The organism is Streptomyces sp. NPDC054866 (genome assembly GCF_053610745.1).
Map to the genome: position 1 here is coordinate 1765347 of NZ_JBSGZA010000001.1, position 56879 is coordinate 1822225.

The 56879-nt window shown below is 69.2% G+C and carries 52 protein-coding genes (1 of these 52 only partly in view); 24 read left to right on the forward strand and 28 right to left on the reverse strand.

Features of this window, described 5'->3' with window-relative positions:
* Window positions 1-171: 171 nt before the first annotated feature.
* Window positions 172-954 carry a thioesterase family protein gene (locus ACWGI2_RS07615; RefSeq protein ID WP_453694459.1) on the reverse strand — a complete coding sequence of 261 codons (783 nt, stop codon included), beginning with the start codon at window positions 952-954 and terminating at the stop codon, window positions 172-174.
* A gap of 71 nt (window positions 955-1025) precedes the next feature.
* Window positions 1026-2231 carry an acyl-CoA dehydrogenase gene (locus ACWGI2_RS07620; protein WP_453399153.1) on the reverse strand — a complete coding sequence of 402 codons (1206 nt, stop codon included), beginning with the start codon at window positions 2229-2231 and terminating at the stop codon, window positions 1026-1028.
* Between the two features lie 215 nt (window positions 2232-2446).
* Here ACWGI2_RS07620 and ACWGI2_RS07625 point away from each other — a divergent pair, with 215 nt between their 5' ends.
* A complete protein-coding gene (locus ACWGI2_RS07625) occupies window positions 2447-2668 on the forward strand; it encodes a hypothetical protein (protein WP_453399152.1) in 222 nt (73 codons plus the stop codon).
* A gap of 34 nt (window positions 2669-2702) precedes the next feature.
* On the opposite strand, the gene ACWGI2_RS07630 is transcribed toward ACWGI2_RS07625, so the two are convergent.
* Window positions 2703-3161 carry an RrF2 family transcriptional regulator gene (locus ACWGI2_RS07630; RefSeq protein WP_453399151.1) on the reverse strand — a complete coding sequence of 153 codons (459 nt, stop codon included), beginning with the start codon at window positions 3159-3161 and terminating at the stop codon, window positions 2703-2705.
* A gap of 440 nt (window positions 3162-3601) precedes the next feature.
* Here ACWGI2_RS07630 and ACWGI2_RS07635 point away from each other — a divergent pair, with 440 nt between their 5' ends.
* The 4 genes from ACWGI2_RS07635 (at window position 3602) to ACWGI2_RS07650 (ending at window position 9866) form a co-directional block, all read left to right on the forward strand.
* Entirely contained in the window at window positions 3602-3829 is a 228-nt protein-coding gene (locus ACWGI2_RS07635; protein WP_160509292.1) for a type A2 lantipeptide, read from the forward strand.
* Between the two features lie 94 nt (window positions 3830-3923).
* Window positions 3924-4730: an HlyD family efflux transporter periplasmic adaptor subunit gene (locus tag ACWGI2_RS07640; RefSeq protein ID WP_453399150.1), complete on the forward strand. Its 807-nt coding sequence runs from the start codon at window positions 3924-3926 to the stop codon at window positions 4728-4730.
* Window positions 4727-7012 carry an NHLP family bacteriocin export ABC transporter peptidase/permease/ATPase subunit gene (locus ACWGI2_RS07645; protein ID WP_453399149.1) on the forward strand — a complete coding sequence of 762 codons (2286 nt, stop codon included), beginning with the start codon at window positions 4727-4729 and terminating at the stop codon, window positions 7010-7012. The genes ACWGI2_RS07640 and ACWGI2_RS07645 overlap by 4 nt, the downstream gene beginning before the upstream one ends.
* A gap of 1 nt (window position 7013) precedes the next feature.
* The gene (locus ACWGI2_RS07650; protein ID WP_453694460.1) at window positions 7014-9866 is read left to right on the forward strand and encodes an NHLP bacteriocin export ABC transporter permease/ATPase subunit; all 2853 of its coding nucleotides are present in this window, start codon (window positions 7014-7016) and stop codon (window positions 9864-9866) included.
* A 70-nt stretch (window positions 9867-9936) separates the two neighbouring features.
* Here ACWGI2_RS07650 and ACWGI2_RS07655 read toward each other — a convergent pair whose 3' ends face one another.
* The 3 genes from ACWGI2_RS07655 to ACWGI2_RS07665 all read right to left on the reverse strand — a co-directional run bounded on the left by ACWGI2_RS07655 (window position 9937) and on the right by ACWGI2_RS07665 (window position 12337).
* Window positions 9937-11160, reverse strand: a complete 1224-nt coding sequence (locus ACWGI2_RS07655) for a serine hydrolase domain-containing protein (protein WP_453694461.1) — start codon at window positions 11158-11160, stop codon at window positions 9937-9939.
* A gap of 173 nt (window positions 11161-11333) precedes the next feature.
* Entirely contained in the window at window positions 11334-11849 is a 516-nt protein-coding gene (locus tag ACWGI2_RS07660; protein ID WP_453694462.1) for a lytic polysaccharide monooxygenase auxiliary activity family 9 protein, read from the reverse strand.
* 140 nt (window positions 11850-11989) lie between these two features.
* A complete protein-coding gene (locus tag ACWGI2_RS07665) occupies window positions 11990-12337 on the reverse strand; it encodes a DoxX family protein (protein ID WP_453399145.1) in 348 nt (115 codons plus the stop codon).
* A gap of 271 nt (window positions 12338-12608) precedes the next feature.
* On the opposite strand from ACWGI2_RS07665, the gene ACWGI2_RS07670 reads away from it, so the two are divergent.
* A complete protein-coding gene (locus ACWGI2_RS07670) occupies window positions 12609-13532 on the forward strand; it encodes an NADP-dependent oxidoreductase (protein ID WP_453694463.1) in 924 nt (307 codons plus the stop codon).
* A gap of 67 nt (window positions 13533-13599) precedes the next feature.
* Window positions 13600-14538 carry an AraC family transcriptional regulator gene (locus tag ACWGI2_RS07675; RefSeq protein ID WP_453399143.1) on the forward strand — a complete coding sequence of 313 codons (939 nt, stop codon included), beginning with the start codon at window positions 13600-13602 and terminating at the stop codon, window positions 14536-14538.
* A 90-nt stretch (window positions 14539-14628) separates the two neighbouring features.
* Here the strand turns inward: ACWGI2_RS07675 and ACWGI2_RS07680 are convergent, their stop codons facing one another.
* Window positions 14629-15381, reverse strand: coding sequence for a sulfite exporter TauE/SafE family protein (locus tag ACWGI2_RS07680; RefSeq protein ID WP_453399142.1), 753 nt, complete (start codon window positions 15379-15381; stop codon window positions 14629-14631).
* A 232-nt stretch (window positions 15382-15613) separates the two neighbouring features.
* On the opposite strand from ACWGI2_RS07680, the gene ACWGI2_RS07685 reads away from it, so the two are divergent.
* Together ACWGI2_RS07685 and ACWGI2_RS07690 are read left to right on the forward strand one after the other, a co-directional pair.
* Window positions 15614-16585, forward strand: coding sequence for a LysR family transcriptional regulator (locus tag ACWGI2_RS07685; RefSeq protein ID WP_453694464.1), 972 nt, complete (start codon window positions 15614-15616; stop codon window positions 16583-16585).
* A 77-nt stretch (window positions 16586-16662) separates the two neighbouring features.
* Window positions 16663-17625 (forward strand): ankyrin repeat domain-containing protein, encoded by a 963-nt coding sequence (locus ACWGI2_RS07690; RefSeq protein WP_453694465.1) that lies wholly within the window; start codon window positions 16663-16665, stop codon window positions 17623-17625.
* Between the two features lie 35 nt (window positions 17626-17660).
* Here ACWGI2_RS07690 and ACWGI2_RS07695 read toward each other — a convergent pair whose 3' ends face one another.
* Window positions 17661-18773: a sugar ABC transporter substrate-binding protein gene (locus ACWGI2_RS07695; protein WP_453399139.1), complete on the reverse strand. Its 1113-nt coding sequence runs from the start codon at window positions 18771-18773 to the stop codon at window positions 17661-17663.
* Window positions 18774-18894: 121 nt separating this feature from the next.
* On the opposite strand from ACWGI2_RS07695, the gene ACWGI2_RS07700 reads away from it, so the two are divergent.
* The 8 genes from ACWGI2_RS07700 to ACWGI2_RS07735 all read left to right on the forward strand — a co-directional run bounded on the left by ACWGI2_RS07700 (window position 18895) and on the right by ACWGI2_RS07735 (window position 26320).
* Window positions 18895-19263 (forward strand): helix-turn-helix domain-containing protein, encoded by a 369-nt coding sequence (locus tag ACWGI2_RS07700; protein ID WP_453694466.1) that lies wholly within the window; start codon window positions 18895-18897, stop codon window positions 19261-19263.
* Window positions 19260-20468 carry a carboxylesterase family protein gene (locus ACWGI2_RS07705; protein ID WP_453694467.1) on the forward strand — a complete coding sequence of 403 codons (1209 nt, stop codon included), beginning with the start codon at window positions 19260-19262 and terminating at the stop codon, window positions 20466-20468. Before ACWGI2_RS07700 ends, ACWGI2_RS07705 begins: the two co-directional genes overlap by 4 nt.
* Before the next feature lie 277 nt (window positions 20469-20745).
* Window positions 20746-20949, forward strand: a complete 204-nt coding sequence (locus ACWGI2_RS07710) for a cold-shock protein (RefSeq protein ID WP_100598391.1) — start codon at window positions 20746-20748, stop codon at window positions 20947-20949.
* 163 nt (window positions 20950-21112) lie between these two features.
* Entirely contained in the window at window positions 21113-22642 is a 1530-nt protein-coding gene (locus ACWGI2_RS07715; RefSeq protein WP_453694468.1) for a DEAD/DEAH box helicase, read from the forward strand.
* 129 nt (window positions 22643-22771) lie between these two features.
* Window positions 22772-23350, forward strand: coding sequence for a TetR/AcrR family transcriptional regulator (locus ACWGI2_RS07720; RefSeq protein WP_453694469.1), 579 nt, complete (start codon window positions 22772-22774; stop codon window positions 23348-23350).
* A gap of 131 nt (window positions 23351-23481) precedes the next feature.
* Window positions 23482-24264, forward strand: coding sequence for an oxidoreductase (locus tag ACWGI2_RS07725; protein ID WP_453694470.1), 783 nt, complete (start codon window positions 23482-23484; stop codon window positions 24262-24264).
* Window positions 24265-24371: 107 nt separating this feature from the next.
* Window positions 24372-24941 carry a TetR/AcrR family transcriptional regulator gene (locus ACWGI2_RS07730; RefSeq protein ID WP_453694471.1) on the forward strand — a complete coding sequence of 190 codons (570 nt, stop codon included), beginning with the start codon at window positions 24372-24374 and terminating at the stop codon, window positions 24939-24941.
* A gap of 95 nt (window positions 24942-25036) precedes the next feature.
* Window positions 25037-26320, forward strand: a complete 1284-nt coding sequence (locus tag ACWGI2_RS07735) for a GDSL-type esterase/lipase family protein (RefSeq protein ID WP_453694472.1) — start codon at window positions 25037-25039, stop codon at window positions 26318-26320.
* Window positions 26321-26327: 7 nt separating this feature from the next.
* On the opposite strand, the gene ACWGI2_RS07740 is transcribed toward ACWGI2_RS07735, so the two are convergent.
* The gene (locus ACWGI2_RS07740) at window positions 26328-27068 is read right to left on the reverse strand and encodes an ankyrin repeat domain-containing protein (RefSeq protein ID WP_453399131.1); all 741 of its coding nucleotides are present in this window, start codon (window positions 27066-27068) and stop codon (window positions 26328-26330) included.
* 202 nt (window positions 27069-27270) lie between these two features.
* On the opposite strand from ACWGI2_RS07740, the gene ACWGI2_RS07745 reads away from it, so the two are divergent.
* Window positions 27271-28377 (forward strand): chitinase, encoded by a 1107-nt coding sequence (locus ACWGI2_RS07745; protein ID WP_453694688.1) that lies wholly within the window; start codon window positions 27271-27273, stop codon window positions 28375-28377.
* 361 nt (window positions 28378-28738) lie between these two features.
* Window positions 28739-29398 (forward strand): hypothetical protein, encoded by a 660-nt coding sequence (locus tag ACWGI2_RS07750; protein WP_453694473.1) that lies wholly within the window; start codon window positions 28739-28741, stop codon window positions 29396-29398.
* A 130-nt stretch (window positions 29399-29528) separates the two neighbouring features.
* Here ACWGI2_RS07750 and ACWGI2_RS07755 read toward each other — a convergent pair whose 3' ends face one another.
* Window positions 29529-29804 (reverse strand): hypothetical protein, encoded by a 276-nt coding sequence (locus tag ACWGI2_RS07755; protein ID WP_453694474.1) that lies wholly within the window; start codon window positions 29802-29804, stop codon window positions 29529-29531.
* A 146-nt stretch (window positions 29805-29950) separates the two neighbouring features.
* Window positions 29951-30346: a hypothetical protein gene (locus ACWGI2_RS07760; RefSeq protein ID WP_453694475.1), complete on the reverse strand. Its 396-nt coding sequence runs from the start codon at window positions 30344-30346 to the stop codon at window positions 29951-29953.
* A 795-nt stretch (window positions 30347-31141) separates the two neighbouring features.
* Here ACWGI2_RS07760 and ACWGI2_RS07765 point away from each other — a divergent pair.
* Window positions 31142-32287 carry a hypothetical protein gene (locus ACWGI2_RS07765; RefSeq protein ID WP_453694476.1) on the forward strand — a complete coding sequence of 382 codons (1146 nt, stop codon included), beginning with the start codon at window positions 31142-31144 and terminating at the stop codon, window positions 32285-32287.
* Complete coding sequence (locus tag ACWGI2_RS07770) at window positions 32284-33468, forward strand: hypothetical protein (RefSeq protein WP_453694477.1); 1185 nt, start codon at window positions 32284-32286, stop codon at window positions 33466-33468. The genes ACWGI2_RS07765 and ACWGI2_RS07770 overlap by 4 nt, the downstream gene beginning before the upstream one ends.
* Window positions 33469-33590: 122 nt before the next feature.
* Here ACWGI2_RS07770 and ACWGI2_RS07775 read toward each other — a convergent pair whose 3' ends face one another.
* The 12 genes from ACWGI2_RS07775 to ACWGI2_RS07830 form a co-directional block, all read right to left on the reverse strand.
* Entirely contained in the window at window positions 33591-34196 is a 606-nt protein-coding gene (locus tag ACWGI2_RS07775) for a hypothetical protein (RefSeq protein ID WP_453694478.1), read from the reverse strand.
* 329 nt (window positions 34197-34525) lie between these two features.
* Window positions 34526-35959, reverse strand: coding sequence for a protein kinase domain-containing protein (locus tag ACWGI2_RS07780; protein ID WP_453694689.1), 1434 nt, complete (start codon window positions 35957-35959; stop codon window positions 34526-34528).
* 97 nt (window positions 35960-36056) lie between these two features.
* On the reverse strand, window positions 36057-37496 hold the full coding sequence (locus ACWGI2_RS07785; RefSeq protein ID WP_453694479.1) for a DUF6177 family protein: 1440 nt from the start codon (window positions 37494-37496) through the stop codon (window positions 36057-36059).
* Window positions 37493-41494, reverse strand: a complete 4002-nt coding sequence (eccCa, locus tag ACWGI2_RS07790) for a type VII secretion protein EccCa (RefSeq protein ID WP_453694480.1) — start codon at window positions 41492-41494, stop codon at window positions 37493-37495. Before eccCa ends, ACWGI2_RS07785 begins: the two co-directional genes overlap by 4 nt.
* A complete protein-coding gene (locus ACWGI2_RS07795; RefSeq protein WP_453694481.1) occupies window positions 41491-42414 on the reverse strand; it encodes a type VII secretion protein in 924 nt (307 codons plus the stop codon). The genes eccCa and ACWGI2_RS07795 overlap by 4 nt, the downstream gene beginning before the upstream one ends.
* 201 nt (window positions 42415-42615) lie before the next feature.
* Window positions 42616-43980, reverse strand: a complete 1365-nt coding sequence (eccD, locus tag ACWGI2_RS07800) for a type VII secretion integral membrane protein EccD (protein ID WP_453694482.1) — start codon at window positions 43978-43980, stop codon at window positions 42616-42618.
* 31 nt (window positions 43981-44011) lie between these two features.
* Complete coding sequence (locus tag ACWGI2_RS07805; RefSeq protein WP_453694483.1) at window positions 44012-44302, reverse strand: hypothetical protein; 291 nt, start codon at window positions 44300-44302, stop codon at window positions 44012-44014.
* A 148-nt stretch (window positions 44303-44450) separates the two neighbouring features.
* Window positions 44451-45311 (reverse strand): immunity 49 family protein, encoded by an 861-nt coding sequence (locus ACWGI2_RS07810; RefSeq protein ID WP_453694484.1) that lies wholly within the window; start codon window positions 45309-45311, stop codon window positions 44451-44453.
* A 10-nt stretch (window positions 45312-45321) separates the two neighbouring features.
* The gene (locus ACWGI2_RS07815; protein WP_453694485.1) at window positions 45322-47766 is read right to left on the reverse strand and encodes a hypothetical protein; all 2445 of its coding nucleotides are present in this window, start codon (window positions 47764-47766) and stop codon (window positions 45322-45324) included.
* A complete protein-coding gene (locus ACWGI2_RS07820; protein ID WP_397706763.1) occupies window positions 47763-48155 on the reverse strand; it encodes a DUF6507 family protein in 393 nt (130 codons plus the stop codon). The genes ACWGI2_RS07815 and ACWGI2_RS07820 overlap by 4 nt, the downstream gene beginning before the upstream one ends.
* A gap of 53 nt (window positions 48156-48208) precedes the next feature.
* Window positions 48209-48520: a pore-forming ESAT-6 family protein gene (locus tag ACWGI2_RS07825; RefSeq protein ID WP_190084597.1), complete on the reverse strand. Its 312-nt coding sequence runs from the start codon at window positions 48518-48520 to the stop codon at window positions 48209-48211.
* A gap of 56 nt (window positions 48521-48576) precedes the next feature.
* The gene (locus ACWGI2_RS07830) at window positions 48577-48906 is read right to left on the reverse strand and encodes a hypothetical protein (RefSeq protein WP_399983804.1); all 330 of its coding nucleotides are present in this window, start codon (window positions 48904-48906) and stop codon (window positions 48577-48579) included.
* Between the two features lie 730 nt (window positions 48907-49636).
* On the opposite strand from ACWGI2_RS07830, the gene ACWGI2_RS07835 reads away from it, so the two are divergent.
* On the forward strand, window positions 49637-50008 hold the full coding sequence (locus ACWGI2_RS07835) for a tyrosine-type recombinase/integrase (protein WP_453694486.1): 372 nt from the start codon (window positions 49637-49639) through the stop codon (window positions 50006-50008).
* A gap of 116 nt (window positions 50009-50124) precedes the next feature.
* Here ACWGI2_RS07835 and ACWGI2_RS07840 read toward each other — a convergent pair whose 3' ends face one another.
* From ACWGI2_RS07840 to ACWGI2_RS07860, 5 genes are all read right to left on the reverse strand, one after another.
* Window positions 50125-51042 (reverse strand): hypothetical protein, encoded by a 918-nt coding sequence (locus ACWGI2_RS07840; RefSeq protein ID WP_453694487.1) that lies wholly within the window; start codon window positions 51040-51042, stop codon window positions 50125-50127.
* Window positions 51043-51228: 186 nt separating this feature from the next.
* Window positions 51229-52164, reverse strand: a complete 936-nt coding sequence (locus ACWGI2_RS07845) for a sigma-70 family RNA polymerase sigma factor (protein WP_453694488.1) — start codon at window positions 52162-52164, stop codon at window positions 51229-51231.
* A 9-nt stretch (window positions 52165-52173) separates the two neighbouring features.
* On the reverse strand, window positions 52174-53415 hold the full coding sequence (locus ACWGI2_RS07850) for an NAD(P)/FAD-dependent oxidoreductase (protein WP_453694489.1): 1242 nt from the start codon (window positions 53413-53415) through the stop codon (window positions 52174-52176).
* Between the two features lie 107 nt (window positions 53416-53522).
* On the reverse strand, window positions 53523-54167 hold the full coding sequence (locus ACWGI2_RS07855) for a dihydrofolate reductase family protein (RefSeq protein WP_453694490.1): 645 nt from the start codon (window positions 54165-54167) through the stop codon (window positions 53523-53525).
* Between the two features lie 207 nt (window positions 54168-54374).
* The gene (locus ACWGI2_RS07860) at window positions 54375-55538 is read right to left on the reverse strand and encodes an FAD-dependent monooxygenase (RefSeq protein WP_453694491.1); all 1164 of its coding nucleotides are present in this window, start codon (window positions 55536-55538) and stop codon (window positions 54375-54377) included.
* A 165-nt stretch (window positions 55539-55703) separates the two neighbouring features.
* On the opposite strand from ACWGI2_RS07860, the gene ACWGI2_RS07865 reads away from it, so the two are divergent.
* Window positions 55704-56198, forward strand: a complete 495-nt coding sequence (locus tag ACWGI2_RS07865; protein ID WP_453694690.1) for a TetR/AcrR family transcriptional regulator — start codon at window positions 55704-55706, stop codon at window positions 56196-56198.
* Window positions 56199-56368: 170 nt separating this feature from the next.
* Window positions 56369-56879, forward strand: the 5' portion of a protein-coding gene (locus ACWGI2_RS07870) for an endonuclease/exonuclease/phosphatase family protein (protein WP_453398971.1). The gene runs 314 nt beyond the window's last position; 511 of the gene's 825 nt are visible here — the first part of the coding sequence; its start codon is at window positions 56369-56371; the stop codon falls past the right edge of the window.

Sequence of the window (56879 nt, forward strand, 5' to 3'; positions counted from 1 at the left end):
TCCTCTCCCGGAGGCTCGCGCACCGCGGACCCTTCAACTGGGCCTGCGGTCTACGCGAGTTGACAAGTGGGCCAACGGGAGAGTGGCACGGGTGGGCGCATCACTGTATGAACGTTGTGGGTCGAATCTGTGACGATGTCATGGACGCGACATGCGGGGTGACCCGGCGCCCTACAGGGGGCGGACGGTGAGAATCTGCTGCGCGTGCCCGACGGGGCCGGAGACGTCGTGCAGGACGGTGCTTGTGATGCCCTGGCCGGTCGGCCCGAAGGCCACCGTGGTGTCGAGCCCGGTCCAGTCGCCTTCGGGCTGGCGGTGGAGGTGGACGGTGAGGTCGACGTTGGGGAACATCCAGGCCGTGGGCGGCTGGCGTACGGCGATGCCGTTGGCGGTGTCCACGAGCGCGATGTACGACGCGAGCGGGCTCGCGCTCTGCCCGGCGACGAGTTCGAGCGGGGTGGAGATCCACGCTGTCGTACGGCCGGGCTGCGGGGGTCCGAGGGGGCGGACTTCCAGGGAGGCGATGTATCCGCCCGGCCACACGGAAGCCATGGGCCAGGGCGTGAGCGCCTCGGGTGGGGTGAGCTTCTCGGCGCCGCCGCCCGCGACGGCGCTGGTGTCACCGGAGGCGAGGAGCCAGGCGCGGGCCCGCACCACCTGACGGCCGGCCATGAGCACGACGGCTTCGACCAGTTCGATGGTGCGGCCGGGCCGGAGGGTCTCCACCCGGATCTCGCACTCGTCGAGAGCGAGTCGTCCGAGGATGTCGAAGCTGATCCGGGACAGGAGCAGGCCACTGTCAGGACGGGCGGCCACGTGCCGGTCGATGGCGTGCACGATGAGGCCGCCGAGCGGACTGAAGTGCTGCTCGTCGGTGGACCAGGCGCCGCCCGCGTGGGACGTGGGCTTGTAGCGGTGCTCGTCGATGGGCTCGTAATAGCTGCCGGTGTTCAACGCTGCTTCCCTCTCCGGCTCGCGGACACGGAAGAAGATCGTACTGGCCGCGAAAGGGGCAGGGAGGAGTGCTACTGAAGGCCGTTGAGGTAGTGCTCCCCTAGGTCGCGGAGGCGGTGCGCGGCGGAGCTGTGGGCCGTCAGGGCACGGGCGTTGCGCCAGAACCTGTCGAGGCCGGGGTCGGCCGATGGGGAGGGCGCGTCGGCGGTGAGTTCGAGGACGCGGGTGGTGATGTGCAGGGCGGACCGGGTGGTGACCGCTTCGGCCGCGCCCACGAGGAACGCGATGTCGGCACGCTCGTCGGCGCCGAGCGCGGGCCCTGTCTCCAGGCCCGAGGCCAGTGCCTCCGTCGCGCGTTCCACCACCGCGGCTGCGGTGTGCGCTGCCGTCGCCAACTCTCCGTAGGCGAGCAGGAGATAGGGGTCCGTGGGAGGCGGCCCGCAGTCCCCTCCGGTGTCGAGAGCCGCCGCAAGGGCGGGGCGCGGCAGGGCGCGGCTGATGTCCCGCGCCTCGGCGAGGGCGCCCTCCGCGTTGCCCAGGCCTACCTGGACGAGCAGGAGTCGGCGGGTCAGCGGCGCGAGCGCGGTGAACGGTGAGATCTCGTGCTCGTCCACGGGGACCGTGCCGAGCACCTGGTGCGCGGCCACCGGTATGTCGTCGTAGCTGACCGCGCCCGCACCGTTCAGGCGCTGCCCGAGCAGATCGTGCGCGGGTTCGGCACAGACGCCGGGGTGGGCCGGATCCACATGGACGACCACCCACTCGCCGCTGTCCGTGCGCCGCACGGTGTGGACGAGCCGGTCGGCGACGGCGACGCCCGCGGTCAGGGGCCGCCTGCCGTGCAGCACGTACCCGTCGGTGGCCGGGGTGAGGGCGAGGTCGGTACTTGTGTGCGCGTCCGGCAGTTCGATGTCACCGCCCCAGAGCCACTGCTCGTGTACGGCGTGCAGTTCGAGCGCGGCGGCGGCCTCGGGCGCGGCGAAGAGGCGAGGGCTCCACGACAGGGCGTGGTGGTGCGCGAGGAGTTCGGCGATGGAGCTGTCCGCTGCCGCGATGTCCCTGACCGCCGTACACGCCGTGCGCCAGTCGCTGCCCCGGCCGTCAGGGCCGTCAGGACCCGTCGGCGTCAGGAGCGCGGGCAGTCCCGCCTCGCGCAGTCGCGAGATCTCGTCGACCGGAGGCTTGCCCGCCCGGTCGCGCAGGTCCGCGTCGACGGCGAGGTCGTCGGCGAGTTCCCGGACGACGCGCGGCGAGGCGGAGGGGGTCAGCGTTGTCACGGGACGCCTCACAGATTCCTAGTTTCCCTACCTGATTGATAGGAATAGTGGAGGTGAACTCCCGCATCGACAAGGGGGTGTTCAAGGGGCGGACGTCCCCGTCTCGCAGGGTGGTACCGAGAAGGCCGTTCCAACGGCGGCCCTCGCCGCCGAACGCCCGAAGGCGCAGGGAAATCCGGTTACGGAACCACAGCCGTCATGCCTAGCATCCGACCATGCCAAGACCCTCCGGTTTCACCTACGAGCAGCGCCCCGACGCCAGCGTCGCGATCACCCACCACGGCCGCGCGGCCGGAACGCTGCGCGGTGCGCGCGCCGAGAAGTTCCTCGCCGAGGTCGAGTCGGGCGACGCCCAGTTGGTGATGGCGCGCTGGACAGGCGCGTACAAGCACGGCAACGAACGCGCGGCGCGCAACCATCCGCGCAACCGGCGCTAGGCGCCCCCGCGCACGACGGGCAGCCGTCCGCCGCCTAAGGGTTCGTCCACGCCGCGGGATCCGCGGCGAGCGCCGTGACCGGGGTGGGCAGTTCGGCGCCCGCGACGTCGGCCAGGGTCACGCCCTCCAGGATCTGGCGGACGTTCGCCCGCAGCGCGATCCACAGCGGCAGCAGCGATTCCGCGGGCCCGCTGTAGGCCAGCTCCGGAGGGCGCACTCCGCGTACCGACACCAAGGGGCCCTCCACGACACGGATGACGTCCGCGATGCTGATGTGGTCGGCGGGCCGGGCGAGGCGATAGCCGCCGTTGCCGCCGCGCTGGCTGAGGACGAGACCGCCGCGCCGCATGTCGTTGAGGATGCCCTCGAGGAACTTGTGCGGGATCTCCTGGGCGTCCGCGATGGCCTCGGCCTTCAGCGGCCCGTCGTCCTGGCACGCGGCGAGTTGCAGCGCGGCACGTACCGCGTAGTCCGCCCTGGCTGAGATCCGCATGGCCCGCATTATGCTGCACCGCCCTGAACGGCACGCCCCTGACCCCGGTGTCCCCTTCGGCCACGATTCGGCACGCCTTCAATAAACCTGCACATCGAATGCGCAGCCCAGTCACGCCATTCGGCGAACACTCCACGCGAAGCCCTTGTGTATTGACCACAGAACTTTCGCTTTGATGCGAGAGTGTCCGCTTTGGTGGAGGGAGTCCTTCCGCTCGCGGTATTCCCGTCTGTGAAGCTTGTGAAGGAGCTGCTCCCACGCGGTGAACATGCCTGCACGCAGCGGTGATTCGATGCCACAAGCGCCGCAGGACGTTGTCTCGTCGATTGGATGTACGACGTGCGAACGTGCTTTGATCCTGGCCACCGCGGAATTCGCACATCAGATTCCGCAGTGTTGGAAACACCTTTGCAACATTCATGAGAAGGGCAGCTCACACCATGAACTACACCCCCCAGGTCGAGACCCTCGAGATTTCCGACGCCGACCTCGACAACGTCTCGGGTGGCCTCTCCGCCAACGCCGTCGGCACCGTGACCGGCGTCGTCGACTCGATCGCCCCGGTCTCCTCGACCGTCGGCACCGCCGTGGGCGTCGTCGAGGGCACCACCGGCCTGAACACGGCCCCCATCGCCGGCCTGGCCACCAGCACGGTCGCCGGTCTCTGAGTCTCGAACTCACTGAGACACCATTGATCCGTGAGCCCCGGAACATCCAGTTCCGGGGCTCACGGACGCCGTAGGCAAGGTAAGGGAAGCCCCCGTGCAGTTCCGCCAACAGGCCCTGTCCAAGCTGCAGTCGCCCGAGGAACTCGACCTGCCGGTGCGCTACGCCCGACCCCAGGGCCTGCTCGTGCTCGCCGTCACCGTGATCGTCATGGCCGCCGCGAGCGTCTGGGCCGTGACCGGCTCGATCTCCTCCACACTCCGCGCACCCGGCATCCTCACCCACGGCCAGGGGAGTTACGTCCTGCAGAGCCCCGTCACCGGACAGGTGACGCGCGTCATCGCCGAAGAGGGAAAACGCGTCGACGCCGGGGCCCCCGTGCTCAAAGTCCGTACGGACCGAGGCGACAAGGTCGTACGCTCCATCGCCGCGGGCCGCGTGACCACACTGGTCGCCAGGATCGGCACCGTCGTCACCACCGGCGCCGACGTCGCGACCGTCGAGCGTGTCTCGGGCACCGACGACCCCCTCCTCGCCATGCTCTACGTCCCCGCCGACAGCGCGGCCACCGTCCCCGTCGGCGCCTCCGTGGACCTCACGGTCCAGTCCGTGCCCACGCAGGAGTACGGGACGCTGCGCGGCCGCGTGAAGGCGGTCGGGCGCACCGCCCAGAGCGACCAGAAGATCAGCGGGTTCCTCGGCGACAAGGAACTGGCCGGGCAGTTCACCAAGGACGGGCCGCCCGTGGCCGTCCTCGTGAGCCTGGAGAAGTCCTCCGGCACCAAGTCCGGCTACAAGTGGTCGTCCGCCGGAGGCCCGCCCTTCGCACTCGACTCCATGACCCTGGCCACCGGCGCCTTCCACCTCGCCGAGCAGCGCCCGATCGATTGGCTGCTTCCGTGACCGCACCGCACCCCTCCCCGGCACACCAGCAGCAACTGCCGCCCCCCGGCGGCCGTCGCAGGCACCGCCCCGAGCCCCCGCAGCGCGGCCGCCGCCGCGCCGCGCCCCGCCCCGCGTCCAAGGGCAAGCCGCAGAAGACCGTCCGTACCCCCACCGTCCTGCAGATGGAGGCCGTGGAGTGCGGCGCCGCCGCGCTCGCCATGGTCCTGGCGCACCACGGACGGCACGTCCCGCTGGAGGAGCTGCGCATCGCGTGTGGCGTCTCCCGCGACGGCTCGCGGGCCAGCAACCTTCTGAAGGCGGCGCGCAGTTACGGCCTCACGGCCAAGGGCATGCAGATGGAACCGGCCGCGCTCGCCGAGGTGAAGGCGCCCGCGATCCTCTTCTGGGAGTTCAACCACTACGTCGTCCACGACGGAATGGGCCGCCGCTTCGGACGCCGCGGCGCGTACATCAACGACCCGGACAAGGGCCGCCGCTTCGTCCCCTCCGAGGACTTCGACACCAGCTTCACCGGCGTCGTCCTGGTCCTCGAACCGGGCGAGAACTTCCGGCCCGGAGGCCGCAAGCCCGGCATCATGCGAGCGATGCCCGCTCGGCTGCGCGGCACCACGGGCACCATGCTCGCCGCGCTCTTCGCCAGCCTGCTGCTCGTCGCGGTCGGCGCGGCGCTGCCCGCGCTCAGCCGCACGTACATCGACCTGTTCCTGATCGGCCATCAGACGTCCCTGCTCGGCGCGCTGTTCGCGTCGATGGGGGCGATGGTGGCGCTCACCGTCGTCCTCACCTGGCTGCAACAGGCGAATCTGCTGCGCGGCCGCATCATCTCCTCGACGCTGAGCAGCGCCCGCTTCCTGCGCCATCTGCTGCGCCTGCCCGTCACGTTCTACGCCCAGCGCAGCCCCGCCGACCTCGTCCAGCGCCTCGCGTCCAACGACGCGGTCGCCGAGACACTGGCCCGCGACCTCACGGCAGCGGGCGTCGACGGCATCGTCGTACTCCTCTACGCGGCCCTGCTGTGGACCTACGACCCCCAGCTCACCCTCGTCGGCGTAGGCATTGCCCTCCTGAACATCGTCGCGATGCGCATCGTCATCCGGCTGCGGGCCACCGGCACCCAGAAGCTCCGTGCCGACAGCGCCAAGCTCACCAACACCTCGTACACCGGCCTGCAGTTGATCGAGACGATGAAGGCCACCGGAGGCGAGAACGGCTACTTCCGGCGGTGGGCTGGCCAGCACGCCACCACCCTGGAGGAGCAGCAGCGCCTCGGAGTGCCGAGCGCCTGGCTCGGCGTGGTCGCGCCGACCCTCGCGACGCTCAACAGCGCGCTGATCCTGTGGATCGGCGGCCTGCGCGCGGTGGAAGGGCATCTGTCGATCGGTCTGCTCGTCGCGTTCCAGGCGCTCGTCACCCGCTTCACCGCGCCGATCACCCGCCTCAACGGCGTCGCGGGCCGCATCCAGGACTTCGGCGCCGACGTCGCCCGCCTCAAGGACGTCGAGAACTTCCCCGTCGACACCCTCTACTCCCGCCCCGAACCGGCCGCGAGCACCCGCCGTCTCAAGGGCCACGTCACCCTCGACGACATCACCTTCGGCTACAGCCCCCTCGACAAGCCGCTCCTGACCGGCTTCTCGCTGTCCGTGGGCCCAGGCCAGCAGGTCGCGCTCGTCGGCGGCTCCGGCAGCGGCAAGTCGACCGTCTCGCGGCTGATCTCGGGGCTCTACACCCCCTGGGAGGGGACCATCCGCATCGACGGGCAGCGCCTGGAGGACATACCGCGCGGGGCGCTCGCCGCCTCCGTCTCCTTCGTCGACCAGGACGTCTTCCTCTTCGAGGGCACCATCCGCGACAACGTCGCGCTGTGGGACCCGTCCATCCCCGACGACGCCGTCGTCGCCGCCCTCAAGGACGCTTGCCTGTACGACATCGTGGCCCGCAGGCCCGGCGGTATCCACGGCCGCGTCGAGCAGGACGGCCGCAACTTCTCCGGCGGGCAGCGCCAGCGCCTGGAGATCGCCCGTGCCCTGGTCCGCCGCCCCAGCATCCTCGTACTCGACGAGGTGACCAGCGCCCTGGACGCGGAGACCGAGCAGGTCATCATCGACAACCTGCGCCGCCGCGGCTGCGCCTGCGTCGTCATCGCGCACCGCCTGAGCACCGTGCGCGACAGCGACGAGATCGTCGTCCTCGACCACGGCTCGGTCGTGGAACGCGGACGCCACGAACACCTCGTCGCCGCCGGCGGACCCTACGCCGACCTGGTCAAGGAGCACTGAGGTGACCCAGGCACCGGAACACGCGTACCCGGGCGACAGCGTCGCCGCCGCCTTCGGCGCGCTCGGTACCCCGGCCGACTGCACGGGCCTGCGCAGCGTGCACCTCGAAGGCCCGCAAGTCCTCTGGCTCGTCGTCGCAGGCGCGCTCGACCTGTTCGCGGTCGACGCCGTCCAGCAGGGCCACTGGCACTTCCTCGGCCGCCTCGAACCGGGCACCCTGCTCCTCGGCCCCGTCGAAGGCCCCCAGCACACCCTCGTCGGACGCCCCCTCCAGGGCTGCGAGCTGCGCCGCATCCCGCTGCGTGAGCTGTACCGCCCCGACTACGGCGACACCTGGGCCTACGAGCAGCAGTACCCCAGTCAGTACGACACCCAGGACCAGGCCCTGAGCCTCCTGGAGCACGCCTTCGCGCTCGGCATCGGACGCAGCCAGCGGGTCCTGTTCGAGGCCCCGCTCGACGGCCGCACCATGGGTGACGACATCGTGACCGACGACGAGATCCTCTGGATGCCGGTCGCGCCGGGCAGCGTGCAGTACGGCTCCGCCTACAGCGCGGAGGCCGCGGGCGATCTGCTCGTCGACGCCGCCATGTGGCAGCGCATGGTCAACCAGCAGTACCGGCTGCTCTCGACCCTCGACCGCTGGATCGAACGCCAGGAGCGGGCCCACGAGGACCGCACCGCGGCCGGCATCAAGGCGGGCGAGACGGTCCGCGAGCAGGCCGACCGCACGCTCATCGCCTCCATCGGCCGCTCCGGGAAGGGCGGTTCACGCCCCAGCGGATCCCGGGGCGGTGACGACGCGACGTACGCGGCCTGCCGCCTGGTCGCCGAGGCGGCGGGCATCACGCTGTCCGGCGCCGCGGAGGGCGGTGCGGTGAGCGACCGGATCGACCCGGTGGAGCAGGTCGCGGTCGCCTCGCGCATCCGCACCCGTGCCGTGCGGCTCGACGGGCGCTGGTGGCGCGAGAACACGGGCCCGCTGGTGGGGTACCGCGCGGCGAGCGGGGCGCCGGTCGCGCTGCTGTGGCGGCGCGGCGGCTACGAGTCCGTCCACCCCACGTCCGGTCGGCGCATGCGCGTCGACAAGACCAACGCGGAGGAGTTCGAACCGCAGGCGGTCATGTTCTACCGACCGCTGCCGGAGCGGTCGTTGACGCCGTGGCGCCTCTTCCGTTTCAGCCTGCGGGGCAACGGCGGCGACGTACGCAATCTGGCGATCGCAGGTCTGGTGACGGTGGCGATCGGGGCGCTCGTGCCGATCGCGACGGGCCAGGTGCTCGGCGTGTTCGTCCCGAACGGCGAGAAGAGCCTCATCGTCCAGGTGTCCCTGGCGGTGATGATCACGAGCATCGTCTCGGCGGCTTTCATGCTGCTCCAGAACCTCACCATCCTCAGGATGGAGGGACGCATGGAGAGCGCCCTTCAACCAGCGGTCTGGGACCGGCTGTTGCGCCTTCCCACGCGCTTCTTCGCCTCCCGCTCGACGGGTGAACTGGCGAGCGCGGCGATGGGCGTCAGCGCGATCCGCCGGGTCCTTTCGGGCATCGGTCCCGTCGCGTTGCAGGCGGGCACGATCGGCGCGATGAACCTGGTCCTGCTGCTGCTCTACAGCGTGCCGCTGGCCCTGGCCGCGCTGGGGATGCTGGTGGTGATCGCGGCGGTGTTCCTGACGCTGGGCCTGTGGGAACTGCGCTGGCAGCGCCGCTTGGTCGAGCTCTCCAACAAGCTCAACAACCAGGCGTTCCAGACACTGCGCGGCCTGCCCAAACTCCGCGTCGCCGGGGCGGAGAGCTTCGCGTACGCGGCGTGGGCGGGGGAGTTCGCGCGCAGCCGGGAGCTGCAACAGCGGGCGGGCCGCATCAAGAACGTCACCACGGTCCTCAACTCGGTCTACCTCCCGCTGTGCACGCTCATCATGTTCATCCTCCTCGCGGGCCCGGCCCGCGGGAGCCTCACGGCAGGGGAGTTCCTCACCTTCAGCACGGCGGTGACGATGCTCCTGACATCCGTCACCCAGCTGACCGGGGCGCTGCTCTCGGCGGCCGCGGTGCTTCCGATGTTCGAGCAGATCAAGCCGGTGCTCGACGAGGCGCCGGAGGTGCGGGGCGCGAGCACGCAGCCGGGCGAGCTGCAGGGCGAGATCGAGGCCCGCGGACTGTCCTTCCGCTACTCGGACGACGGCCCCCTGGTCCTGGACGACGTGTCCCTCTCCATCAGGCCGGGCGAGTTCGTCGCGGTCGTCGGCCCCAGCGGCTGCGGAAAGTCGACTCTCCTTCGCCTGCTGATCGGCTTCGACAAGCCGGCCTCGGGCAGCGTCCTCTACGACGGCCAGGACCTGTCGGCCCTGGACCAGGCGGCCGTACGCCGCCAGTGCGGAGTCGTCCTGCAGAACGCGCAGCCGCTCACGGGATCGATCCTGGACTGCATCTGCGGCGCCGAGACGTTCACGCAGGAGGAGGCGTGGGAGGCGGCGGCGATGGCGGGCCTCGCCGAGGACATCAAGCGCATGCCGATGGGCCTGCACACGATGATCTCCGGTGGCGGAGCGGTCTCCGGTGGCCAGCGCCAGCGCCTGATGATCGCCCAGGCCCTGATCCGGCGCCCCCGCGTCCTGTTCTTCGACGAGGCGACGAGCGCCCTGGACAACGAGACGCAACGCACGGTCATCGACAGCACCCGGGCCCTGAACGCCACCCGCATCGTCATCGCCCACCGCCTCTCCACGGTCATGGACGCTGACCGGGTCATCGTCATGTCGGAGGGCCGAGTGGTCCAACAGGGCCCGCCCGCGCAGCTGTTGGCGGATACTGGCGGGCGCCTGCATGAGCTGGTGCGGCGGCAGATGCAGTGACGGCCGCCGCGGCTGACTGGCGGCGCGGCGGCGCGGCATGGAGCCCGGCTCGGGGGGCCGGTGCCCCGGGCTACGTCATGCCCGCGGCGCTGGTCCCGGCCGCGTACCGCCAGAAGTCCCGCATCAGTTCGGGGAAGCTCGGCCCGCCCATCTGCAGCTGGCTGAACATGAGCGTGACCGTGCCGGTGGACGGTGTGATGTGTGCCGTCGTACCCGTGCCGCCGACCCAGCCGTAGCGTCCCGGCACGTTCCACGGTTCGACGGCCTCGACATCCACCGCGCCGCCGAAACCCCAGCCCATCCCTTCGAGGAACAGACCCGCGGACTCCCGCTCGGGCGTGGTGAGTTGGTTGGTGGTCATCCGCCGTACCGACTCGGGAGCGAGCAGTCGGCGCCCCATGGCCGTGCGTCCCTCAGCGAGCAGCATCCGCCCGAAGGCGAGCCAGTCGTCGACGGTCGACACGAGACCGCCGGCGCCGGACGGGAAGGCGGGCGGGCTGCTCCACTGCCCGTCGGGGGCATCGAGCAGTTCGAGTCCGCTCTCGGGGTCGCGTTCCGGCCCGGCCTCGGACCCGGCCGCGTAGTAGCTGGTGAACCGGTCTAGTTTGCCGGGCGGCACCGAGAACGCGGTGTCGCTCATCCCCAGCGGCTCGAACAGCCGCTCCGCAAGGAACTCGGGCAGCGGCGCCCCTGTGACCCGGGAGATCAGTACGCCCTGGAGGTCGGAGCTGAGGTTGTAGAGCCAGCCGTCGCCGGGCTGGTGCAGGAGCGGGATCCGGGACAGCGCGGCCATCCAGTCGTCCGGCGCCGGAACGGCCTGCGGCTGCGGAGGCCCCTGCTTCAGTTCGCTGAAGAGCGGCGCGAGCGCGGGCAGGGAGAAGTCGGACGGGAACCCGTATCCGGTACGGGATGCGAGCAGATGGAAGACGGTGATGGGCCGGACCGCCGGGACCACGTCGTCCACCGGTGAGGCCGGCGTGCGGACGACACTCGGCGACGCGAGCTCCGGGAGCCACTCCCGGACCGGGTCGTCCAGCCCGATCCGGCCCTCCTCGACCAGCATCATGACGGCCGCGGCGACGATGGGTTTGGTCAGCGACGCGATACGGAAGATCGAGTCCCTGGCCAGCGGGGCGGTGCCCTCGACGTCGACGTACCCGACGGCCGCGACCTCCTCGCCCCCGTCACCCCGGCTGCCCCGGCCGTCCTGGTCACCGCGGGCCACCAGGCCCACCGCTCCCGCCACGGAGCTGTTGCTGACGTGCGTCTCCAGAGTTTTGCGCAGATCGGCCATGAGTCCACCATCTCAGCCAGGACCCGATACGCAGCGTCGATTCATGCGGCAGGTGCGTACGCATCATGCGGCAGATGAGTACGCAAAAGCCCGGTCTGCCGGGCGGCGGCGTGATGGCGCCGCTGCCCGGCAGACCGGGTGGGGTGGTGTGGGGTTGCCACCCGCGCGGGGGCTCAGCCCCCGATGTTCACATCGATGCAGGCGTAGAAGGCGTTGGCGGTGTCGGCGATGTTCCACACCGCGAGCACCTTCTGCTTGCCGCTGAGTCCGCCGAAGTCGACCTTGTGCGTGACGGTCTCGCCCGGCTGGGCGCCCCCGTCGTCGACCTCAGCGATCTTGTTGCCGCCGACGAAGTACTGCCAGGTGCTTGTGCTGTGACGTGCCGTCAGCTTCCAGCTGAACTCCTGCGACGAGCCGACATCGGTGACCTTCCAGCCCTTGCTGTCGTCGTCCAGGTCGGCGAACCGCGCGTTGCCGCCGCTGCACGTCGTCTGCCCCTTGGGGCCTTCGACGCTCTGCGGTTCGTTGGTGATCTCGCCGCAGGACACGGTGCCTGCCGCGCACTGTGCCTGACGGCTCGGGGGCGAGGAGACATAGCCGTGGGCACTGGCCGGGGTGACGGAGGCCAGGACGAGCACGGGCGCGAATCCCGCGCCCAGAGCGGCTGCCAGCTTCTGTTTCTTGTTCATCTCTGTTCCCTCTGAGTGGGGGGATGAGGGGCGAGAGACAACCGGGCGCCTCGGTCGACTCATTGGCCTAGACCATACTGGTTGTCAGGGCTCAGTCAACCCTTCAAGTAATGCCAGTGGTACGGAAGTTGCGCCCGGGACTAGGCGGCGAAGCCCAGAGCCAGGGCGCCGACCACCGGCGCCGCGTACAGCAGGGGGAAGGGAATGTGTGCGTACCAACGGGCCCGGATCACGGTGACGACGGCGCCGGTGAAGTACAGCGCCAGGCCGACCCCTGCGGCGACGCCGATGACCGGCATGAACAGTCCGACCAGCAGACCCGCCGCCCCCGCGGCCTTGGCCGCGCCGAGCCAGGGCAGCCACGAGAAGGGGACGCCGTAGTCGGCCATGGGCTCCACGACCCACTTGGCGCGGAGGAAGACGGAGACGGCCGAGAAACCCACCATGACGGCGGCCAGGACGGTGACGACAACGTAGGCGGTGGACATCAGGAATGCTCCCATCGGGCGGGTGTCCGGCCGGACTTGCTCCGACCGGACGTCTTGAGTGCGTCACTGCTCTGACGGGTCGCGGCGAGGGAATGTGACCGGCGGGCGCCAGCTGATGTGTGACCTGGGACACGTATGGCCGAGGATGCCTGCTGGCGAGACGCAGGGACATGTGGGCGAGACAGAAGGCCATTCTGCGGCTCATTCGATCTCCCTAGGGTCGAGACATCAACCGGACGAACCCAGGCCGGACGAACCCAGGAGAGTTACCGTGCGCGCAGTGATCCAGAAGTCCTTCGGCGGGCCCGAGGTCCTCGAGGTCGTGGAGGCCGAACGGCCGAAGCCGTTGGTCGGCGAGGTCCTCGTCAAGGTCCACGCCAGCGCCGTCAACCCGGCGGACGTGGCCGTCAGGTCCGGTGCCTTCCCGCTGCTCGGCGAGCCGCCGTTCGGCGTGGGCTGGGACATCTCCGGAGTGGTCGAAGAGGCGGGCGCCGGGGCCGTCTTCGCGGTGGGCGACGAGGTGTACGGGATGCCGCTCTTCCCCCGCGCCGCCACCGCGTACGCCGACTACGTATCCGTGCCGTCCCGCCACCTGGCCCGCAAGCCCGCCTCACTCGACCACGTGCACGCCGCTGCCGTCCCCCTCGCGGCGCTGACCGCCTGGCAGGGCCTGGTGCGGGCGGCGGACATCAAGAAGGGCGACCGGGTACTGATCCAGCGGGCGGCCGGTGGTGTCGGCCACTTCGCGGTGCAGATCGCCAAGGCGCGGGGCGCCCATGTGATCGCGATCGCCAGCGCGGGCCGGCACGACTTCGTACGAGGCCTCGGCGCCGACGAGATCATCGACTACCGGACCACCGACTTCACCGAGGTCGTCAAGGACGTGGACGTGTTCCTCGACTCGACGGCCCAGGGCGACCGCTCGCTCGGCGTGGTGCGCCCCGGTGGCGTACTCATCAGCGTCCTGGAACACGGCGACCGGGAGCTCGCCACACGTGTCGAGGCCGCCGGGCGTCGCTTCGCCGGTGTCCTGGTCGAGCCGGACTCCGAGGGGCTCGAAGCGCTCGCCGAGCTGATCGACGCGGGGCGGATCCGTCCCTACGTAGAGGAGACGTTCCCGCTCGCGGAGGCAGGCAAGGCACACGAACTGGTCGCGGCGGGACACGTACAGGGCAAGATTGTCCTGACGGTCTGAAAACGCCGACCGCGACGGGCGGCAAGCGGCAAACGGTAAGCGGCATCAGGAAGGGCGGCGAGTCCGGATGGACATCCTCACCGAGGCGCTGGCCTCGATGCGTACCGGGCACCCTGCGTCCGTACGCACCAACGGCCGCGCCCCCTGGGGCCTGCGGCTGCCGTCCGTCGCGGGCGCCGGGTTCCATGTCGTGCTGTACGGGACCTGCTGGCTGGTCCCCCTGCCCGACGCGCCCCCGCACCTGGAGCCGATTCCGCTGAACCCCGGGGACGTGATCTTCCTGCGCGGCGGGCGGAGCCACATCCTCGCCGACCACCCCTCCACCCCGCCCGAGGACTGCAAGAGCGAGCAGTTCCAAGGGAGTTCACCGATCGGATCCATCACACTCGGCGGCGAGGGCGCCGAGACCAGGCTGCTGTGCGGCAGCTACCACCTGGACCAGGGGCGACAGCATCCTCTGATGCGCCAGCTGCCCGAGGTGATCCATCTGCCCACACGGCACGGCCGCCATCCGGAGCTGAGTGCCGCCGTCCAACTCCTCGGCTCCGAGCTGGAGAACCCGCGTATCGGCTCCGACGGCATCGTGCCCGGTTTGATCGACTCGCTGCTCCTCTACATCCTGCGGGCCTGGCTGGACGATCAGCCGTCGACTGCCGCGCAGGGCTGGGCCGCGGCCCTGGGCGACCCGGCGGTCGCGCCCGCCCTGACGGCCATGCACGACGATCCCGCGGCCTCGTGGACGGTCGAGTCCCTCGCGGCGCGGGCCGGTCTGTCCCGCGCCGCGTTCGCCCGGCGGTTCGCCGCGCTGGTCGGCGAACCGCCGATGGCCTATCTGACGCGCTGGCGCATGACGACCGCAGCCCGCATGCTGCGCGAGTCCGACGCCCCGCTGACGACGGTCGCCGCCCGCACCGGATACGGCTCGGAGTTCGCCTTCGCCAAGGCCTTCAAGCGCGAGTACGGCCTGGCGCCGGGCGGCTACCGACGCAGGAGCAGGGCGGCCTAGGCGGCCGGCAGGCAGTCGCCCGCCGGCTGCTGGATGGATGGCTGATGGCGCCGAGGCGGTTGGCGCTCACACCGGTACTCACGCCGGTTCTCACAGCGCCACGGCAACCGCCGCCGTCACACCGACGGCGACAATGACCCCGCGCAGCACGGCGGGTGAGAGACGGCGGCCCACTCTCGCGCCGAGCAGACCGCCCAGGGTCGCGCCGAGGGCGATCACTCCGGCGACCGTCCAGTCGACGGTCGTCACCGCGACGAAGATGACCGCGGCGACGCCGTTCACGATGGACGCGAGGACGTTCTTGACGGCGTTCAGGCGCTGCAGGTCATCACGGAGGAACGACCCGAACAGGCCCATGAGCAGCACCCCTTGGGCCGCGCCGAAGTAGCCGCCGTAGACCCCGGTGACCATGACACCGGACCACAGCGGAACACCGCCGTCCGCACGGCCGCGGCCGTCGCGCCGCGCGAGCCACTTCTGGAGGCGCGGCTGCAACAGGACCAGCACGCAGGCGAGCAGGATCAGCACCGGCACCGCGGAGCGGAACGTGTCGGCGGACAGCTTCAGGAGCAGGACAGCTCCCACGACACCGCCGAGGAGCGCCGCGAGCCCGAGCCTGATCAGGCGGGACCGCTGGCCCTTGAGCTCGGCGCGATACCCGTACGCGGCGCTGATCACGCCCGGGACGAGGCCGATGGTGTTGGACACGTTGGCCAGCACGGGCGGGTACCCGAAGGCGAGCAGCGTAGGGAAGGTGATCAGGGTGCCGGAGCCGACCACCGCGTTGATGCCGCCTGCCGCGACAGCCGCGGCCCCTATGGCCACCGCTTCGAGTGCTTGCATGGATGGATCGCCCTCCCCGGGACGGTCGGCGTACCGGAGTGCGGGCAGCCCGGGACGGAGTCTGGTACGAAGCCGGCGGGTCGACACCCGGCACGGTCCCCACGTCCTCCGGATGACGCGTGGAACCGGGCCGGGTTGCCGCCCTGGGCCCGGAAAGATCGTCTCGCTCGGCCAACACCCAAGTCAATCCTCGGATTTCCTTGCAGACCCCCAAGCTGTAGCTTCACTCTCCATGACTCTTGACGACCTGCGTGTCTTCGTCGCCGTTTGCCGAACGGGCAGCCTCAGCGCCGTCGCCCGCGACCTTTCCTGTACGCAGCCCGCGGTCAGCCAGCACATCAAGCGCCTGGAACGTGAGCTGGGGCTCAGCCTGCTCGAACGCCACCCGCGCGGGGTCGTCCCCACACCGGCCGGACAGCTCCTGCAGAACGCGGCGGCAGGCGGTCTGGGCGACATCGACCAGGCTCTGCGCCGGCTGAGCGACCTGGTGCACGGCGAGGGCGGCTCGGTGCGGATCACCACCGGGGCCACCACGGTGCGGCACTTCATGTCCGACGCGATCGTGGCCTTCCGCCGGCGCCATCCCCAGGTGAGCCTCGAATTCGAGACGGCGCACTCCAGCCGCAGCTGCTTCGACGCCCTCATTGCGGGCGGCCTCGACCTGGCGTGGATCACTCTCGGCACCCCGGTGAAGGGCATCGAGCAGCGCCCCGTCATCGAACTTCCCTGGGTGCTGGCCGTCCACCGCGACGACCTCCTGGCCACCAAGTCGTTGATCACCACCGCCGATCTGGCCGGAATCCAGCTCATCGGGCTTCCGGAGAGCACGACGTCCCGTGCGCGTCTGGACGCCTGGTTCACCGAGCGCGGCATCAGCCCGGCCTCCGACACCAGCGTCGCCGACTGGGACACCGCGCTCCTGCTCGCCGAACTCGGCCTGGGCCACGCGATCGTCCCCGACCTGCCGGGCTGGCGCGGTCCCGGCCACCCCGACCTGCACCTGATTCCCATCCCGGAACTGCCCACTCTGTGGGCCGGCTGGGCGGTACGCCGCTGGGACGCGCTGTCCCCCTTGGCCAAGGCCTTCGCCGAAACGGTCAGCCACAACTGCCCGGGCGCGCGCATCCCCCAACAGGCGTCGCAGACGTTGCAGGCTGCACAGGAGCCGAAGGAGTCGGAGGGGATTGTCAGTGGCCGTATGTAGCGTTCAGTAAGTGGCCGATGACGACACGAGTCAGAGGCCGCGGCCACCATGGGTCATGAGGGGGGAGTGGGAGTGGCATGGCTGTTGTCGAGGGAGACGGCTGGGCGGGTCTCGGCTGGGACGGCTGGCGGGACCACGCGCTGGTACGGGATCGGCTGGAGCGCGGGGCGGACCCGAACGTGTGGGGCGGTGGCCACCCTCTGCACCGGGCGGCCGTGTGCGGCTCACCGGAAGTGGTCGCCGAACTGGCCCGCCGCGTCGATGACGTCGACGTGGGGGAGGAGGGCCGCACCGCTCTCTGGGACGCGGTCTTTGCCGACCGCGCGGACAATGCCCGTGTGCTGGCCGCCGCCGGTGCCGACCCGTGGCGGACCGTGCTGGCGGACTGGTCCCCGGGGCGGCTCAGCCTGGCGGGGCCGACCCCGGACCTCTTCATGGTTCCGGCCGGCGAGCGCGGCCTGACCCCGGCGGAGTCCGCCGCCGCGACGGAGGGTAGACGGCTGACCGCGGCTCTGGGCGACCTCTACTACGACGGCACGGGCCTGGCGTGCGTGGCCGGGATCGAAGCGGCCGAGGCCGCCCGCCGCCTCGGGGCCGAGCCCTATGAAGACCCCGAGCTCGACACCCTCCTGGAGGACCTCCAGTCGTACGACATGGACGACTCCCTGCAGATCGTCGGCGCCACCGACGTACCGGGCGGCTGCGTCATCACCCAACCGTGGGGGTACGCACCGCAGATGTCCGGAGTGCTGACCCTGCTCTCGGCGGGCACCGTCTGCTACGGCCTCTATGCCAACCCCAAGAGCGGCAACCAAGGCAGCATCGTCCGCGACGGCGTCATAGAAGGCTCGGACCTGCATCCGGGAGGCGGCCCCGACGAGGACGACTCCTCGGAGGAGGTCCTCGCCTCGTACCTCTACCGCCACAACGCCGTCGCGTACTCGTGTGCCTACGCCGGCCTGCGGCTGACCGACGCCCGTGCCGTCACCGGCCCGCCCGACCACTGGCTCAAGCTGCCCCGGCGCGGCTACTGGCACTGAGCGGCCCGACAGCCGCCTAGTAGCCGCTCATCGGCCTAGCCCTTGAGACCGACCGTCGCGCACGCCGCCTTGAGCTCGGCCGTGCAGATCTCCTTGGTCTTGTAGATGCCGTCCTTGATGACCGTGGACTTGATGGTGTCCCGGGTCAGAGGGCGGACCGAGACCAGGAGGGAGGGGATGTTCTTCGTGGTGGCGTTCTCGGACCTGTCCCCGGCCAGGGCGTCGTACTCGACCATGCGGCCCTGGGCGATGCGGACCGCCATCTCCGCGGCGCCGACGGCCTCTTCGGGGTAGGGCTTGTAGACGCTCATGTACTGCTCGCCCGTGACGATGCGCTGCACGGCAGGCAGCTCCGCGTCCTGACCGGTGACCGGCGGCAGGTCGGTGATGCCCGCGGCCTTGAGCGCCTTGATGGCGCCGCCCGCCATGCCGTCGTTGGCGGAGTACACGGCGGCGATGTTGTCCTTGCCGATCGCGGTGATCGCGTCGGTCATGTGGGTGCCGGCCGTCTGCGGTTTCCAGCCATCGGTGTCGTACGACTTGGCGATGTCCACCTGGTTCTGGAGCTGGGAGAGCGCGCCTTCCTTGAAGACGGCGGCGTTCGGGTCGGTCGGCGCGCCGTTGATCATGACGACCTTGCTGTTCTGGCGGTCGCCGCCGCCGAGCGCCTTCAGGATCGCCTGGCCCTGGACCTGGCCGACCAGTTCATTGTCGAAGGCCACGTAGCCGGAGACGGGTCCCTCGGCGAGCCGGTCGTAGGCGATGACGGGAATGTCCGCTTCCTTCGCCTTCTTGACCGCCGGCGCGAGCTTCTTCGCGTCCACCGCGCTCACCAGGATCGCGTCGACCTTGTCGGCGACCATCTGGGCGAGCTGGCCGTTCTGCTTGGCGGCGTCGCCCTTGGCGTTGGCGTAGACGAGCTTGCCCTTGCCGTTGGTGAGCTTCTCGACCTGCTTCTCGATGATGGGGTGGTCGAACTTCTCGTAACGGGCCGTCTCCGCCTCGGGCAGGAGCAGGCCGACGGTGACCGCGTCGCCCTTCCTCTCGGCCTGTGATTCTCCGTCGTCGTCCGAGTCCAGCAGGCTGCCGCATGCGGCGAGCGAGAGTGCCAGGGCGCTCACAGATACGGCGACGGTGGCTTCACGCATACGGGATTTCATTCGCCCACTTCCTCGATCGGACCGCTTCGTTGTGGTCCGAGATGGCTGAAAGCCAACCCTGCAGTGTTCCCGGCGTCAAGGAGTCAATGCATAACGAGATTGCAATGGAATGTGCGTTTCGGTTTTGAACTGTCCCGTATTTACACGTGACAACGGCGGAGCCCGCAATGTGCGGCGAGGATCGCCGCGGACAGGGTCGCCGTGTGGAGGTTCCCCGCAGGGCAGTGTCGTCGGGGCCGCGGCGGAGCCGCACGTGACGCAGTCGGCGGCGACGCTGAGCCTCCATGACTTGGAGGACACCCTCGGCGTCACGCTCTTCGAGCGCGGGCGCCGGGGCGCATCGACGTCGGCCGGCGTGACCTGGTGCCTCGTGGGCATGTACGGGATCAGTCTCGCCGGGGCGGTGGCGCTGTTCCGTACGGTGCCGGAGACTGCGCCCGGTGCAGCCGTACTCGCCAGGGAGGGCGCCGACGCATGACCGAACCGACGATGATCCGCACCGGACCCGTCCGCTACGCCACCGCGGAGCGCTTCGCCCGCCCACGGCCCGTGCCGCACCCTGACCCCCGCCCCTCCAGCGGCGAGATCTGCCCGCAGCTGCCCTCCAGGCTCGACGCGGTGATGGGCCCGCCCCTCGACCGCCACCCGCAGGGCGAGGACTGCCTGAACCTGTCCATCACGACACCGGCCCGCGACGCCGCGGCACGCCCGGTGCTCGTGTGGCTGCACGGCGGCGGGTTCAGCAGCGGAGCAGGACTGATGGACTGGTACGACGGCGGCGCGCTCGCCGCCCAGGGCGATGTGGTGGTCGTCGGCGTCAACTACCGTCTCGGCGCGCTCGGTTACCTCTGCCTCGACGGGATCAGCGAGGGCAACCTCGGCCTGTACGACCAGCTGGAAGCCCTCCGCTGGGTCGCCGCGCACATCGCCGCCTACGGGGGAGACCCCGGCAACGTCACGGTGGTGGGCCAGTCCGCCGGCGCCCTCTCCATCCGCCTCCTCCTCGACATGCCCGAGGCCAAGGGGCTCTTCCGCCGCGCGATCCTCCAGAGCGCCCCGCTCGCGCTCGCGGCCCGCCCCCGCAAGGACGCCGAGATCCTCGGCCGCCTCTTCGCCGACTTCCTCGCCACGGACCCGCGCACCGCTGACGTGTCCGCGATCCTGGCGGCCCAGCGCGAGACCGCCCTGGCCAACCTGAGCCGCTCCGGCAGCACGATGGAACCGGCGTTCACCCCTGTAGAGGCCGCCCACTCCTCCTTGTCTGAGGCAGCCCACCCCTCCTTGTCTCTTGAGGAGCACGTACGCGGCCTCGACATCCTGTACGGCTGGAACCTGGACGACATGACGGCGTTCCCCGGCGAGGGGGACGACCCGGCGGACCTGACACGCCGCGTCTACGAAGAGCCCCTCTCCCTCTTCGGGGCGCGCGCGGCACGGGCGGGTGCCCAGGTGCACACGTACCGCCTCGACTGGCGCCCGGCCGGATCGGCCTTCGGCGCCACCCACTGCCTCGAACTCCCCCTCCTCTTCGGCTCGCGCGAGGCGTGGCGGGCGTCACCGATGCTCGGGGCCGTGCCCTGGGAGGAGGTGGACTCACTCGGCTCGAAGCTGCGTACCGCCTGGATCGCGTTCGCCCGCACCGGGACGCCCGGACGCCGGGGGGCCATTTCCCGCCTCCGGTGAGACCAGAGGTCCACAAATTTCCGCAATGTGGTGCGGGCCCTGGGCCGGTCGGGCGAAATATGTAGCGCTTGCTCGTGCCGTGAAGCCCATCTCGTGCTACTGTTGATCGTAGTTGCAGTTGTGGTTCCCATAAGACTTCAAGTGCCTTTGGTGGATCTATTCCGCCGGGCACTTTTGTATTTCCGGGAGAAGTTTTCCCGGACGGGGCAATCAACGTGGCGACGCCGGGGTTCGCACAGTGCGGGTCCCGGAGCTTGCCCCGAAGGAGATATTTAGTATGGCTACTGGCACCGTGAAGTGGTTCAACTCGGAAAAGGGCTTCGGCTTCATCGAGCAGGAGGGTGGCGGCCCCGACGTCTTCGCCCACTACTCGAACATCGCCACCCAGGGCTTCCGTGAGCTTCAGGAAGGCCAGAAGGTGAACTTCGATGTCACTCAGGGCCAGAAGGGCCCGCAGGCGGAGAACATCGTTCCTGCCTGACGCTGAAGCGTAAGACGACGCTGGTGCCCGCACCTCACGGTGCGGGCACCAGCTCGTTGCTGTTTACAGAAGTTTTGTCTTTTATTCGGCTCGTGCTTGCAATTCGTTCGGTTGAAATTCACCGAGAATTCCTCGATGCGTGCCATATCGAGGAAGGTTCTCCATGAACCGTTCAGCTCGCACGAACGACCGCTATTCCAATCCCCGCAACAGCGGCGGCCCCCGCGGTGCCAACCCCCGCAAGGGTGGCGGCCCCCGGCCCGGTAACCGCTCCGGCGGCCAGGGACGCCGCCCCGCCGCTCCCCAGGGCGAGTTCGCCCTGCCGGTCACCATCACGCCGGGTCTGCCGGCGGCGGAGACCTTCGCCGAACTCGACATGCCGGCCCCGCTGTTGAAGACGCTCACCGGCCTCGGCGTGACCGAGCCGTTCCCGATCCAGGCGGCCACGCTGCCGAACGCGCTCGCGGGCCGGGACGTACTGGGCCGGGGCCGCACCGGATCCGGCAAGACCCTCGCCTTCGGACTCCCGCTCCTCGTGCGCACCGCAGGCCGGCGCGCCGAGTCGAAGCAGCCCCTGGCCCTGGTCCTCGTTCCCACCCGGGAGCTCGCCCAGCAGGTCACCGAGGCACTCACTCCGTACGCCCGGTCGCTGAAGCTGCGTATCGCCACGGTGGTTGGCGGCATGTCGATCGGCAGGCAGGCCGGTGCGTTGCGGACCGGCGCGGAGGTCGTCGTCGCCACGCCCGGACGCCTCAAGGACCTCATCGAGCGCAAGGACTGCCGCCTGGACCGGGTGAGCATCACCGTCCTGGACGAGGCCGACCAGATGGCCGACATGGGCTTCATGCCCCAGGTCACCGAACTGCTCGACCAGGTGCGTCCCGACGGCCAGCGGATGCTGTTCTCGGCCACGCTCGACCGTAACGTCGACCTTCTGGTGCGCAGCTACCTCCATGACCCGGTCGTCCACTCGGTCGACCCCTCCAAGGGTGCGGTCACGACGATGGAGCACCACGAACTGCACGTGCACGGCGCCGACAAGATGGCGACCGCCACCGAGATCGCGGCCCGCGACGGCCGGGTGATCATGTTCCTGGACACCAAGCACGCCGTCGACCAGTTCACCAAGCACCTGATGGGCAGCGGCGTACGGGCCGCGGCGCTGCACGGCGGCAAGTCGCAGCCCCAGCGCACCCGCACCCTCGCCCAGTTCAAGACCGGTGCGGTGACGGTCCTGGTGGCCACCAACGTCGCGGCCCGCGGCATCCACGTCGACAACCTCGACCTGGTGGTCAACGTCGACCCGCCCACCGACCACAAGGACTACCTCCACCGCGGCGGCCGTACGGCACGCGCCGGTGAGTCCGGCAGCGTCGTCACCCTGGTGACGCCCAACCAGCGCCGCGACATGAACCGTCTGATGTCCGCCGCCGGGATCAGGCCGCAGATCACCCAAGTGCGCTCCGGCGAGGCCGAGTTGAGCCGCATCACCGGCGCGAAGGCCCCGTCCGGTGTGCCGATCGCCGGCAGCGCGCCCAGCACGGAGCGCCCCAAGCGTGGCGGCGCCCCCTTCCGCGGCATGGGTACGCGCCCGGGGCAGCCCGGCCGCTCCGGCGGCGGCTCTCGCCGTACGGCCGAATCCCGCGAGATGGCGGAGGCCCGCAAGGCGGCACGGGTGCGTCGCGCTGCCTGATGGGTTCTGCCCGATGAGTTCTGCTCGGTCAGTTCTGCCCGATCGGTTTGCGCGCGGGTAGTCCCGCGCGATCAGTTCCGCCTGAGCGGTTCTTGACCTCTGGGTCAAGAACGCTCTAGGCTCCTGATCATGGGAAGGCCGAAGCAGTTCGATCCGGACGCCGCCGTCGAGCGCGCCATGGACGTGTTCTGGCGCAAGGGGTACGCCGCCACCACGCCCCAGGACCTCGTGGACGCGCTCGGCATCGGCAAGGGAAGTCTCTACAACACCTTCGGCAGCAAGCACGCCCTGTTCGAGCGGGCGCTGCGCCGCTACCGCGACAGTCAAGCCGTGGCTCTCATCGAGATGCTCGAGGAGTCGGGGCCCGTGAAGGAGCGGTTGCGTGCGGCGCTGTGGCTCCTCGTCGAGATGGACCTCGCCGATCCGGACCGGCGCGGCTGCATGGCGGTGAACACCGCCGCGGAGCTGGCCGGGACGGACGAGGTGGCGGCCGATCTCGTGCGGCGCATGTTCGACCGCACTGAAGAGGCCTTCTCCGCGCTGGTGGAGAAGGGGCAGCGGGCGGGGGAGATCAGTCCCGCCCGTGACGCCGGCGCGGTGGGAAGCCTGCTGCTGACCACGGTCGTCGGACTGCGGTTGATGGCGCGGGTCGTGGAAGGGCCGGAGCGTCTCTCCAGGGTGATCGACGCGACGGTCGACTCTCTCTGATTCAGTCATCTGCATCTTTCGCCCGCGCCTTGGTGTCTCGGCGCCTCGCTGGCTGGGCGTTCGATGCCGACGTGTACCCATGTTTTGTACCTGTAGTTAAAGAACTGTCTGATCGAAGGAGCTGAGGAAGCGTGAAGCTCGACCTCAAGGGCAAGACCGCTGTCGTCACGGGTGCCAGTCGGGGGATCGGCCTGGCCACCGTCAGGACACTGATCGACGAGGGCGTGCACGTCGTGGGCGCGGCCCGCACGATCACCGCCGAGCTCAAGGAGTCCGGAGCCTTCGCGGTGTCGGCCGACCTCGGCACCCCGGAAGGGGTGGCAGCACTCATGGATGGCGCCTTCGCCGAACTGGGCGGCGTCGATCTGCTGGTGAACAACGTCGGCGCCGGTGACGCCGTGGAGCCGGTCGGCTTTCTCGACACCGACGACGCTCAGTGGCAGGGCGTCTTCGACCTCAACCTGCTCAGCGCGGTCCGCGTCACCCGCGCCGCGCTGCCGAGTCTGATCGAGCGCCGCGGCGCGATCGTCAACGTCTCGTCCATCAACTCCCGCCTCCCCGCGGCCGGTCCCGTCGCCTACAGCGCGGCCAAGGCGGCGCTGACCTCCCTGGGTAAGTCGCTGGCCGAGGAGTTCGGTCCGCGAGGAGTACGGGTGAACACCGTCTCACCCGGCGTGGTGCGCACCGCCATCTGGGAGGACCCCGACGGTTTCGGGGGCAAGGTCGCCGCCAGTGCCGGGGCCGAGCACGGGGCGTTCCTCGCGCAGATCCCGGACGCCTTCAACATCACCAGCGGGCGGATCACCGAGCCCCGGGAGGTGGCGTCACTGATCACGTTCCTGCTCTCGGATGTGGCGGGCAACGTCACCGGTGCGGATTACGTGATCGACGGGGGCACGGTCAAGACGGTCTGAACGATGGGTGACGACTAGGCTCCTGCGCGGCTTCCTGTACGGCTATCCGATTTGCCTAAGAGTATTAGGTAGCGGCATAATCGGTTATGCCGAAGGAAGGACAGGTCATGGTTCGCGCAGGACTGACCGCGGAGCGCCTGGCTCAGGCCGGGGCGGAGCTGGCCGACGAGGTCGGCTTCGAGCAGGTGACCGTCTCGGCACTCGCCAGGCGGTTCGACGTCAAGGTCGCGAGTCTGTACTCGCACTTGAAGAACTCGCAGGACCTCAAGACGCGGATCGCCCTTCTCTCCCTGGAGGAGCTCGCCGACCGGGGCGCCGCCGCGCTGGCGGGACGCGCCGGGAAGGACGCACTGACCGCGTTCGCCGACGTGTACCGCGACTATGCCCGGGAGCACCCCGGGCGCTACGCCGCGGCCCAGCTGAGGCTCGACCCGGAGACGGCCGCCGCCAGCGCGGGCGTCAGGCACGCACAGATGACGCGGGCAATCCTGCGCGGCTATGACCTGACGGAACCCGACCAGACCCACGCGGTCCGGATGCTGGGCAGCGTCTTCCATGGCTACGTGAGCCTGGAGATGGCGGGGGGCTTCAGCCACAGCGAGCCCGACTCGCAGGAGACGTGGACGCGCATCCTGGATGCCCTTGACGCCCTGCTGCGGAACTGGCCCGCGTCATGACTGTGCCCGAGCGGGCGGATGCCCGAGCGGGCCGATGCCCGAGCGGGCCGGTCCGACCAGACACCTTGACGCACCTTGAACAGCGGGCGGAGACCATGAACAACACCGAGTACGACTGGATCACGACACCCATCACCGCGGACCTCCTGCGCGGTGCCCTCGATCTGGAGGACACGGCGCACGGCGTCCTGCCGCACCGGCTGCCCGCATGGGCCCGTGCCCAGTGCGCCGACGGACAGCTGGCCATGGCGGAATCCCAGCCGTCCGGAGTACGCCTTGTCTTCCGCACCCGGGCCACAGCAGTCGAACTGGACACGCTGCCCACCAAGCGCGTCTACGTGGGCGCACCGCCCCGCCCGGAGGGCCTGTACGACCTGCTCGTGGACGGCCGCCTGGCCGGTCAGGCCTCCGTGAGCGGCGGCAACACCCTGACCATCGACATGACCAACGGTTCCGTCGAGCGCCGGTCCGGCCCGGCCGGCACCCTGCGCTTCACCGAACTGCCCGACGGTGCCAAGGACATCGAGATCTGGCTGCCGCACAACGAGACCACCGAACTCATCGCGCTGCGCACCGACGCTCCCGTCGAGCCCGCACCGGACCGGGGCCACAAGGTGTGGCTGCACCACGGCAGTTCGATCAGCCACGGCTCCGACGCCGCGAGCCCCACCACCACTTGGCCCGCGCTCGCCGCGTCGCTCAGCGGTGTGGAGCTGATCAACCTCGGCTTCGGCGGCAGCGCGCTGCTCGACCCGTTCACCGCCCGAACCCTGCGTGACACCCCCGCCGACCTGATCAGCGTCAAGATCGGCATCAACGTGGTCAACGCCGATCTGATGCGCCTGCGCGCCTTCGGTCCGGCCGTCCACGGCTTTCTCGACACCATCCGTGAAGGCCACCCCCGTACACCGCTGTTGGTCGTCTCGCCCGTCCTGTGCCCCATCCACGAGGACACGCCAGGCCCCAGCGCGCCGGACTTCGGCGATCTCAGCTCCGGGCGGTTGCAGTTCCGGGCCATGGGCGACCCGGCGGAGCGCGCGAGCGGCAAGCTGACGCTGGGCATCATCCGCGAGGAGCTGGCCCGGATCGTGGAGCAGCGGGCGGCCGAGGACCCCAATCTGCACTACCTCGACGGCCGCGAGCTGTACGGGGAGGCAGACTCGGCCGAGCTTCCGCTGCCCGACCAGATACACCCGGACGCGGCGACCCATCGCCGTATGGGCGAACGCTTCGCGAAGCTGGCTTTTGCGGCAGCGGACGACGGTGCTTTCGGTGGCTCCGGAGCCGCCGGTGGCTCCGGAGCCGCCGGTGGCTCCGGAGCCGCCGATGGCTCCGGTGTCGCCGGTGGCTCCGGTGCCTTCGCGGGCCGAGGGGCTTGAGGACGGGTTACGGCTCGGACACGTCGGCGCGCCCCATCGCCCCTTGGGTGAGCAGCCACTGCACGACGTCATCGGCGTCCTGCGCGCGGGCGATGTCCAGGGGTGTCATGTCGTCGTAGCCGATCCAGTTCACGTTCGCCCCCTGCTGCAACAGGAGTCTGGCGGTGGGGAGTTGGCCGCCGTGGCAGGCACCCCAGAAGGCGCTGGTGATCGCGGACTGTGTGGGGGAGTCAGGCGCGGCGAGGAAGGCTTCGACCTGGTCGAGCAGTCCCAGAGTGGCGGCATCCTGGAGGTCCGCGCGGGCGCCGTGCTCCAGAAGCCTGCGGGCCGCCCGCCACTGACCGAAGCCGCGCGCGTCAGCGAGCGGGGTGCCGCCGCCGATGACGGCGCCGTCGGCCTCGATGTCGGCGCCCGCGGCGATGAGGGCGTCCAGCGCGGTGACGTCGTCGTTGCTGGCGGCCCAGTGCAGCGGCGTCTCGGTGTGGGCGCCGACGAAGCGGGCGTCGGGATCGGCGCCCGCGGCGACGAGGGTGGCGATGACCTCCCCGGCGTGGGGGTGGTGGCCGGGCCAGTCGGTGGCGATGTGGAGGAGACTCCGCCGGCCTGCGGCGGGACCGTCCTGACTGATCAGGCTTGTGGCCAGCGAGGGCCGGTCGGCCAGGAGCTGACCCAGCGCGGGGACGTCACCCTTCCGGATGGCCTCGGTCACCGAAACGGCAAGCGGGTCAAGGAAGTTGAGGGAGTCCATGAAAGAAAGACCTCCTGCTTGATCGGACTGGGGGGGGGCTGGTCCAGACCTATTGACGGCAGGTCTGGACCTCTTTACGGTGTGGCGCGTCGCACTACTTACGTCTCCAGGCACGACAGTCCAGGAGGTAAGCGTGTCATCCCGAACCTCTCCCCACACCCCGCGCCGTGCACGGTCCCGTTTCCTGGCGGCGGGCCTGGCGATGGTCTTCGCGATGCTGATGCTCGTCGGCGCTGCACAGAGCAGCGCGGCGCAGAGCAACGGGGCGCAGGGCAACGCGGCTTCACAGGACCGCCGCCAGGACCAGGACACCACCCAGCCCGAGCAGGCCGCCCACCACGCCCGGGCCACGCAGGACGAAACGTGTGCGGTCAAGTCGAAGCCCGCCGGGAAGGTGCTCCAGGGCTACTGGGAGAACTGGGACGGAGCCGCCAACGGCGTTCACCCGCCGTTCGGTTGGACGCCGATCACCGACACGCGCATGCGCGACCACGGCTACAACGTGATCAACGCGGCGTTCCCCGTCATCCGCTCCGACGGCACCGTCCTGTGGGAGGACGGCATGGACTCGACGGTGAAGGTCGCCACACCGGCCGAGATGTGTCAGGCGAAGGCGAACGGCGCCACGATCCTGATGTCGATCGGCGGCGCGACGGCGGGTATCGACCTCAGTTCGAGCACGGTCGCCGACCGCTTCGTCGAGACCGTGGTGCCGATCCTGAAGAAGTACAACTTCGACGGCATAGACATCGACATCGAGACCGGCCTCGTGGGCAGCGGCAACATCAACCAGCTCTCCGCCTCGCAGGCCAACCTCGTCCGCATCATCGACGGCGTCCTCGCCCGGATGCCCGCCAACTTCGGCCTGACGATGGCGCCCGAGACGGCGTACGTCACCGGGGGAAGCGTGGCGTACGGTTCGATCTGGGGCGCGTACCTCCCCATCGTCAAGAAGTACGCGGACAACGGCCGCCTCTGGTGGCTCAACATGCAGTACTACAACGGCAGCATGTACGGCTGCTCCGGCGACTCCTACTCCGCCGGAACCGTCCAGGGCTTCATCGCCCAGACGGACTGCCTGAACAAGGGCCTGGTCATCCAGGGCACCACGATCAAGGTCCCCTACGACAAACAGGTCCCAGGCCTGCCCGCCCAACCGGGCGCGGGCGGCGGCTACATGCCCCCGAGCCTGGTGACCCAGGCATGGAACCACTACAAGGGCGCGCTGAAGGGCCTGATGACCTGGTCCATCAACTGGGACGGCTCAAAGGGATGGACGTTCGGCGACAACGTGAAGCGGCTGCTTTAGCGTAATTTGCCGAGTATGGCAAAGGTGTAGGTCAGTTGGGGCCGCACCTTTCGGGGTGCGGCCCCGATTCCGTGCCCGTGCTGGATCGGTGCTGGATTTCCTGACCTGTCGTCACCTGTTGTCGCCCCTGGTTATCCGTACCGTGCTGGGTTGGCGCTGGCAGGGCGGGCAATGGTGGTGGTGCAGTACCGGTGGGACGGATCTGCTCGCCAGTGGTTTAGTTGAGGAACACCCAGCACATGGCCTCCCGGTTCATGCCCGCCCGCTTGCCACAATCGCTCTCCCTGTCTCTGTCGGCCATGGAGAGGGCTCCTGGGGCTTTCCCCATGGCCGGGTTGCCTAGGTGGTTAGTGTGGCCTGCGTGTCTGATCAGATGAACGTAGGCAGGGTCGCAGCAGCGTGGGGGCGGATCAGTGGTTGGCTGGCGGAGCACGCTCCGTTGTCGAGCGAGGCTTTGCTGCCGCCCGCTTCGCCGGAGGAGATCGCTGCGGCCGAGCAGCAGCTGCGGGATTACGCCGGGCACGGCTTCCCGGTCGAGCTGAAAGCCTTGTGGTCGCTGTGTGGAGGGCTCCAGACCGTTGACTTGCCAGAGGAAGACGAGGACGACGGAGACCTCAACCCGCATGGGTTCATCTCGGAAGGGGATCTGCTGTCCCCGGAGTGGGCTGTCCAGGCGCGCCTTCGCTCCGGTGGCTTTGCAGGCGAGATGACGCTGCCGGGGGTCCAGTGGGTGCCGTTCTTGGGCGAGCATTGGGAGGGAGGCGTGTTCGGCCGGTACGTCGATGCCGCAGTTTCGCCGGGTTCCGTGGGCCGTTGGGATGCGATGGCGGGCCTGTACATCGGCGGTGTCTGTTTTGCCTCGATCGCTGATCTGCTGGAGCAGACTGCCGACGGCATCATCTACGGCGGGGGGCCGTTGGTCACCGACGGGCAGGTGCCGGGGCTGGAGAAGGGCTGTCTGACGTGGGCGGACCCGAGCGAACCCCTGATGCGGCATCCTGCCTGGCGGCCTCTGCGCTAGGGCTGCTGATCGCCGCAGTGGTGATGCCGTGCAGGTGCGCGAAGTGCAGGGCCCTCCCGACGCGGAAGCTGCCGATCCGCAGCAATCGGCCTCGGCTCAGTGGGTGCCGCTGTTCACCGTTCGCGTCGGATCAGGGAGTCGTAGGCGCCGAACTGGGGAGAGGTTCCCAGTTGCTGCTCATATCGATGTCTCGACGGCCCTCGCTGGACACTTCGTCTTCGATCTCAACTTCCTGTACCGCAACTCCGTCCGGAGCGAAGTCGTACGACTCCATGCGCCACGCGTCCGCATAGCCGCCTCGCTCCCCGGAATCTCCGTAGTCGTAGATCCCTACCGTCTTCATGAAGAGGGCGCCGTTCATCACCGTGAAGCTGTAGCGCAATTCGTCGCGTCCGAGCTTGTCCATATAGATGACGGCTGTGAATCCGGTCTTCGGCCCATGGGCTCCTCGGAGAGGTTGTTCCACTCCTCGCAAAGGTCCAGTTGCCGGTCACCTGACTGAGCCCTTCGAGAAATTGCGTACGGCGGTGCCACCTATGTGTCCAACTGGTACTACCAGGGCAGTGGTTCAGGCCGACGACGCCACCACCAGCCCAACTGCACACTCTGCGGCTCCGGCCCCAGCAGAAGCCCTGCCAGCAGCCCCTGCCCGTCCTCCGCCGTGAGCCCCACATAGGCGCTGTCCAACTGCTGAAGGCCGCGTTGCAGTACCGCCATCGCGGCAGGAGGAAGCTGCGCTGGGAAGACCTCGAGACCGTCGCGAGCCTGGAGTCGCTCCCGGTACAGATCCGGGGGGTACCACCCCGAACCGGCCCACCCCGATGCCACATGGCTGACGAGTTTTTCCCAGGCTCCCAGGCGATCCGAAACGCTCCACTCCGGACCTCCCGGAGCCAGGGACCGCACGTCAACCTGTTCGTCGAAGCTGTCCGAGATCGGGGTGGGCATCTTCAACTCCCTGACGACCTCCGGGATCCTCATGACTCGCACGTTCGGCGGCTGCCGGACCGGGGACTCAACGGCATCAATGCGGTATTCGGGCTCCTCGTCGTCGGATTCGTAGAGGCGTGCCCGCGTGAAGTGGTGGTCGGGGGGCCACCCAGTAGGCGCTCGGTAGATCCTCCTCGGCAGGGAAGACGACCACTGCCCCCGTTGCCGCGGCGACCTGCTGCGCCAGTGCCGATTCCGAGGGAGGGTTGGTGACGGACTTCTGGGAGTAGATCTCCAAGGCCCGCGACAGGTTCCCGCGAAGGGGGCTGTACTCACACGACACGGCAGCTTCCCAGTTCCGCAGGTCGGGATCGCCGAGGGAGTCGGCAACGTCCACGTCTCGAACATTGACGTTGAACGCGGACGCCAGGACGGGTGCAAGCTTGGCAGGTGCCGCTGCATCGGTAACCAGCAGGTTGTACATCATGGAATGATCCCGTTGCAGATCTTCAAGGCCGTTTCAATTACCTCAGGGTTGTCTGTGAGCTCTTCCACCCCGTACGTGCGGCCATTGATTCTGTAGCGCGAGGTTCGAACCCGTGGCGGGGTTGCCAGCAGATGGGAACGGGCGCGACCAGCGGCTGTCCGGTGGGCGGGTCACGGTCGCGGCAACATACGACTTGCCGTAGCGGCCTCGGTCGCGGTGCGGGTCCGGCGTAGTGCCCCCCCTGCGGAGTAGCCGCCAGGCCTCGCTATGGATGAGGTGAGCTGCTCCTGACAGAGATACACTCCGCCGTCGGAGGGGATCACGGGGTGAGTGAGAAGGACGAGGCGCCCGCGGCGCCCGGTCGGCTGCGCCGTGCGCTGCCGCACAGCAGGCGCGGTCGGCTGCTGCTGATATCCGCGCTGGTGCTCGCACTTGCGGGCACGGGGCTCGGTACGTGGGCGGCGGACACCTGGCCGTGGCCGAAGGACCGCTACTGCTGGGGCGCCTGGGAAGCGGACAGCGGCCCGGAATTCCTCGGCGACGAGGCCTTCGGCGACGATGACGACGGGTCACGCACCGCCAAGGAGGCGGCGCCCACCCGCGAGCGCCCGACCGGCAGCTGTGAGATCGCCATCGACAGTGACTACAAGAGCAGTTACGACGGCGACAAGGTCTCCGTCGACCAGCGGGTGTCCGTCGAATACGGCCCGGTCCCCAAGGCTGCGGAGGCCCGGCTCTCGATGGTGCAGGACGGTTTCCTGGGCGGTGACATGGTCGCGCTCCCGGACGGCCTGCCGGGCACGGTCAACGGGCGCGGCGGCCTGCTGGTGCTCCCGAAGTCCTGCGATACGGAGGACGGTCGGCCAACCGTCGTCACCATGGAGGCGTCCGGCATGTACTCCAGCGGCCCCTCATACACCCAGAACGATCCGCCCGGCCTGGGCGGCGCCCGGGAGGCGGCGGTGCTTCTCGTCGCGGCGGCCAACCGGGGGATGGCGGCGGCCGGTTGTGCGCCGGACGAGCCGCTGAGGGTCAGCTCGCCGGTCTATGACCTGCCGGGCAAGGAGGAGCGTATCTTCAGCGCCTCTGGCGACGTCTGCGGCATCCGCGGCCTGCGTCTCGGCACGGAGGACATCGAGGACCAGACCGGCGCGGTCACCCGCGACCTGCAGACGTGTAGCGTCCGCGGCGATCGTGACGACGTGCCGTACCTGGACCTGGCGATGGTCGCGCAGCCGCGACTGGCCGCGGTCTTCGACGGCATCGTGGGCGAGCGCCCCGCGGCCCGCGGCTGGCGCGGCACGGGCACTATCGGTGAGAAGCACGCGATCGTACGAGCCGACTGCGCCGACCGGACCGCCACCTTCCTGATGGGCGCCTCCAACGACTCCGGTCATCTCGCCGCCTTCGCCAACGCGGCCGCGGCCCGCCTGGGCTGCGCCCCCGTCGCCCCGAAGGGAGCCGCACGGTGAGCGGCACTGAGAACGAGCCGAACCGCTACGAGCAGCCCCTGCCCGCCGAGCGGGAACTGCTCAGCGAGCGGCGTCGGCGCCGGCACCACCAGTGGAACTGGCGTCGACTGCTGCGCGGCCGTGTCCGGCCGCTGGTGGCCGCGGGTCTCGCCGGGGTGCTGCTGGGCGTCGGCGGCATGGCCTGGCAGGCACAGGCCGGGCCGTTCGCGCCGGACGACGTGTGCTGGGGCGCGCTGTCCCGCGACGACCTGGCCCCGATGTTCCGTGAGCCGGAGGACGTCAAGGCGGTCGAGGCGCCGGTGCTGTACGGTGCGCGCTCCTTGGACGGCCCCACCGGCAACTGCCAGTTGACGAACAGCGACGGCGACGAATGGGCGCTCACCGCCCGCGTGCACCGGCTGGACGACCGGGCCGGCGACGACGGCAGGTGGGCCGACGAGTTCCTTTCCGCTCGCCTCACTCCGCTCGGCGGCGGCCTCCTCGGCATGGCCTCGGACAACCGCGCCTGGCTCGCCATCCCGGACGGCTGCCTGGGCCGCCCCGGTGACCTCGACGGGCCGACCGTCGTGGACATCGCCGAGGGCAGCTGGATCACCGACATGGAGCCGCGTACCAAGGAGCGGGACGGGATGGCCCGCATGGTCGTGAAGCTCGCCAACAAGGTCAGCGCCGACCTGGGCTGCACCGGCACGATCGCCGATCCGGTCGAGCGCCTGCCCAAGGCCGCTCGCTACACCCACACCGAGAAGCCGGACGCGCTCTGCGGCATCAAGGGCCTGACCCTGGGCAAGAAGCGCAAGCCGACCAAGTACCCCATGATCACCGACGGGCACGGACCGGTGCGTACCTGCGACCGGGACATCGCCGGCTCGCAGCCGAAGCAGCGCATGATGACCGTGGAGGACCCGCGGCTGGCCGGGATCTTCACGAGGAAGGCGCTGTACGAGGGTGACCGGGTACGCTCCACCTCCGGCTACGGCGGCCTCGGCCCCAACCTCGGTGTCTTCCGGGCCCGTTGCCAGGCGGGCGAGACCGTGTTCCTGGTACAGGCCAACGAGGGCGGGACGACGAGCGCGGACCTGCGCACCCTCTTCCCTCGCTACGTCGAGGCCGAAGCCGCCCGCCTCGGCTGCGGCCCGCTGAAGCTGAAAATGCCGAGGCCGGGCGAGAGCAGCCGCTGACTTCAGCCCGGCCGCCGTGCCGTATTCCGCCGCAGATCCAAGTCAGGACCGCTCTCCGGCGCGATCTGGCTGACCCAGCCGATCACGCCGCCGACGTGCACCGCGGCGGTCGGCCAGTTGCCTCAGATCGGCAAGCCGATGACGCCCCAGCCGCGCCGGTGGGCTTCGCCAAGTACCTCGCCCCATTCGGTGACCAGCCGGTTGAAGTCCTCGAAGCTCGGCGATGGTGCGTCGACTCCCCAGAGTTCGCGCAGCTGCGGCACTACCGGTGACGCCGACCCCCACGTGCGGACGAGGCGGGCCACGGTCTGCGGGGCACGGACGATGACCGGCCCTGACCGCCACAGGCCGACCATGGAGGGAAGAACGCCGTCGTCGGTGTGGTCGGCCTCGTCATGCGGGTCGGGGCCCGACCAGATGAGTCCAGCGAGGAAGCCGTCGACGGCCGTCCGCTGGGCCGGAGGGACGTCCTTGCGGACGTCATCCCAGGCATTGGCCGACCTGAAGTGCGGCTTGTACGAGCCGAGAGTGCCGTCGAACTCGTACCGGCCCAGCCAGCGTCGCTCCGGTTCGACCGGCCAGACCCACCCCGCGTAGGCGGTGTCGCTCTTCGCGTCCGCGTCTTCGTCGGAATACGCCGACTCCTGCAGCACCTCGAGCCGATCCGCCGCTGGGATCTGCTTCAGGTGCGCCCAGTCGACGACCAGCACCGTGATATCCACGCCCATGCCGAGACACGCTAGCGGCAAGTGCCATGGCGGGCGTCCTTGCCCAGCTAGACCACCCCCGACATCGACCCGCCGCTGGAAGCGGGCCGGGATGCGGCGGCTGGGCCGGGCCGAACACGGAGCCCGACGACCCCCGACTGGGGAAAGGATCTCCACGTCCTTGTCCCGGTCGCTCATCGGCAGTTACCGCAAGGCGGCAAACATATTGGTGACGGTCAGATAGGCGGGACGAAGGAGCACAAGTGCTCAACCTGCCGCACCGTCGGACACACTTGTGAGCTGCATGGACGACGTTTTCGGCAGCCGCACTGACACGAGCGAGCGCCTGATCAGTCTTCCCCTTGAACGTGTCCCCTGAAGCGGTTGATCTGCTTGTCGAGGTTGCGTACCTGGGTTGAGTCGGCTCCGAAGGCTACGACCAGGAGGGGCCGGACCGCTTCGAGCTCCGCCAGCGCTTCGTCTTGATGTCCGGAGGCAGCGAGCATCTGGGCGATGACGAAGCGCGACTCGCGGATTTGCTCTGCGGTGTCGCGGCTTGCCGAGGCGTCGGCGTTCTGTACGTAGAAGCGGAGTTGGGGCAGTGCCTTGTCCGGCTTGCCGATTTCTGCGTACGCGTGGCCTGCGTGGTAGGCGCAGTCCAGGACGTACGAGTCGGTTGAGGGCAGATGTTTGTGGTAGTCGCGGCCGACGACTTGGAAGAGCGAGGCGGCGCGGGTGTACTCGCCGGCGTAGAAATGTGCGGCGGCGAGGAAGTGGCGCGGGCGCAGGTCCAGGAACGGGTCGTGGGCAGCGCGGGCGACACCGTCCTCAAGAAGCCGGATGGCCTCGGAGGGGTGATCGTTGTCCAGCAGTACCCGAACGTTGGCCTGCAGTTCTACGGCCTCGGCATCGGTGAGCCTTCCTCGGGCGGAGGGCTGCTCCCGCTGCTTGGCCGGGGCTAAGAGGGGGCGGCGGAAGGGGCGCGTCGGGTCTCGGCTCTCGTCGCCGCTCGCAGTCGGATCGCTCGGGGCGGATGCCAGGGGCAGAAGGGCCTCGTAGACGGCCTCTGCGGAGGGCCTCTCCTGCGGGTCCTTCGCGAGCATCGACGCCAGCAGCGCGTCAAGAGCGACCGGGATGTCTGCTCGTCGTCCCTGGGTAGAGGGGGCAGGTGTCTGCAGGTGGTGGGCCCGCAGCGGCATGCTGTCGGTCCCGTGGAAAGGCACGTCGCCAGTCAGCAGTTCGCAGAGCAGGCAGCCGAGCGAGTAGATGTCCGAGGCGACGGTCACCGCCTTGCCGAGACACTGCTCCGGAGACATGTAGGGCGGGGTTTCGACGGTCTTGTCGATCTGGGTCAGACGCGGCAGCGCGCCCGCGCCGCGGAGGATGGCGATGCCGAAGTCGAGGACCTTTACCAGGCCGCCGTTGACGAGTATCACGTTGGAGGGCTTGATGTCGCGGTGGACGATGTCGACGCGGTGCACGTCGGCCAGCACCGCCGCGATCTGTGCCGCGATCGAGGCCGCCCACGCCACGGTCGGCGCCGCGTCGGCGTAATCCGAACGGTCGAGAACCGCCTCCAGCGTCGAGCCACGCAGCAGCTTCATGACGAGCCAGAGCTGCGCGCTGCCATCGGGAGCGGTCTCGAGGTCCGTGTCATAAACCGCAGGGATCCCAGGATGCTCCAGCTGTGCGGTGGTACGGATCTCGCGTAGGAACCGCTTGCGGTCGCGCTCCAGACCGTCGAGGATCTCCGCCGCCTCAGGACTGTCAGGTAAAGCCGGGATCGCGGAGGTCGACTAGGGGCGGAGCACCTTGATCGCGACGCGTCGGTCGAGACGCCCGTCGTAGCCGTGAAACACCTCGCCGCATGAGATTGGAAGGCTACGCAGTCTTCAGGTGCTGGGTGAGCTGCTGGAGCGTGGTCCAGGCTTCGCCGCTGGTGCCGTCACCCAAGGGGTAGTGGAGTGCGGGTTTGGCCGCGGGGCCGAGGCGGCTGGGGCCGGGGCCCTGGGGCGGGTGTTGGGCGTGGGTGAGGCCGATGTCGTTCACCGCGGCTGTGCCCAGAGTGAAGGAGAGAGGGATCGGCGGGGCTTCGAACCGGGGCGGGACGGTGAGGTTTCGGCGGCCGGTGCGGAGTGTGGTGAGCATGGATGCCAGGCCGTGCTCGGTGGCGAGGGTCTCGGCCAGCGGGGCGATGGCGTCCAGGGGCGGGGTTTCGTCGGTGGCGTAGCCGAGGGCGAGGGTGATGTGTTCCTCGACGCCTGCCGAGGTGTGGGTGATGTGGGTGGTGGCGATGGCCGGGTGGTCCGGGGTGCCGATGGTGGTCAGCCATGTGGGGGCGTTCTTCTGGGCGCGAGTGCGGGCCAGTTCGGTCAGCTGGCGTCGGGACCAGGGCAGGGCGATGGGTTCGGCCGTGGACCAGCCGGCCGGTGGGGTGCCGGTGAGGGCCTGCCAGGCCGCTTCCAGGGCGCCGCCGAGCAGGAGATCTTCGTCGGCGGGGTGCGTGGTGCGGAGGGAGAGGAGCAGTTGGCGTTCGCCCGGAGCGTCGGGGGCGGCAGACTCGGGCTCCGGCTTGGGCTTGAAGGCTTCCGCGATCCGGGGGTTTCCGTCCGCGGACTTCACCGCCGTGAAGTGGCCGTCGTGCCAGTGGAGTTGGATGCCGGACAGGCCGTCGTAGTAGCCGCAGTCTGGGTCTTGGACGACCCAGCGGTTGGGGTGGCCGTGCAGTGCGTTGCGGGTGGGGAGAGTAAGGCTCGTTTGGGGCGGGGTGACGATCTGCAGGGCGCGGTCGCCGGATGCGGCGGTACGCAGGGCGTCGGCGAGCCAGCTGGTCATCGCGACGACGGGGCGGTCCTGGATGACGACCGCGGCTTTGTCCGTGAGGACGTCGACGGCTGGTGGTGTCGCTTCGGATGCCGGAGCGGCGGTCGCGGTCTCGGGGGTGAGCGGGACGACATCGGTGTGGGCGGCTTCCGGTGGCCAGACCGTGCCGCCCAGGACCGTGGCCAGGCGTCCGGCGAATGAGCCGGCGAGTCGTTCGCCCTCCTCGACGGCGGTGGAGGCGCGCGCTTCCGTCCACCAGAACGGCCCATCGGGGGAGGTGACTTCGGCGCCGAGCAGGCGCTGTGCCTCTCCGGGGACCTGGATGAGCAGGGGTGCTTCGACGGAGACCAGGGGGCGGCCGTTCGGTGCGCAGAGCTGGACGACGGCTCCCTCGGCCAGGGAGTTGATGCCCAGGTCGGGGCCGCCGGCGAAGAGTCCGGCGAGCAAGGTGTTGATGTCGGGCATCTTGGGGGTGAGGGCGATGACGTCCTTGGTCACAAGTGTCGTGTCTCTTCCGGTGCTGCGGCGTCTTCTGCCAGGGCGGTCTGGATGAGCTGGTGGCGGCGTCCCCGGCGGACCAGGGTGCCGCGGCCGGGGGGTTGGGTGGAGGCGTAGAGGCCGGGGAAGAGCTGGCCTTCGGTGCGATCGCCGGTCATGAGGAGGGCGGTGGTGCCGGTTTCGCGCAGGGTGGTGAGGAAGGGTTCGTACAGGGCGCGGGAGGATCCGGCGACGCGGCGGGTGACGATGAAGTGCAGGCCGATGTCCTGGGCGGAGGAGATGTAGGGCAGGAAGGGTGCCAGGGGTTGCTGGCCCGCGGTGGTGAGGATGTCGTAGTCGTCGACGAGGATGACGATGCGGGGGCCGGTGAAGGCGGGCCCGTCGGTGATCGCGTCCGGGTCGGCCGTCTCCGGCAGGCGCTTTTCCAGTTCGCCCGCGATGCCGGCGGCCAGGGCGGCGGCGAGTTTGGCGTTGTGGGCGTAGCCGCCGCGGTAGGGCTCGGGGACGACGCCGCGCAGGCCGCGGCGCGGGTCGAAGACGCCGAAGACCAGTTCCTTGTCGCTGTGGCGGTCGATGAGCTGGCCGGTGATGAGCTTGAGGAGGTTGGTCTTGCCGCATTCGTTGTCGCCGAGGATCAGCAGGTGCTGGTCCTGGCCGGTCAGGTCCAGGAAGGCCGGGGCGAGGGCGTCCTGATCGACGCCGAGCGGGATGCGCGAGGGTTCGGCGGTGACCGAGGGCAGCTTCGCGGCGGGCAGGGCGGTGGGCAGGACCCGTACGGGGGCGGCGAGTTCGCCGTGCCAGCTGGCGCGCAACGTACGCCCGGCGCGTTCCAGGGCGGGGCCCAGGTCGCCGGTGGACGGCTGGCCGTCGATGCGGGGCAGTGCGGTCTGGGCGAAGAGTTTGGCGTCGGTCAGGACGCGGCCCGGGGTGTCGGCGGTCAGTGTCTCGGACAGCTTGCGGTCGACGCTGGAGTCGGAGGGGTCGTTCAGGCGCAGTTCGACGCGGGTGCCGAACATGGACTGGGTGGCGATGCGGACGTCGTTCCAGCGCAGCATGCCCGCCACGATGTGAATGCCGTAGCCGCTGCCGCGTTTGAGGAGGTCGGCGATGGTGTCGTCGAGTTCGGAGAACTCGTCACGCAGCGCGCCGAATCCGTCGATGAGCAGCACGATGTCGGTCGAGCCCAGTTCGGGCAGCTTGCCTTGGGCGCGCAGGTGGCGCAGCTGGTCGACGGAGTCGATCCCGTACTCACGGAAAAGCTCTTCGCGCAGGGCGAGTTGGGCGCGGACCTCGGCGACGGTACGGGCGGCGCGTTCGTGGTCGGCGCGGCCCGCGATGCCGCCCACATGCGGCAGGCCCGAGAGCGCGGAGAGCCCGCCGCCGACGAGGTCGAGGCCGTATACGGCGACTTGGTGCGGGGTGTGGGTCAGGGACAGGGAGAGCGCGAGGGTGCGCAGCAGGGTGGTCTTGCCGGACTGCGGGCCGCCGATGACGGCGGTGTGTCCGCCCGCGACGGTCAGGTCGAGGAACCAGGGCTCCTGCCACTGTTTCGCCGGGTCGTCCAGGACGCCCAGCGGTACGCGCATCGCGTCACCGGCGGTGGCGAGGTGCAGGCCACGTTCCGAGGCCCGCACGGGTCCGGCGGCGGTGTCGAGCGAGGTCGCGGCGGGCAGCGGCGGCAGCCAGATGCGACGGACCGGCGGTGCGGCGCTGCACAGCTGATCGACCATGGTCGTCAGGACGGTCGGGCCGGTTTCCCGCTCCCGCATCGAGGGCTCTTCCGGGGCGCCGGTGGTGGGGTCCTGGCCCGTGTTGAAGGTGGGGTAGACCCAGGCAAGGGGTTCCTCGTCGCCCTGATCGCGCGGGGCAGGGCCGCGATGGGCGCCGGAGACGTAACCCGCCTTGAAGCGTTCGTACGTCGATGTGTCCACCTTGAGGTAGCCGAAGCCCGGCAGCGGCGGCAGCTGGAAGGCGTCGGTGGTGTCCAGGACGGTGCGGGACTCGTCGGCGGAGAAGGTGCGCAGGCCAAGGCGGTAGGAGAGGTAGGTCTCCAGGCCTTTGAGCTTGCCGGATTCGATGCGCTGGCTGGAGAGCAGCAGGTGCACGCCGATGGAGCGGCCGATGCGGCCGATGGACAGGAACAGGTCGATGAAGTCCGGTTTCGCGGTGAGGAGTTCACCGAACTCGTCGATGACGACGAATAGGTGGGGCAGGGCCTCCAGGTCCGGTCGCGTCTCGCGCAGGGCGGCGTAGTGGCCGATGTCGGCGACGTTCCCGGCGTCCTTGAGCACCTGCTGGCGCCGCTTGACCTCACCGGCCAGGCTGGTGTGCACGCGCTCGACGAGCCCGGCCTGGTTCTCCAGGTTGGTGATGACACCGGCGACGTGCGGGAGCTGGGTGAAGGGGGCGAAGGTGGCGCCGCCCTTGTAGTCGACCAGGACCAGCGCCAGATCCTCGGGAGAGTGGGTGGCGGCCAGCGCCAGGACGAGGGTGCGAAGGAGTTCGCTCTTGCCTGAGCCGGTCGCGCCGACACACAGGCCGTGCGGGCCCATGCCTAGCTCGGAGGACTCCTTGAGGTCCAACAGGACGGGTTCGTGGCGGTCGTTGAGGCCGATGGGTACGCGAAGAAAGTCGCGTTCGCCGCGCGGTGCCCACAGCTTGTCGAGGTCGAGGGCGGCCGGGTCGTCGATGCCAAGGAGGGTGGGGAAATCGACGGGGCCGGATATGGGGGTGCCCTCGGCAGCGGACTCGGCGGACAGGCGCAGCGGGGCGAGCATGCGGGCCAGGCCCTCGGCACCGGCGATGCTGACCGCGTCTGCAGTGCCGTGGCCGGGCAGCGCGTCGGGGGCGCGCAGGTCTTCGACCGTGACGTGGTCCCCGTCGACGGTGATCCTCACGCTCACCTGGTCCGGTTCGTGCACCTGCTGTTCGAGCAGGTGCAGCACGGTCACGCCCATCCCCGTCAGGTCGACAGCGGAGTCGGGGCGGGGGAGCTCGGTGGCAGTGCTCCCGTGGCAGTCGCTGACGACCAGGAGCCGGTCGTTCATCCGCAGCGCGTTGCGGTCGGATAGGCCACGGCGTACTTCGGCGGCGTAGGAGGAGCGGCGCCGCAGATCCGGGGCGCACTGCCGGGCGAGCTGCTCCACGCTGGGCGCGATGCGCCGGGCGGCGACCGGTCCGTCGTCCTGCTGGGCATCGAGGACGTGGGGCAGCCACTTCGCCCACTCCCACTCCTCCAGGTGCTCGCCGGGCACGCCGAGAGCGATGGCGACGTCGTCGGGTGCGTGCGTCACCGCGGTCTGGATCAGCAGGGCACGGGCAACGCGTAGGACGCCGTCCCGGTCACCGATGATGCTGACATTGCCCGCCCGGTCCATCGGTGCCACCAGCGGGAAGTCGGTCGCCGTGGTGAACCGGTGCTGCAGCGCACGCGCTTCGTTCAGCATGAACGGGTCGGGCGGCGTCAGCACGCCGCTGCCCTGGTTCTGGCCGATCGCCAGGGCCTGTACGGGAACGTCGCCGGTGCCGAGCCGCACCCGCAGGAAGTCCGCATCCAGGCGGCGCCGCTCCCACAGCCGGGCGGGGTCGCGCACGAGGTCGTACAACGCTTCCGGGGGCGGATTGAGGATCCGTGCCTGTCGCCGCAACTCCCGCTCGGTGGCGCCCAGTTCCTCGCGCTGTTCCTCGACGTACTCGAGATACCGCTCACGCTGCGTTCGCCGGGTGCGCTGGGCCTTGCCGCGCTGGGACAGGAAGAGGGCCACTGCGCCCAGCAGGGCGAAGACGAGGACGATGGCGCCGATGGCGGCGAACTGGCTGTTGCGGATGACGGTCATCATCACGACTGAGCCCATGACGCCGGCCATGGGAAGGAGCGCGGTGGCCGCGTTGCCCATCTTGCCCTCGGGCAGGTTCGGGGGAGGCTCGATGGTGCGCTCTGGGGCGGCGGCGAGAGGCCGGGTGGAGCGGGCCGGGCGGTGTATGAGGTGTCGGGTCATCGCACCCGCACCGCCCGCAGCATCGCCTCGGCGGCCAGTTGGACGGCGGCGTCGCGGGAGCTCTGGCTGAGCATGCCGGTGTGGATGGGGCCTCCTTGGGCCAGATGACGGTCGTAGGGGAGCGGCACTACGGCAGCTCCCGTCTCGCGCAGGTGCGCGGCGGCCGTCTTCAGGTCGAGCGTCGTATCAGGGGAGTTGGCGGACAGTGCGACCACGGTGGTGGCAAGCGCCGAGTGCGGCAGCTGGGCCAGCCAGTCGAGAACCAGGCGGGTGCCATTGACGCCCTCGGCGGTCATCGGGGCGACCACGACGCGGGCGTGGGCGGTGTCCATCGCGGTCCGCGCCACCTCGCCGGGCAGCGTCTCGCAGTCGACCACCGACACGGCGAAGTAGCGGCGCAGCGCGAGGGTGACGGTGCGGTAGGTGGGTACGTCGAGTGGGGCGCCGACGCGGCCCTGGCTGGCGGGCAGCAGCCAGCCGCCGTCCGTGACCGGCACCAGGTAGCCGGTGACGTCGGTGAGCTGCATCTCGGGGCTCAGGATGCGGGCCAAGTCGGCGCAGGACCAGCGCACCAATTCCGCGCCCAGGCGTACTGGCAGGGTGCCGAGCGCTGCATCGGCCTCCAGGGCCAGGACGGGGTCGTGCCGGTAGTGGTTGAAGGTCCGGGCGAGGAGGGCGGAGACGGTGGACTTGCCGACGCCGCCACGGATGGAGGTCACGGCGATGACCCGCCCGGTGGTGACCGGCTGCTGCACCTCGCGGGCGAGGCGGGTTTGCTCGGCGACCTCCTGGCCGGCCGAGGCGGTGAGCCGGCGCAGCGAACGCCCCGTCCGCCGTACGGCGGAGTCACCGTGTTGCGGGCCGCCCAGGGCGCGGGCCAGGCGTGGATCGACGGTGGGCACGGACTCGGGGGTGGGCATCGGGACTCGGGGGTCGCGAGGTGCTGGTCGGGCGGTTGCCGACGAACGGGGTGTTGGAGCAGTGGTCCGCGGCGCCCCCCTCTCCCGTGCCGGCTCCGGGGCGGACTGTGGGAGCTCGGCAGTGGGCTGCGCCGGAGCAGCCCCCAACTCCCGCAGCACGTCACGCTGCCAATCGCTTCCCTGCTGAGCCATGCCGCACCCCTACGCGAAGGTGTCGAGCAGTCGCCCGTACGCACCGAACACCCCGATGACCAGCGGCAACAGGGCAATGACTCCTACGGACTCCAGCAGGTCACCGACGCGACGGAGCCGCACCCGTACGTGTTCGGCGGGCTGCACCGCAAGCACCACCAGAGGAATCAGAGCCAACGCAACCAGCAGAGCCAAGGGCCCACCGCCGGCCGACCGCTCCAGCCACAACCCGACCAGACCCACCACGACGACGGCCGAGGCGGCGAACAACCCCACCACCTCAGCAACGAGCGGATAGGCACGCGCCCGTAGCGCAAGGACCACGGCGGTGACCGCAGCCACCAGGACGGTCCACACCGAGGGGGCACGCAACACCATCGCACCGGCCGCTGCGGCAGAGACGGCCAACACGACGGTGGCCAGGGTCAGGCCACGATGCGTGGCACTCAGCGCGGTACCCACCTGGTAGCGGCTCACCGAAGCCCCACCGGTACGCCGGTCATCAAGCCCTGACAACCCCGACGCCATCAAGGCAAGCCGAGGTAGCACACCAAGCACCACGACGGACACGACCGCGAGCAATGCCCCCATCCGGGCCTGCTCGGCCCCGGTCCGAGCACCGTCCTGCAGCGCGAAGGCGGTTTCCCACAGGACCAGACACCCCAGAGCGGCTGCGGCGCCGATGAGGGCCCCCCGCCCCAGGGGCGAAAACCACCCCAGAAGCAACAGCATGAGAACGACGTTGAGGACGACGCCCGCCAACAGCACCGGATGACCCCAGGCGTACGCATCGCCCAACGACCACGCACCGAGCGCCCCCAGGACGCCCGCAGACACGATCAAGGTAGTGGCAAGCCCAGGCTGTTTGCGCCACCCCAGCAGGGTCCCGGCAAGGCCCGGCACCACGGCAACAGCTAGCAGCGCCTGGCCCGCCGCCGCCAACTCGAACTCGCGGGCAGTCAACACCCCCGCCACGACCACCCAGAACACGGTGGCCAACCCGGCGACAACCCGCCGAGCAGCGGGCCGCCACCGCCAGGCCCGCACGTCCAGATCATCGGCGGCTTCATCGGTGACGTCATGCACGACGGGCGCGGACGGGGCATCCTCGACGCGCACCAGCCGCAGCACGGCCCCGTCGGCGACACCGGCCGTCTCCAGGGTGGTGTCGTGTGCCAGCGCCGAACCATTCGCCGTGACAAGGTGCCGCAGCATTGGCCGAGCAGCAGGCTGATCGTCAAGCAGCCGCATCACTTCGGGGAGCAGCAGTCCGACCGGCTCTTGCGAAGGAAGGACGAGATCCACCCGTCGCTGCTCTCCCACCAGAGTGACCCGGCTCAAGGCCGTACGACTCGTACCGCTCGTACGGCTCAACGGCCCCGTAGGTATCACGCGTTCGAACCAATCATCGAGAGGAAGGGGCTATGGAAGGTGAAGGGGACGGCGCGGACGGAGAAGACGACGGAGCTGAAGACCCGTACGGCGCCTTCCCGACAAGCCGGTGCGAGATGAACGACCACCCCACACACCCCGCACACAACACGGCCGCGATCACCACTCCAGCGAACACCTTCCCCAACCGCTCGTCCACGGAACGCCGTTGCCGCTGGAGGCCGAACAGCAGGGCATCCCGCAAACGCCGCCGCCGAACGGACACCGATTCCAGCAACTGGCTGTCGTAATCCTGGGCTGCCACTGGTGTCTATTTCCGTCCCGTTGTTTCGTAATCCAGTGTTACGGGGGGGCCACCGAACCCGGATGGCTCTCGTTCGTCCGCGAGCCGTTTGGCGCCCGCGTATCCCCTCGGCGCACGGGTCGAGCGCGGCCCCCGCTAGGCCCCCGAATTACGTATCGAGCTCGCCGGACCAGGCGTGCTCCAGGAGAGCCTTCGGCAGGTAATCAGATTCTACGTTGATGGGGAACCCTGCCTCACGGGCGAGGCAGGCCAAGGCAAGCGGGCCGAGAGCAACAAGCCCCGCGCTACTCATCGCTCGGGCTTCGTCACCAGTCCAGTATTCCTTGTGCCATGTGAGGGCGTCGACCAGTGCCTGATTGAACTTCTCGTGCTCATTGAGTAGGTAGCGGTGGAAGAGCTCAAGAGGCGGATACAGGATCTTCAGCAGCGTTTCACCATCGGCTACTTGAGCCGCCTCCGGACTGGTGCCGTCGAATGCCTGCACCAGCCTTTCCATCACCTCAGGCTCGCCGAGCCAGTACCTCTGCAAGGCATCTACCCACGCGTAAATGTACTCGTCGTACACAGCCCCGGACTCCCTGAGGAGCCGGATGGGCACCTGTGCCAGCTGGTCGAGACGCTCCTGTTCGCGGCAGATGAGGGCTAGGTAGAAGGAGGAAACCCAGTTCCCCGCGTCCGTGTAAGACCGCGGGCCGCTCGCCGGGATGGTCCTCGTTTCTCCTGCGATGCGGCAGTCCACACTTCCTTCCGGCGCAGTCGCCGCGGCAAAAAGTGCAGAGCCAGTCTGCATGGCAGCAACCCAAGCCTCCCAGCTCTCGATGTTCCCGGCCAGCGGGTCCAACGCGCAGTGCGATTTTGCCCGGGTCACCATGGTGCTCAGAGCCTGAGCACGCGCGACGTCCGATCGTTCGAGACGCCCAAGGATCCAGTCCACGGTCTCATTGAGCACTGCCACGCCTTCGACCGCGTTGTCCGTGGGGTACTCGTGGCGAGGGATGCTCGTGACCACTTACGCTCCTCTAGTAGATCTTGAGGTGTTCCAGCACGGACCCAGCGTACGTGCCCGTGTTCTCGTTGGCCTTGATCATGACATAGTGCAATTTCCCATTCTCCAGGGCATCGAGAATCCTGAGTGCAAGTATGCCGTCCCTGGGTGAACGAATTGCCCGATCCAGCATTTCAGCACAGATCGTCTCGATGTATTCCCGGGTCCCTTGTTTGACCATCTTGCCAGTCGGTACTTTTACGCCATCCCTGATGACCTGTTCCTGGCGCCAATCGAGGTCGGCCTTGGGTCCCTTGGCCTCGGCGATGACGAGTTCGTCGTTCTTGATCTCCCAGAGTTGGTCGAACGCATCTGCACCATTGGGGGTCTTGGGGATCTCAATCCACTTAGGGTTCTGGTTCGCAAAATGTTGCGGGACCACGTGGTATCTAGCGGCATCTTCCCCGAGCTTTTCGCCCAACTTGCTATTGTTGACGTGATCGCCTAGAGCTTCCCGAGCTTTGTTGACTGATGCCAAATTCTCAGCGGAAGCGTCTTTCTTGTATGCCTTTTCCGCAGTGGTAAGGTCCATGCCTTGCCTGCGGACTTTAGACACGCCGTCCAGGTAATTGCGAATCGGGCGTGGGGCCGTGTCGGGCGCGTAAGGGGTCGGATTGAAACGGGTTTCTGGAGCGGCACGCGGCATGTCGTGCTTGGCTATGAAATTCCCGTTCGCATCCATCTTCAATTCGGTCAGGTAGTGGCCTTTGTATTTTGCATACGCATTTTTCCGCTGGTAGTCATTCTGGCGGTAGTATCTATCGCGCCACTCGGGATTTTCATTAGCCAATCTGACATGCTCGTCCCGGATCTCTTTCAGTTCTTCAGCGGTAAGCTTGCGAGGCTCTCCAGCGCTTCCTCCGTGAGCGCCGGATCCGGCGCCGACGTGCCCGTTGCCCGCTGCTCCGGAGGGCGGCCGGGGCGTCCCGGAGCCGACGTTGCCCGCGTCGCCAGCTCGGTCGACTCCTCCTCCCGTGCCGGTCGGTGCGTCTGGGGTGCTTCCGCCAGTTGGACTGCTGTGGCCGGCCTGCGGGGGAAGATGTCCGCCTGCGTGGGCATGGGCTTCGGGTCCCCGCGCCCCGGCGCCGGCCATCGCGGGTTCCCGCTGGGGCGACGTTCCCCCGGAAGCTGCCCGCTCGGCGGCAGCTTCCTCGTTCGGGGCGGTGTCCTTGATCGGGTTGCCCTCTGCGTCGACCCGGATGAACTTGCCGTCTTCGATGCGGACTCTGGAACCGTCGAACTCGAGGTCGGTGTGTACGCGCCGCAGCTCGGGAGCGGCGTCGGCACCGGTGCGGACGCGGGCGGTGAGGTCGGCGACGCTGGGCAGTTTGCTGAAGGCCTTGCCGCCCACCGTGAGGCCCGCGGAGAGCGGGTCGGCGTAGGTGCCGATCTTCGCTGCGACGCCGGCGGCCTTGGAGGCGGCCCCGGCCTTGCCGCCCTTGGCGGCGGCCCCCAGCGGACCGGCGAAGAGCGTGAGGACGTTGAAGGTGGTGGTCCCCGCAGCCTGAACGGGGTGTTCTTCCCACTGATCCCAGGCGACCATGGACTTGGCGAATTCGCGGGCAGCCGTTTTCTGTCGCTTCTCGTCGGCGCTTTCCTCGTCCGGGCCGATCGTGTTGTCCATGACCCAGTCGTAAGGGGTCATCGTGTACTGGCCGATGCCGCCGAAGACATCGGCCAGACCGCTCCAGGCATCCTTGGCCGAACCGCCGATGCCGACGAGGTGGCCCAGGCCTTCGAGGGCGGCTCCGCCACCGCCGACGATGAAGCCGTCCCAGACGTAGTGCTTGACGTGCCGGTGGATCTCCCACGCATGGATGGACTCGCTGACGTGGCTGCCCCAGGGCGTTTCCTTGGCCTGCTTGAGGGCCTCGACGTCGTAGCCGTACATCACGGTCTTCTTCGTCGCCTTGTGACTGCCGTCGTCCTCGATGAACTTCGGGCCGCCCACGATCGCCGAGATCTTGGTCGCGGCCCGGCGTTCGGCCGCTTCGAAGGCGGTCTTGGTGACGGCGACGTCGTCCATGAGCTCGTTGTTACGGCTGGTCTTGTCGCCGTCATAGTGCCAGTCGTCGTCGCCCTCGATACTGGCGACGAACTTCCTGGCATCGGCCTCCAGCGTCTCCAGGCGCTTGGCCAGCGGGCGCGCCTCGCTGGAGAAGGTGTCAAGGGCGTCGGCCACCGTCTCCAGATCCGCGGCGAAGGTGTCGGCCCTGTCCATCACCGGCTGGGTGGAGGCGAACAGATCGTCGGCCTCCGGCGCGGTGTAGTACGCCCCCAGCATCTGGAACCTGGAGTGCACATCGGCCCCGCCGTTGCGGATCCCGATGGCGTCGCTGCGCAGCGCGGAGACGTCCTTGTCCAGTTGGTCGAAGTCACCGATGAACTTCGGTATGCCACCCGGCTCGATCATCTTCACTTGTCGGCGCCCTTCTTGCGGGCGTCGGCGAGAATGGCCTTCATGTCCGGGGCCTTCTCCGCGTTGCGCTGTGCGGTCGCGGCTTGTTCCAGGTCTCCGTGCACGTAGTGGTTGGTCGCCTCGATCGCTCCGTTCACCGACTTAGCGGCCCGAGCGCCGGGGAAGAGAGCATCTTCCGCGGACTTGTCCACGAACAGCGCCAGCGCGACGCCGATCGGCCCGACGGGCACGTCCCCGCAGTACCCCGAGCTGATAGTGCCGGCCGAGGTGGCCGCACTCTCGGCGTCGGTCCCGTACGCCTTGACGTCCTTGGCCAAGTCGTCCATCGCCAGCCCCACCAACGATGTCACCGAATCCACCCCGGACGGTGAAATGTCCCACGCAGGCATGCCAAACCCCCTACTGATCCCCGTAATTCAGCCCAGCCGCTCGGTGCTGTCGGTCAGCCGATGTTGTCGACCGCGGCACGCGCCCGCGCCAGCGTCGACTGTGCGGTGCCGTCGTTCTGCTCCAACGTGGTGCGCACGAGGCGGATGATCTCCCGCACCTCGTTTGCCGCCTTGTTCCAGCGGACTTCCTTGCCGTGGTAGTCGTCTGACACGCCGTCGGCCTGGTAGTCGGCCATCGCGGCCTTCACCGCGCGGTCGCGATCACCGAGCACCCGCTCCAGCTGACCGATGATGATCTGCAGGCCGCCCTGCACGTCGGCCGAGGCGCCGGTGTCGTAGGAGCGGCGGTCCTGGGTTCCAGCCATGGCGAAGTTCCCCCTGTGTGGTGAAGTGTCGTGGTGTGCGAGCCGGTCGACTCGGCTCAGCCGGAGAAGCGGGCGCTGTCGAAGTTGGCCGCGCCCATGTTCTGGTGGGCGTTGTCGGACTGCTCCTGGTCGCCGGAGCCGAACGCGGTATCCATGCCCGCCTGTCCGCCCAGGATCGAGGACAGTGCCCCGTTCAGATCCGAAGTGATCTCGTCCGCCCGCAGCTTGAACGAGTCGAAGGTCGCCTTGCCCGCCCCGTTGAACTTGCCCTCCAGCGGCTCGGCCGCCTGGACCAGCAAGCTGATGAGTGTCCCGAGATCGTCGCTGGACCCCACGGTGTTTTTCCCCAGCACCGCGAGAGTCGTGTCTCCCATGTCGAACTTCATCAGTCCACCCCCGTGTATGCCCAGTTGGTCGGTGCGCGGTGGGCGTTCTGCCGTCACGGCATCCTCACGCGTCACTCACGCCCCGTAGTCTATCGAACATCCTGTCCCATGAAGAGTTGCAGGCGCAACGCAGTTGGGGGCGAGATGGCGTGATCTGTGCCATGGCGTGCGCCACGCCTGGGAGCCGCCGCTCCTGGAAACGCGGTACTCGTTGGCCGCAGTTTCGCTGGTAGGGGTGTTGCGCCGCCGCATGTGTGCCAGGCGGACGAGGCGCTGCCATCGAAGGTGTAATCAGCGGCCGGTGGCGGGAGGGGCGCCGGTCACGATTGCCATGGCCGAAACCGCATGCCGTACCTGAGCGCATGAGGAGACCACCGTCCCTCAGGCTGGTCTGCAGGCCGTCCCCTCGCCACCCAGTTGGTGCGCCGCAGCGGACGGCTCGTCGCGGGTTTGGGTGAGATCACGCAATGGCGGCACCATCGTGCAGGTACCGCGGTGATCCGTCCGAGAGCGCTGCCAAACCGGCATCGAGCCTGTGCCGCAGGCGCTCCCGCTGTGCCGCCGCAGCCTCTGCAACCGGCGCGAATCTCAGTTCCGTCAGCTCTTGATCGTGTGGCCGCAGACCGGTGATCTGGTTGTCGGGTGAATACCGGGAAATCCCCACGGCACCGTTCATCGGAGCGGGGGTGGCCGCGCACCTTACGCGATGGGCGCAGTGCGACGTGGCGGAATGATGGTGTACTTCGCACCGCACGACCGGAAGAACGAGACCGTGCCGACGGTCAACACATACGGCTGTCACTTCAGGACGGTGCTCAAGCGTGCCGGTCTCGTGAAGGCAGACGGAACGCCCAAGTACACGCCGCAGAGTCTGCGTTACTTCTTCGCCTCGACGGTGTTGGCGAACGGCATTCCCATTCACGAGGCCTCACGCTGGCTGGGCCACAAGTCGATCAAGACGACCGTCGACATCTACGGCCATCTCTTGCCCGCCGCGTGGGATCGCTGTCGCGCGATCATGCAGAAGGCCACGCGCCCCGGTCCGATTCTGGCCCCGGTGGTGGCAGCGGAACAGACCAGCGGATATGACCCCGCAGCGTGACGTGCTGGGTGGACCCGACCGTGCTGGATCGGTGCTGGACAGGCCGCAAGGTGGCCCTGTTTCGGCAAGTGACAGCCGTGCCGCAGACATTCGGCGAAAAAAGTGAAGTAGCTGCTCTAGCGCAGTTTGCTGAGCATATGGCAAACCTGCAGGTCAGTTGGAATGGAGCTACCAGGGCAGTGGTTCAGGCCGCCGGTGCCACCACCAGCCCAACTGCGCACTCCGCGGCTCCGGCCCCAGCAGAAGCCCTGCCAGCAGCCCCTGCCTGTCCTCCGCCGTGAGCCCCACATAGGCGCTGTCCAACTGCTGAAGGCCGCGTTGCAATACAGCCATCGCGGCAGGAGGAAGCTGCGCTGGGAAGACCTCGAGACCGTCGCGAGCCTGAGTCGCTCCCGGTACAGATCCGGGGGGCACCAGCCCGAACCGGCCCACCCCGATGCCATATGGCTGACGAGTTTTTCCCATGCTCCCAGGCGATCCGAAATGCTCCACTCCGGACCTCCCGGAGCCAGGGACTGCACGAGCACTTGTTCGTCGAAGCTGTCTGAGATCGGGGTGGGAATCTTCAACTCCCTGACGACTTCCGGGATCCTCATGACGCGCACGCTCGGCAGTTGTCGGACCGGGGATTCGACGGCATCAACGCGGTATTCGGGCTCTTCGTCGTCGGTTGCGTAGAGGCGTGCCCGCGTGAAGTGGTGGTCGGGGGTGGCCGCCCAGTAGGCACTCGGTAGATCCTCCTCGGCGGTGAAGAGGACCACTGCCCCGGTCGCGGCGGCGACCTGCTGCGCCAGTGCCGATTCCGAGGGAGGGTTGGTGACGGACTTCTGGGAGTAGATCTCCAAGGCCCGCGACAGGTTCCCGCGAAGGGGGCTGTACTCACACGACACGGCAGCTTCCCAGTTCCGCAGGTCGGGATCGCCGAGGGAGTCGGCAACGTCCACGTCTCGAACATTGACGTTGAACGCGGACGCCAGGACGGGTGCAAGCTTGGCAGGTTCTGCTGCATCGGTGACCAGCAGGTTGTACATCATGGAATGATCCCGTTGCAGATCTTCAAGGTGTTTTCAATGGCTTCAGGGTTCTCTGTGGACTTTGGGTCTCGTGCCCGCCGAGGGAAGCCGACACATCGCCACGAGCTCGGACGATTTCCCTCAGGGCCCCATATTCAACCCTGCGCTGCCCATGCATATGCCTCTTCCGCGCGGCGCATACGTCGATCACCACTGGGCGATGGCCGGGGCGTTCGGTTCGTCTTGGTGCCACATCTTGGTGAGGCGGGTGAGTCGTTCCGTGGCGGCGAAGCCGTGTACCGCCGCTACCTTGCCGTCGCTGATCTCGAACGCCACCGCGCCCACGATCCGGTTTTCGAGTACGGCGAGTACGGCGGGGCAGCCGTTGAGGCGGCCGATGTGGATCGTGGGGGAGCCGCCGGCCAGGCGTCGCTTCGCGGGGGTGGGTTTGAAGGCGGTCCGCATCATGGTGGCGATGCGCTCGGGGGTCTCGTAGCGCCACAGCTTCCTGGTGAGGCCCGCGCCGTCGGAGACCGCGGTCGCGTCGTTCGTGAGGAGCGCCACCAGACGTTCGGTACGACCTGAGGACGCGGCGGAAAGGAACTCCTCCAGGACGTTGCGTGCGGACGCCGGGTCGACCTCGCCGCCGCGGCGCGCGGACGCGACCCGGCGCCTGGCCCGGTGGACGTGCTGCTGGCTCGCGGACTCCGAGATGTCGAGGATCTCGGCGATCTCGGAGTGGGCGTACGAGAACACCTCGCGCAGGACGTAGACGGCCCGTTCGACCGGCGAGAGCCGCTCCATCAAGGTCAGGACGGCGAGCGACACCGACTCGCGCTGCTCGAAGGTGTCGGCGGGGCCGAGCATCGGGTCGCCGTCGAGGAGCGGCTCGGGCATCCAGGCGCCGGCCGCGCGCTCGCGGCGCAGCGGTGCCGAACGGAGCCTGTCCAGGCACAAGTTGGTGACGACCTTGGCCAGCCAGGCCTCCGGCACCTCGATCCGCTCCCGGTCGGCGGCGTGCCAGCGCAGGTACGCGTCCTGCACGATGTCCTCGGCGTCGGTGGCCGAGCCGAGCAGACGGTACGCGAGCGAGGCCAGCCGGGTCCGGTCGGCCTCGAAGCGGTCGGCGGCGGTGCTGTCCATGCGACGACCCTATGCCGCGGCCTTTCCTGGTGCGGTGGCAATGGCCGTGCTTTCGGCAGTCGTCAGGGTGGCGGCCGTCGTGGTGGCGGCCAGGCGGCGCTTGCGCTTCGGCATGCCGAAGGTCGGGTGCGCGACGCCCCACAGGCTGCCCCTGAGGACGCCCGCCTTGAGCCGCGCGGCCTTCCGGCCGCCCAGGAACCAGGACTTCGCCCGTACGTCGCTGTCGACCATCTGAAAGATCGCGTCGTACCGCCCGAGGCTGATGTGGTTGCCGACGTAGTTCTTCTTGACGCTCGGAATCCGGCGGCCGGTCAGCCGTCCCACGATCGCGTCCGTCGCCTGCATGTTGGTGTACCCCGCCGAGGCGCAGGACATCGGCAGCGGCCTGCCGTTGTCACCGATCGCGTACGCGCTGTCGCCCGCGGCGTAGACGTCCGGGTGGGAGACCGAGCGCATGGTGTCGTCGACGACGATCCGGCCGCCCTCGGTGACCTCGAGACCGGCGGCGGCCGCGATGGGGTCGACGGCGAACCCGGCGGTCCACACGGTCGCGTCCGCCGGGTACGAGGTGCCGTCGGCGCCGATCGCGTACGTCGCCCCCACGGCTTCGATGGCGGTGTGCTCATGGACGGTGATGCCAAGCCGGTCGAAGGCCTCGCGCAGATGGAGCCGGGCCCCCGGAGAGAGCCAGGCTCCCAGCTCGCCACGGGCGGCGAGCGCCACGGAAAGACCGGGGCGCGACTCGGCGAACTCGGTGGCGGTCTCGATGCCGGTCAGGCCTTCGCCGACGACCAGTACGGAGCCGGCTCCGCCCAGACTGTCCAGGCGTGCGCGCAGCCGCAGCGCCGACGGCCGTCCCGCGACGTCGAAGGCGTGCTCGGCCACGCCGGGGACGCCGTGGTCGGCGACGCGGCTGCCGAGTGTGTACAGCAGCGTGTCGTACGCAAGCTGGCCGTGGCCGTCCCCGTCCCCGTCCTCGCCGGTCACCGTGACGGTCCTGCGGTCCGGGTCGACCGCGGTGACGCGCGCGACCCGCAGCCGTACCCCGGTGCCCGCGAACACGTCGACGAGCCGCCGGGTCGCCAGTTCCCGGCCCGCCGCGAGCTGGTGCATGCGCATCCGCTCGACGAAGACAGGCTCGGCGTTGACGACGGTGATCTCGGTGTCGGCGGGTGAGAGGCGACGAGCCAGGTTCCCGGCGGCGAAGGTTCCGGCGTATCCGGCGCCGAGGACGAGGATGCGGTGCTTCATGATGTGGCTCCTGTCTGAATCGCTTGCCCCTTGAGCGGGACAGCGCGACGATTCCTGACAGGGCCTGGGTGTGAGCTGGGTCACTGGGGATCCTCTGGATCCTCTCGTCACCTTCGCCAGAACAGGTGGTGCGTCACTCCGCTCGGGCTGGGCACGACGTCGAGGTGGAAACGGTCGAGCAGCTCGTCGGGGGATTCCCACAGGCGTGACCCGGATCCGATCTTCACCGGGGAGACCGCCACATGCAGGGTGTCGACGAGGTCGGCGTCGAGGAACTGCCGGACGGTGAAGGCACCGCCGCCGAGCCGCACGTCCTTGCCCTGTGCGGCCTCCCGCGCCTGGTCGAGGACCGTGGCCGGGCCGCCGTCGACGAAGTGGAACGTGGTGTCGGAGAGGGTGAACGAAGGACGCTTGTGGTGGGTCATGACGAACACCGGGGTGTGGAACGGGGGTTCGTCGCCCCACCAGCCCTGCCACTCATGGTCCTGCCAGGGCCCCCGCTGGGGTCCGAACTTGTTGCGGCCCATGATCTCGGCGCCGATGTTGCGGGCGAAGTCCCGCGTGAAGTAGTCGTCGAGCCCGCGGGTGCCCCCGGGATCGGTGCGGTTGGGCCAGCTCGCCGTGGCCCCGGCCCAGGCGAACATGTCCCCGGGGTCGGCGTCACCGAACGGCCTCTCGAGGCTCTGGTTCTCCCCGGCGCCGAATCCGTCCCGCGATACGTTGAAGTTCTGCACTCTGAGCAACTGAGTCACGTGTCTTCTCCTGGGTGGCGGGCCGGTGTTAGTGGACCTGTGTTGGCAGTCCTGTGTTGATGGCAACGGTAGGACCGTCCTCGCCGGGAAAAATCATCGGCGTGACCCGATTTGCTACTGGAGGCCCTCCGCGTCCAGCAGGGCGGAGCGCACTCCATTGCGGTCCAGTCTTTTGTGGCGCAATTGAGGTGCGAGTGCAAGGGGCGTTCAGCGGCGTCGGGAGCCCGGCGGTGTCCAGTCGGCGTGCCGCAGGATGGCCCGGACGGTCGTACGGGACGGGGCCAGCCGCAGGGCCGTGTTGCGCAGGGCGACGGCCAGGGGGTGCGTCAGTTGCTGACCCATCCGGCCGGCCAGGCGGGCGGCGCGTGCCACGGACTGGCTGCGTGGGCGGCGCTCGGTGTCGTAACGGGTCAGCGCCGATTCGACGGTGGGCTCGGTGGCGAGCGCGGCGGACAGTACGGCCGCGTCCTCCAGCGCCTGGCAGGCACCCTGGCCGAGGTTCGGTGTCATGGCGTGGGCCGCGTCACCGAGCAGGGCGGTGCGGCCCACGACGTAGGAGGGCAGCGGAGTGCTCAGCTCGTGGATGTCGTGGTGCAGCACGGCGCCGGGCCGGGTCGCCGACAGCAGCGCCGGGATCGGTTCGTGCCAGCCGGAGAAACGGCGGCGCATCTCGGCCAGGGGATCCGGATAGCGCACCCCGGCAGGTGAGTTGAGGACGGCGTGCCACTCGGCGCGGCCGTCGGCGAGGGCGATGTGGCCGAACTCGGCGCCGCGACCCCAGGTCAGTTCGAAGTCGCTGCGTACGTCGACGGGGTGATCGGTGATGGCGCGCAGTACCGTCGATCCGCTGTAGGCGGGGCCGGGGTGGTGCGGGAAGAGCTGGGTGCGCAGGCGGCTGTTGAGGCCGTCGGCGGCCACGACCAGATCCGCCTCCAGGACGGTGTCCCCGAGGGGGACCCGCGGCCGGGCGGGATAAGAGTTGTCGACGGACGCGGCCTCGGCTCCGACGAGCAGGGACCCGGGCGGCAGGGCCTCTCGCAGCAGGCGGTGCAGTGTGGCGCGGGGGATGCCGACGATCGGGGTGCCCAACTCGCGCTCCAGGGCGGCTCCGTCCATCCGCGCGAGGCGGCCTCCGGCCGGGTTGCGGGTGCCGCCGCTGTACTGGGGCCGAGCGGCGGCGCGGATCACTTCTCCGACGCCGAGGACGTCCAGGGCGCGGATGCCGTTGGCGTGCAGGGAGATGGCCGCGCCCGCGTCGTCGAGCACGGGGGCGCGTTCGACGACCGTCACCTCCCAGCCGACGAGCCGCAGACCGATCGCGGCGGCCAGGCCGCCGATCCCTCCGCCGACGACTACCGCGCTGCTGCCCATGTGTGGCTCCTTCTACAGGTGTAGAAGGAGCGTACTCCACTGCCTCTACAGGTGTAGAAATGGGGGGTGACCACAGATCGGACCACAGACCGGCCCACAGAACGGCCTACAGATCGACGCACTGTCCTCGCCGACGCGGCCATTGGCGTCCTCGCCGACGCCGGGATGCGGGGCCTGACCCACCGCGCCGTGGACCGGGAGGCAGACCTGCCGCCCGGCACCACATCGGCGTACCTCCGCACACGCCAGGCACTGCTCACCGCCCTCGCCCGCCGCCTCGTCGCCGTCGACCAGGCGGAGCTCCAGGCGATCGGGGAACGGACGCCGGTGCCACGGAACGCGGGCGAACTGGTCGCGGCGATCGCCGAGTTCGTCGAGCAGCAGCTCACGGGCGACAGGCGGCGACGCTCCCTCGCGCGCTACGCGTGCGCCATCGAGAGCGTGCACCACCCCGAACTTCGGGAGATCCTCGTGCCGCGCGAGAACGCGGCGCGACAGGTCGTACGCGACTTCCTGACCGCGCAAGGTGTCGCGGACGCCGATGGCCGGACCGTCACGCTGCTGACCTGTGTGGACGGATTGGTCTTCGACCGTCTGGTCGGGGGCGGGACCGTGTCGGAGCAGGAGATCCGAGGGCTGGTGGCGGCAGCGCTCCGGTAGCCCCCTCCGCAGGCACCGTGGGGGTCCAAACGGCCGTGGTTGAGTCTGGTGATGAGCAAGAAGCAGGTGTTGCTGCCGACTCCGTCCCATAACCTCGTGCATGGAGACGTCAGATGCCATGTGCATCCACTGCCATGTGCATCCACACTGAGGAGGCGATGGTGCTCGGAATGAGCACGCGATGGCTCGCGGGTGCCATGACCGTGGCCTGCATGGTGCTCGTCGGTCCCAGTGCGCCGAGCGACGCCCTCTTCGACAGATCACCGCCCGAGGCCGTCAGAGATGTCGTACCGAACCGGGTCATGACGTGGAACATCTGCAACCCCTGCGAGGAGAGCGATGTCGACCGGGCCGCGGAGATCGCCTCGTACGCGCCCCAGGTCATCGGCCTGCAAGAAGCGTGCGTGGGTGATGTCGAGAGGATCCGGGAGTATCTGCAGCACCTGCACGGGCTGGTCTACCACGTCGAGTACGGCTCGGTGCTGAGCAGTTGGGGCCGCTGCGGGGGAGTGCCGTGGAACCCGGGCGGCTTCGGCCAGGCGGTCCTCTCGGCGGCACCGATGACAGACCGTGTGAACGTGGAGTACCCCGAAGGCGGATCCGAGGACCGTGGGTACATGGCGGTCACGACGACGGTCGGCGGCCGGTCAGTCCGGGTCTTCAACACGCACCTCGCCCAGC

Coding starts and splice junctions, on each gene's coding strand:
- ACWGI2_RS07625 (WP_453399152.1), top strand. CDS start 2,447: ATGCCAAGACCCTCCGGTTTCACCTACGAGCAGCGCCCCGACGCCAGC.
- ACWGI2_RS07630 (WP_453399151.1), bottom strand. CDS start 3,161: ATGCGGATCTCAGCCAGGGCGGACTACGCGGTACGTGCCGCGCTGCAA.
- ACWGI2_RS07635 (WP_160509292.1), top strand. CDS start 3,602: ATGAACTACACCCCCCAGGTCGAGACCCTCGAGATTTCCGACGCCGAC.
- ACWGI2_RS07655 (WP_453694461.1), bottom strand. CDS start 11,160: ATGGCCGATCTGCGCAAAACTCTGGAGACGCACGTCAGCAACAGCTCC.
- ACWGI2_RS07660 (WP_453694462.1), bottom strand. CDS start 11,849: ATGAACAAGAAACAGAAGCTGGCAGCCGCTCTGGGCGCGGGATTCGCG.
- ACWGI2_RS07665 (WP_453399145.1), bottom strand. CDS start 12,337: ATGTCCACCGCCTACGTTGTCGTCACCGTCCTGGCCGCCGTCATGGTG.
- ACWGI2_RS07675 (WP_453399143.1), top strand. CDS start 13,600: ATGGACATCCTCACCGAGGCGCTGGCCTCGATGCGTACCGGGCACCCT.
- ACWGI2_RS07680 (WP_453399142.1), bottom strand. CDS start 15,381: ATGCAAGCACTCGAAGCGGTGGCCATAGGGGCCGCGGCTGTCGCGGCA.
- ACWGI2_RS07685 (WP_453694464.1), top strand. CDS start 15,614: ATGACTCTTGACGACCTGCGTGTCTTCGTCGCCGTTTGCCGAACGGGC.
- ACWGI2_RS07690 (WP_453694465.1), top strand. CDS start 16,663: ATGGCTGTTGTCGAGGGAGACGGCTGGGCGGGTCTCGGCTGGGACGGC.
- ACWGI2_RS07695 (WP_453399139.1), bottom strand. CDS start 18,773: ATGCGTGAAGCCACCGTCGCCGTATCTGTGAGCGCCCTGGCACTCTCG.
- ACWGI2_RS07700 (WP_453694466.1), top strand. CDS start 18,895: ATGTGCGTTTCGGTTTTGAACTGTCCCGTATTTACACGTGACAACGGC.
- ACWGI2_RS07705 (WP_453694467.1), top strand. CDS start 19,260: ATGACCGAACCGACGATGATCCGCACCGGACCCGTCCGCTACGCCACC.
- ACWGI2_RS07710 (WP_100598391.1), top strand. CDS start 20,746: ATGGCTACTGGCACCGTGAAGTGGTTCAACTCGGAAAAGGGCTTCGGC.
- ACWGI2_RS07715 (WP_453694468.1), top strand. CDS start 21,113: ATGAACCGTTCAGCTCGCACGAACGACCGCTATTCCAATCCCCGCAAC.
- ACWGI2_RS07720 (WP_453694469.1), top strand. CDS start 22,772: ATGGGAAGGCCGAAGCAGTTCGATCCGGACGCCGCCGTCGAGCGCGCC.
- ACWGI2_RS07730 (WP_453694471.1), top strand. CDS start 24,372: ATGGTTCGCGCAGGACTGACCGCGGAGCGCCTGGCTCAGGCCGGGGCG.
- ACWGI2_RS07735 (WP_453694472.1), top strand. CDS start 25,037: ATGAACAACACCGAGTACGACTGGATCACGACACCCATCACCGCGGAC.
- ACWGI2_RS07740 (WP_453399131.1), bottom strand. CDS start 27,068: ATGGACTCCCTCAACTTCCTTGACCCGCTTGCCGTTTCGGTGACCGAG.
- ACWGI2_RS07745 (WP_453694688.1), top strand. CDS start 27,271: ATGGTCTTCGCGATGCTGATGCTCGTCGGCGCTGCACAGAGCAGCGCG.
- ACWGI2_RS07755 (WP_453694474.1), bottom strand. CDS start 29,804: ATGGACAAGCTCGGACGCGACGAATTGCGCTACAGCTTCACGGTGATG.
- ACWGI2_RS07760 (WP_453694475.1), bottom strand. CDS start 30,346: ATGCCCACCCCGATCTCGGACAGCTTCGACGAACAGGTTGACGTGCGG.
- ACWGI2_RS07775 (WP_453694478.1), bottom strand. CDS start 34,196: ATGGGCGTGGATATCACGGTGCTGGTCGTCGACTGGGCGCACCTGAAG.
- eccCa (WP_453694480.1), bottom strand. CDS start 41,494: ATGACCCGACACCTCATACACCGCCCGGCCCGCTCCACCCGGCCTCTC.
- ACWGI2_RS07795 (WP_453694481.1), bottom strand. CDS start 42,414: ATGCCCACCCCCGAGTCCGTGCCCACCGTCGATCCACGCCTGGCCCGC.
- ACWGI2_RS07820 (WP_397706763.1), bottom strand. CDS start 48,155: ATGCCTGCGTGGGACATTTCACCGTCCGGGGTGGATTCGGTGACATCG.
- ACWGI2_RS07825 (WP_190084597.1), bottom strand. CDS start 48,520: ATGGCTGGAACCCAGGACCGCCGCTCCTACGACACCGGCGCCTCGGCC.
- ACWGI2_RS07830 (WP_399983804.1), bottom strand. CDS start 48,906: ATGAAGTTCGACATGGGAGACACGACTCTCGCGGTGCTGGGGAAAAAC.
- ACWGI2_RS07835 (WP_453694486.1), top strand. CDS start 49,637: ATGATGGTGTACTTCGCACCGCACGACCGGAAGAACGAGACCGTGCCG.
- ACWGI2_RS07840 (WP_453694487.1), bottom strand. CDS start 51,042: ATGATGTACAACCTGCTGGTCACCGATGCAGCAGAACCTGCCAAGCTT.
- ACWGI2_RS07845 (WP_453694488.1), bottom strand. CDS start 52,164: ATGGACAGCACCGCCGCCGACCGCTTCGAGGCCGACCGGACCCGGCTG.
- ACWGI2_RS07850 (WP_453694489.1), bottom strand. CDS start 53,415: ATGAAGCACCGCATCCTCGTCCTCGGCGCCGGATACGCCGGAACCTTC.
- ACWGI2_RS07860 (WP_453694491.1), bottom strand. CDS start 55,538: ATGGGCAGCAGCGCGGTAGTCGTCGGCGGAGGGATCGGCGGCCTGGCC.
- ACWGI2_RS07865 (WP_453694690.1), top strand. CDS start 55,704: ATGCGGGGCCTGACCCACCGCGCCGTGGACCGGGAGGCAGACCTGCCG.